The organism is Longimycelium tulufanense, assembly GCF_014645795.1.
In the GTDB taxonomy this organism is placed as follows: domain Bacteria; phylum Actinomycetota; class Actinomycetes; order Mycobacteriales; family Pseudonocardiaceae; genus Longimycelium; species Longimycelium tulufanense.
In genome coordinates this window covers 1-55,548 of sequence record NZ_BMMK01000031.1, presented here as the reverse complement: position 1 = coordinate 55,548, position 55,548 = coordinate 1, and the positions used below count along the sequence as shown (strand labels likewise).

The 55,548-nt window shown below is 68.9% G+C and carries 57 protein-coding genes, 1 tRNA gene and 5 pseudogenes (1 of these 63 only partly in view); 34 read left to right on the top strand and 29 right to left on the bottom strand.

Annotated elements, in window-relative coordinates:
• Positions 1 to 245, bottom strand: the 5' end (the start) of a protein-coding gene (locus IEY55_RS24835; protein WP_189060956.1) for a DUF3090 domain-containing protein. 328 nt of this gene lie to the left of the window's left edge; the window shows 245 of its 573 coding nt (coding positions 1-245); it begins with the start codon at positions 243 to 245; its stop codon lies beyond the left edge, outside the window.
• A gap of 161 nt (positions 246 to 406) precedes the next feature.
• Here IEY55_RS24835 and IEY55_RS24830 point away from each other — a divergent pair, with 161 nt between their 5' ends.
• The 5 genes from IEY55_RS24830 to IEY55_RS24810 all read left to right on the top strand — a co-directional run bounded on the left by IEY55_RS24830 (position 407) and on the right by IEY55_RS24810 (position 5,541).
• Positions 407 to 1,336, top strand: a complete 930-nt coding sequence (locus tag IEY55_RS24830; protein ID WP_229686730.1) for a helix-turn-helix domain-containing GNAT family N-acetyltransferase — start codon at positions 407 to 409, stop codon at positions 1,334 to 1,336.
• A gap of 219 nt (positions 1,337 to 1,555) precedes the next feature.
• On the top strand, positions 1,556 to 3,538 hold the full coding sequence (locus tag IEY55_RS24825) for a prolyl oligopeptidase family serine peptidase (RefSeq protein WP_189060955.1): 1,983 nt from the start codon (positions 1,556 to 1,558) through the stop codon (positions 3,536 to 3,538).
• Between the two features lie 162 nt (positions 3,539 to 3,700).
• Entirely contained in the window at positions 3,701 to 4,627 is a 927-nt protein-coding gene (locus tag IEY55_RS24820) for a S66 peptidase family protein (RefSeq protein WP_189060954.1), read from the top strand.
• Between the two features lie 135 nt (positions 4,628 to 4,762).
• A complete protein-coding gene (locus tag IEY55_RS24815) occupies positions 4,763 to 4,969 on the top strand; it encodes a hypothetical protein (RefSeq protein WP_189060953.1) in 207 nt (68 codons plus the stop codon).
• The gene (locus tag IEY55_RS24810; protein ID WP_189060952.1) at positions 4,966 to 5,541 is read left to right on the top strand and encodes a Uma2 family endonuclease; all 576 of its coding nucleotides are present in this window, start codon (positions 4,966 to 4,968) and stop codon (positions 5,539 to 5,541) included. The genes IEY55_RS24815 and IEY55_RS24810 overlap by 4 nt, the downstream gene beginning before the upstream one ends.
• A gap of 62 nt (positions 5,542 to 5,603) precedes the next feature.
• Here IEY55_RS24810 and IEY55_RS24805 read toward each other — a convergent pair whose 3' ends face one another.
• Genes IEY55_RS24805 through IEY55_RS24795 form a run of 3 tightly spaced genes read right to left on the bottom strand, consistent with a single transcriptional unit; the run spans position 5,604 to position 8,478 of the window.
• Positions 5,604 to 6,815, bottom strand: a complete 1,212-nt coding sequence (locus IEY55_RS24805; RefSeq protein WP_189060951.1) for an acyl-CoA dehydrogenase family protein — start codon at positions 6,813 to 6,815, stop codon at positions 5,604 to 5,606.
• Positions 6,815 to 7,837, bottom strand: a complete 1,023-nt coding sequence (locus IEY55_RS24800) for a phosphotransferase family protein (RefSeq protein ID WP_189060950.1) — start codon at positions 7,835 to 7,837, stop codon at positions 6,815 to 6,817. Before IEY55_RS24800 ends, IEY55_RS24805 begins: the two co-directional genes overlap by 1 nt.
• Positions 7,834 to 8,478: an HAD family hydrolase gene (locus IEY55_RS24795; RefSeq protein WP_189060949.1), complete on the bottom strand. Its 645-nt coding sequence runs from the start codon at positions 8,476 to 8,478 to the stop codon at positions 7,834 to 7,836. Before IEY55_RS24795 ends, IEY55_RS24800 begins: the two co-directional genes overlap by 4 nt.
• 91 nt (positions 8,479 to 8,569) lie before the next feature.
• On the opposite strand from IEY55_RS24795, the gene IEY55_RS24790 reads away from it, so the two are divergent.
• Complete coding sequence (locus IEY55_RS24790; RefSeq protein WP_189060948.1) at positions 8,570 to 9,397, top strand: M55 family metallopeptidase; 828 nt, start codon at positions 8,570 to 8,572, stop codon at positions 9,395 to 9,397.
• A gap of 408 nt (positions 9,398 to 9,805) precedes the next feature.
• On the opposite strand, the gene IEY55_RS24785 is transcribed toward IEY55_RS24790, so the two are convergent.
• Complete coding sequence (locus IEY55_RS24785; RefSeq protein ID WP_189060947.1) at positions 9,806 to 10,285, bottom strand: cupin domain-containing protein; 480 nt, start codon at positions 10,283 to 10,285, stop codon at positions 9,806 to 9,808.
• A 305-nt stretch (positions 10,286 to 10,590) separates the two neighbouring features.
• Here IEY55_RS24785 and IEY55_RS32645 point away from each other — a divergent pair, with 305 nt between their 5' ends.
• Positions 10,591 to 10,713 carry a hypothetical protein gene (locus IEY55_RS32645; protein WP_268239355.1) on the top strand — a complete coding sequence of 41 codons (123 nt, stop codon included), beginning with the start codon at positions 10,591 to 10,593 and terminating at the stop codon, positions 10,711 to 10,713.
• Positions 10,714 to 10,723: 10 nt separating this feature from the next.
• Here the strand turns inward: IEY55_RS32645 and IEY55_RS32640 are convergent, their stop codons facing one another.
• From IEY55_RS32640 to IEY55_RS32230, 4 genes and pseudogenes are all read right to left on the bottom strand, one after another.
• On the bottom strand, positions 10,724 to 11,275 hold the full coding sequence (locus IEY55_RS32640; RefSeq protein WP_268239354.1) for a Tn3 family transposase: 552 nt from the start codon (positions 11,273 to 11,275) through the stop codon (positions 10,724 to 10,726).
• Positions 11,187 to 12,071 (bottom strand): annotated as a pseudogene (locus tag IEY55_RS32635) (Tn3 family transposase). The gene IEY55_RS32640 and the pseudogene IEY55_RS32635 overlap by 89 nt, the downstream one beginning before the upstream one ends.
• A gap of 333 nt (positions 12,072 to 12,404) precedes the next feature.
• Positions 12,405 to 12,650: a hypothetical protein gene (locus IEY55_RS32235; RefSeq protein ID WP_229686729.1), complete on the bottom strand. Its 246-nt coding sequence runs from the start codon at positions 12,648 to 12,650 to the stop codon at positions 12,405 to 12,407.
• A gap of 8 nt (positions 12,651 to 12,658) precedes the next feature.
• A complete protein-coding gene (locus tag IEY55_RS32230) occupies positions 12,659 to 13,240 on the bottom strand; it encodes a DUF4158 domain-containing protein (RefSeq protein WP_229686728.1) in 582 nt (193 codons plus the stop codon).
• Positions 13,241 to 13,689: 449 nt separating this feature from the next.
• On the opposite strand from IEY55_RS32230, the gene IEY55_RS24775 reads away from it, so the two are divergent.
• From IEY55_RS24775 to IEY55_RS24765, 3 genes are all read left to right on the top strand, one after another.
• A complete protein-coding gene (locus tag IEY55_RS24775; protein ID WP_189060946.1) occupies positions 13,690 to 14,637 on the top strand; it encodes an NADP-dependent oxidoreductase in 948 nt (315 codons plus the stop codon).
• Positions 14,638 to 14,802: 165 nt separating this feature from the next.
• Positions 14,803 to 15,051, top strand: coding sequence for a hypothetical protein (locus IEY55_RS24770; RefSeq protein WP_189060945.1), 249 nt, complete (start codon positions 14,803 to 14,805; stop codon positions 15,049 to 15,051).
• A gap of 40 nt (positions 15,052 to 15,091) precedes the next feature.
• A complete protein-coding gene (locus tag IEY55_RS24765) occupies positions 15,092 to 15,937 on the top strand; it encodes an aldo/keto reductase (protein WP_189060944.1) in 846 nt (281 codons plus the stop codon).
• 218 nt (positions 15,938 to 16,155) lie between these two features.
• Here the strand turns inward: IEY55_RS24765 and IEY55_RS32225 are convergent, their stop codons facing one another.
• The gene (locus tag IEY55_RS32225) at positions 16,156 to 16,368 is read right to left on the bottom strand and encodes a hypothetical protein (RefSeq protein ID WP_229686727.1); all 213 of its coding nucleotides are present in this window, start codon (positions 16,366 to 16,368) and stop codon (positions 16,156 to 16,158) included.
• Between the two features lie 216 nt (positions 16,369 to 16,584).
• Entirely contained in the window at positions 16,585 to 16,914 is a 330-nt protein-coding gene (locus tag IEY55_RS24755; RefSeq protein WP_189060943.1) for a hypothetical protein, read from the bottom strand.
• A 717-nt stretch (positions 16,915 to 17,631) separates the two neighbouring features.
• Here IEY55_RS24755 and IEY55_RS24750 point away from each other — a divergent pair.
• Entirely contained in the window at positions 17,632 to 19,017 is a 1,386-nt protein-coding gene (locus tag IEY55_RS24750) for an MFS transporter (protein ID WP_229686726.1), read from the top strand.
• A gap of 125 nt (positions 19,018 to 19,142) precedes the next feature.
• On the opposite strand, the pseudogene IEY55_RS24745 reads toward IEY55_RS24750, so the two are convergent.
• A pseudogene (locus tag IEY55_RS24745) lies at positions 19,143 to 19,289 on the bottom strand (IS3 family transposase); the annotation flags it as partial.
• Between IEY55_RS24745 and IEY55_RS24740 the strand changes: the two are divergent.
• Positions 19,277 to 20,002 (top strand): recombinase family protein, encoded by a 726-nt coding sequence (locus IEY55_RS24740; protein WP_229686725.1) that lies wholly within the window; start codon positions 19,277 to 19,279, stop codon positions 20,000 to 20,002. The pseudogene IEY55_RS24745 and the gene IEY55_RS24740 sit on opposite strands and share 13 nt — an antisense overlap.
• Positions 20,003 to 20,371: 369 nt before the next feature.
• Here IEY55_RS24740 and IEY55_RS24735 read toward each other — a convergent pair whose 3' ends face one another.
• The gene (locus IEY55_RS24735; protein WP_189060941.1) at positions 20,372 to 20,704 is read right to left on the bottom strand and encodes a hypothetical protein; all 333 of its coding nucleotides are present in this window, start codon (positions 20,702 to 20,704) and stop codon (positions 20,372 to 20,374) included.
• Positions 20,705 to 21,183: 479 nt separating this feature from the next.
• Positions 21,184 to 22,332 carry a coiled-coil domain-containing protein gene (locus IEY55_RS24730; RefSeq protein ID WP_229686724.1) on the bottom strand — a complete coding sequence of 383 codons (1,149 nt, stop codon included), beginning with the start codon at positions 22,330 to 22,332 and terminating at the stop codon, positions 21,184 to 21,186.
• 225 nt (positions 22,333 to 22,557) lie between these two features.
• Here IEY55_RS24730 and IEY55_RS24725 point away from each other — a divergent pair, with 225 nt between their 5' ends.
• A complete protein-coding gene (locus IEY55_RS24725) occupies positions 22,558 to 23,790 on the top strand; it encodes a site-specific integrase (RefSeq protein WP_189060940.1) in 1,233 nt (410 codons plus the stop codon).
• Between the two features lie 92 nt (positions 23,791 to 23,882).
• Here IEY55_RS24725 and bla read toward each other — a convergent pair whose 3' ends face one another.
• The gene (gene bla / locus IEY55_RS24720; RefSeq protein ID WP_189060939.1) at positions 23,883 to 24,776 is read right to left on the bottom strand and encodes a class A beta-lactamase; all 894 of its coding nucleotides are present in this window, start codon (positions 24,774 to 24,776) and stop codon (positions 23,883 to 23,885) included.
• Between the two features lie 173 nt (positions 24,777 to 24,949).
• Here bla and IEY55_RS24715 point away from each other — a divergent pair, with 173 nt between their 5' ends.
• Entirely contained in the window at positions 24,950 to 25,495 is a 546-nt protein-coding gene (locus IEY55_RS24715) for a DinB family protein (RefSeq protein ID WP_229686723.1), read from the top strand.
• Positions 25,496 to 25,565: 70 nt separating this feature from the next.
• On the top strand, positions 25,566 to 26,342 hold the full coding sequence (locus IEY55_RS24710; RefSeq protein WP_189060938.1) for a TetR/AcrR family transcriptional regulator: 777 nt from the start codon (positions 25,566 to 25,568) through the stop codon (positions 26,340 to 26,342).
• Here IEY55_RS24710 and IEY55_RS24705 read toward each other — a convergent pair.
• On the bottom strand, positions 26,339 to 26,806 hold the full coding sequence (locus IEY55_RS24705; RefSeq protein ID WP_189060937.1) for an aromatic-ring hydroxylase C-terminal domain-containing protein: 468 nt from the start codon (positions 26,804 to 26,806) through the stop codon (positions 26,339 to 26,341). The genes IEY55_RS24710 and IEY55_RS24705 overlap by 4 nt on opposite strands.
• Positions 26,807 to 26,829: 23 nt before the next feature.
• Here IEY55_RS24705 and IEY55_RS32825 point away from each other — a divergent pair.
• A pseudogene (locus IEY55_RS32825) lies at positions 26,830 to 27,048 on the top strand (hypothetical protein); the annotation flags it as partial.
• Between the two features lie 391 nt (positions 27,049 to 27,439).
• Here the strand turns inward: IEY55_RS32825 and IEY55_RS24695 are convergent.
• Positions 27,440 to 28,894 (bottom strand): carotenoid oxygenase family protein, encoded by a 1,455-nt coding sequence (locus tag IEY55_RS24695; protein WP_189060936.1) that lies wholly within the window; start codon positions 28,892 to 28,894, stop codon positions 27,440 to 27,442.
• Between the two features lie 112 nt (positions 28,895 to 29,006).
• On the opposite strand from IEY55_RS24695, the gene IEY55_RS24690 reads away from it, so the two are divergent.
• Entirely contained in the window at positions 29,007 to 30,641 is a 1,635-nt protein-coding gene (locus IEY55_RS24690; RefSeq protein ID WP_189060935.1) for a WHG domain-containing protein, read from the top strand.
• Here IEY55_RS24690 and IEY55_RS24685 read toward each other — a convergent pair.
• From IEY55_RS24685 to IEY55_RS24665, 6 genes and pseudogenes are all read right to left on the bottom strand, one after another.
• Positions 30,638 to 30,832: a hypothetical protein gene (locus IEY55_RS24685; protein WP_189060934.1), complete on the bottom strand. Its 195-nt coding sequence runs from the start codon at positions 30,830 to 30,832 to the stop codon at positions 30,638 to 30,640. The two genes, IEY55_RS24690 and IEY55_RS24685, sit on opposite strands and share 4 nt — an antisense overlap.
• A 32-nt stretch (positions 30,833 to 30,864) precedes the next feature.
• Positions 30,865 to 30,969, bottom strand: a pseudogene (locus IEY55_RS32215) (MerR family DNA-binding transcriptional regulator); the annotation flags it as partial.
• 69 nt (positions 30,970 to 31,038) lie between these two features.
• Positions 31,039 to 31,395: a hypothetical protein gene (locus IEY55_RS24680; protein ID WP_189060933.1), complete on the bottom strand. Its 357-nt coding sequence runs from the start codon at positions 31,393 to 31,395 to the stop codon at positions 31,039 to 31,041.
• 142 nt (positions 31,396 to 31,537) lie between these two features.
• Positions 31,538 to 32,227, bottom strand: a complete 690-nt coding sequence (locus IEY55_RS24675; protein ID WP_189060932.1) for a histidine phosphatase family protein — start codon at positions 32,225 to 32,227, stop codon at positions 31,538 to 31,540.
• A gap of 39 nt (positions 32,228 to 32,266) precedes the next feature.
• Positions 32,267 to 33,097, bottom strand: a complete 831-nt coding sequence (locus IEY55_RS24670; protein ID WP_189060931.1) for an undecaprenyl-diphosphate phosphatase — start codon at positions 33,095 to 33,097, stop codon at positions 32,267 to 32,269.
• A 156-nt stretch (positions 33,098 to 33,253) separates the two neighbouring features.
• Positions 33,254 to 34,303 carry an LLM class F420-dependent oxidoreductase gene (locus IEY55_RS24665; RefSeq protein ID WP_189060930.1) on the bottom strand — a complete coding sequence of 350 codons (1,050 nt, stop codon included), beginning with the start codon at positions 34,301 to 34,303 and terminating at the stop codon, positions 33,254 to 33,256.
• A gap of 127 nt (positions 34,304 to 34,430) precedes the next feature.
• Here IEY55_RS24665 and IEY55_RS24660 point away from each other — a divergent pair, with 127 nt between their 5' ends.
• The 4 genes from IEY55_RS24660 to IEY55_RS24645 all read left to right on the top strand — a co-directional run bounded on the left by IEY55_RS24660 (position 34,431) and on the right by IEY55_RS24645 (position 38,009).
• Positions 34,431 to 35,402: an aldo/keto reductase gene (locus IEY55_RS24660; protein WP_189060929.1), complete on the top strand. Its 972-nt coding sequence runs from the start codon at positions 34,431 to 34,433 to the stop codon at positions 35,400 to 35,402.
• 278 nt (positions 35,403 to 35,680) lie between these two features.
• Positions 35,681 to 36,676, top strand: a complete 996-nt coding sequence (locus tag IEY55_RS24655) for a YncE family protein (protein ID WP_229686732.1) — start codon at positions 35,681 to 35,683, stop codon at positions 36,674 to 36,676.
• Positions 36,673 to 36,888, top strand: coding sequence for a DUF5703 family protein (locus IEY55_RS24650; protein WP_189060927.1), 216 nt, complete (start codon positions 36,673 to 36,675; stop codon positions 36,886 to 36,888). Before IEY55_RS24655 ends, IEY55_RS24650 begins: the two co-directional genes overlap by 4 nt.
• Positions 36,889 to 37,022: 134 nt before the next feature.
• On the top strand, positions 37,023 to 38,009 hold the full coding sequence (locus IEY55_RS24645; protein ID WP_189060926.1) for a malate dehydrogenase: 987 nt from the start codon (positions 37,023 to 37,025) through the stop codon (positions 38,007 to 38,009).
• Between the two features lie 71 nt (positions 38,010 to 38,080).
• Here IEY55_RS24645 and IEY55_RS24640 read toward each other — a convergent pair whose 3' ends face one another.
• Complete coding sequence (locus tag IEY55_RS24640; RefSeq protein WP_189060925.1) at positions 38,081 to 38,863, bottom strand: SDR family oxidoreductase; 783 nt, start codon at positions 38,861 to 38,863, stop codon at positions 38,081 to 38,083.
• Positions 38,864 to 38,885: 22 nt separating this feature from the next.
• Positions 38,886 to 40,241, bottom strand: a complete 1,356-nt coding sequence (locus IEY55_RS24635) for a M20/M25/M40 family metallo-hydrolase (RefSeq protein ID WP_373290055.1) — start codon at positions 40,239 to 40,241, stop codon at positions 38,886 to 38,888.
• 107 nt (positions 40,242 to 40,348) lie between these two features.
• On the opposite strand from IEY55_RS24635, the gene IEY55_RS24630 reads away from it, so the two are divergent.
• Positions 40,349 to 40,433, top strand: a tRNA-Leu gene (locus IEY55_RS24630).
• Positions 40,434 to 41,174: 741 nt separating this feature from the next.
• Here IEY55_RS24630 and IEY55_RS33095 read toward each other — a convergent pair.
• The 4 genes and pseudogenes from IEY55_RS33095 to IEY55_RS24610 all read right to left on the bottom strand — a co-directional run.
• Positions 41,175 to 42,047, bottom strand: a pseudogene (locus IEY55_RS33095) (recombinase family protein); the annotation flags it as partial.
• 60 nt (positions 42,048 to 42,107) lie between these two features.
• Positions 42,108 to 42,260: a hypothetical protein gene (locus IEY55_RS24620; protein ID WP_189060924.1), complete on the bottom strand. Its 153-nt coding sequence runs from the start codon at positions 42,258 to 42,260 to the stop codon at positions 42,108 to 42,110.
• Positions 42,261 to 42,798: 538 nt separating this feature from the next.
• A complete protein-coding gene (locus tag IEY55_RS24615; RefSeq protein WP_189060923.1) occupies positions 42,799 to 42,999 on the bottom strand; it encodes a DUF397 domain-containing protein in 201 nt (66 codons plus the stop codon).
• A 13-nt stretch (positions 43,000 to 43,012) separates the two neighbouring features.
• The gene (locus tag IEY55_RS24610; protein WP_189060922.1) at positions 43,013 to 43,855 is read right to left on the bottom strand and encodes a helix-turn-helix domain-containing protein; all 843 of its coding nucleotides are present in this window, start codon (positions 43,853 to 43,855) and stop codon (positions 43,013 to 43,015) included.
• A gap of 203 nt (positions 43,856 to 44,058) precedes the next feature.
• Here IEY55_RS24610 and IEY55_RS24605 point away from each other — a divergent pair, with 203 nt between their 5' ends.
• From IEY55_RS24605 to IEY55_RS24550, 12 genes are all read left to right on the top strand, one after another.
• Complete coding sequence (locus tag IEY55_RS24605) at positions 44,059 to 44,706, top strand: bifunctional DNA primase/polymerase (protein WP_189060921.1); 648 nt, start codon at positions 44,059 to 44,061, stop codon at positions 44,704 to 44,706.
• Positions 44,707 to 44,711: 5 nt separating this feature from the next.
• Positions 44,712 to 44,951, top strand: a complete 240-nt coding sequence (locus tag IEY55_RS24600; protein ID WP_189060920.1) for a hypothetical protein — start codon at positions 44,712 to 44,714, stop codon at positions 44,949 to 44,951.
• Positions 44,952 to 45,143: 192 nt separating this feature from the next.
• The gene (locus IEY55_RS24595) at positions 45,144 to 45,380 is read left to right on the top strand and encodes a hypothetical protein (protein ID WP_189060919.1); all 237 of its coding nucleotides are present in this window, start codon (positions 45,144 to 45,146) and stop codon (positions 45,378 to 45,380) included.
• Positions 45,381 to 45,961: 581 nt separating this feature from the next.
• Complete coding sequence (locus IEY55_RS24590) at positions 45,962 to 46,990, top strand: DUF4192 domain-containing protein (protein WP_189060918.1); 1,029 nt, start codon at positions 45,962 to 45,964, stop codon at positions 46,988 to 46,990.
• 193 nt (positions 46,991 to 47,183) lie between these two features.
• Entirely contained in the window at positions 47,184 to 48,194 is a 1,011-nt protein-coding gene (locus IEY55_RS24585) for a DUF932 domain-containing protein (protein WP_189060972.1), read from the top strand.
• 224 nt (positions 48,195 to 48,418) lie between these two features.
• Positions 48,419 to 50,380 (top strand): hypothetical protein, encoded by a 1,962-nt coding sequence (locus tag IEY55_RS24580; RefSeq protein WP_189060917.1) that lies wholly within the window; start codon positions 48,419 to 48,421, stop codon positions 50,378 to 50,380.
• 113 nt (positions 50,381 to 50,493) lie between these two features.
• Complete coding sequence (locus IEY55_RS24575; RefSeq protein ID WP_189060916.1) at positions 50,494 to 51,006, top strand: hypothetical protein; 513 nt, start codon at positions 50,494 to 50,496, stop codon at positions 51,004 to 51,006.
• A 706-nt stretch (positions 51,007 to 51,712) separates the two neighbouring features.
• Positions 51,713 to 52,348 carry a hypothetical protein gene (locus IEY55_RS24570; RefSeq protein ID WP_189060915.1) on the top strand — a complete coding sequence of 212 codons (636 nt, stop codon included), beginning with the start codon at positions 51,713 to 51,715 and terminating at the stop codon, positions 52,346 to 52,348.
• A 203-nt stretch (positions 52,349 to 52,551) separates the two neighbouring features.
• On the top strand, positions 52,552 to 52,899 hold the full coding sequence (locus IEY55_RS24565; protein WP_189060914.1) for a hypothetical protein: 348 nt from the start codon (positions 52,552 to 52,554) through the stop codon (positions 52,897 to 52,899).
• Positions 52,900 to 53,216: 317 nt separating this feature from the next.
• Positions 53,217 to 54,140 (top strand): bifunctional DNA primase/polymerase, encoded by a 924-nt coding sequence (locus IEY55_RS24560; protein WP_229686722.1) that lies wholly within the window; start codon positions 53,217 to 53,219, stop codon positions 54,138 to 54,140.
• A 268-nt stretch (positions 54,141 to 54,408) separates the two neighbouring features.
• Positions 54,409 to 54,726 carry a DUF6355 family natural product biosynthesis protein gene (locus IEY55_RS24555; protein WP_189060913.1) on the top strand — a complete coding sequence of 106 codons (318 nt, stop codon included), beginning with the start codon at positions 54,409 to 54,411 and terminating at the stop codon, positions 54,724 to 54,726.
• Positions 54,727 to 55,074: 348 nt separating this feature from the next.
• Positions 55,075 to 55,434: a hypothetical protein gene (locus IEY55_RS24550; RefSeq protein WP_189060912.1), complete on the top strand. Its 360-nt coding sequence runs from the start codon at positions 55,075 to 55,077 to the stop codon at positions 55,432 to 55,434.
• Positions 55,435 to 55,548: the final 114 nt, after the last annotated feature.

Genomic DNA, 55,548 nt, shown 5'->3' with positions numbered 1-55,548 from the left:
GGGCCGGTGTCGACCTCCTCCTCGGGCGCGGTGGAGGGCACCTCGGCGCCGAACCGCTGCCGCACCTCGTCCAGCAACGCACCCAGCCGCTCGGCCAGCACGGCCACCTGCTGTTTCTCCAACAGCACACTGACCGTGCGGGCGGCCTCGGTGGCCTGGAGGTAGAAGACGCGGTCGCCGGGTTGCCCGACGGTCCCGGCGACGAACCGGTCGGGGCGGCGGAAGACATGGATAACGCGAGCCATGGCAGTTCGACCCTAGGCCACCGGGGTGCGCAAGGCACGCCTGGGCGGGGCGTGGCCACGCCGGAACGTGTACGCCCTGAGCGGACACCACCGTTGCCGCCGTCACACCCCGCGCACTACGTTGCCCGCGTCAATCGTTCCGGTAAGCAGGAGACGATCAGGTGGCAGTTCCGGACGTCCGCGTCGCCATGGTCCGCGCGTTCAACCGCTTCTACACCAACGTCATCGGCGTGCTGCGCAACGGGATGCTCGGCACCGCCTACTCCCTCACCGAGGCACGTGTGCTCTACGAGCTGGCCCAACGCGAGCACACCGAGGTCGCCGAACTGCGCCGCACGCTCGACATCGACGCCGGCTACCTCAGCCGCCTGCTCGCCCGCTTCGAAAGCGCCGGGCTGGTAGCGCGCGAACGCTCCCGCCTCGACGGGCGCCGCCAGGTCATCCGGCTCACCGACCGCGGCACCGCCACCTACGCCGAGCTCGACACCCGCTCCGCGCGGCAGGTGCGGGGCCTGCTGGAACCCCTGGACGAGCCCCAACAGCGCCAGGTCATCGCCGCAATGACCACGATCCAGACCCTGCTGGGTGACCCCGAGGGCCGCGCCGCGCCCACGCCGGTGACGCTGCGTCCACCCCGCAGCGGCGACTACGGCTGGGTCGTGCACCGGCACGCCGCCCTGTATGCCCGCGACCACGGCTGGGACGAGACCTTCGAGGTGGCCGTGGCCCGCCTCGTGGCCGACTTCCTGCAGCGCCGCGACCTCCGGCGGGAGGCGGCCTGGATCGCCGAGCTGGATGGCCAGCCGGTGGGCAGTGTGTTCTGCACCGCCGTGGACGCCACCACCGCCACGCTCGCCCTGCTACTCGTCGAGCCCACCGCACGGGGCCACGGCATCGGTACCGCGCTGGTGGAGGAATGCGTGCGCTTCGCCCGCCACGCCGGCTACCAGCGCATGACGATGTGCACCGCCGACATCCTCGAGGCCGGCGCCCGCCTGGCCCGGCGCGCCGGCTTCCAGCCGACCCAGGCCGAGCCCCGAGAACGGTTCGGCCAGCGATTCCTGCGCCAGGAATGGTCCCGCCCGCTGTAGCACGGCCGGCACGTCCGCCAGACCGGCACCCGTCGGCTCACCTCGGCCTTCGTGCACCAAGGTTCACGGTCGTCGTCGCGGGCGCTGAGCCTCACCCCGCAGAGGGTGCAGCCGACCGGATCACACCGTCACGGGTGCCGAAGGTGGCCTCGCGGCACACCGGGCGTTCTTCGCCGCACACCACCGCACCGACCGGGCCGGCGCACTAGGCTGCGGCCCGTGGCCATGATCACCCCGCACGGAGCCTGGACCTCTCCGATCAGCGCTACCGACGTCGCCTCGGCCGCCTGCCAGCCGCAGTGGGTCGAACTGCACGACGGCGTCGTCTGGTGGGCCGAAACCCGACCGGAGCAACAGGGCCGGGTCACCCTGCTGCGCGCCGCCCCGGGCGAACCCGCCCGGGAGGTGTTGCCCGCGCCGTGGAACGCCCGCAACCGGGTCCACGAGTACGGCGGCCGCCCCTGGACCCTCGTGCCCACCCCCACCGGCCCACACATCGCCTTCACCCACTGGGACGACCAGCGCCTGTACCTGCTCGACCCGGCCGATCCGACCGCGGCGCCCACCCCGCTCAGCCCGGACCCGACCACCACCGGGCCACACCGCCACCACGGCCACCGCTACGCCGAACCGACCCCCTCCCCGGACGGCTCGGAGCTGTGGTGCATCCGGGAGACGACCACCGGGCCACACCGCACCGACATCCTCCGCGCCCTGGTCGCGCTGCCGCTGTCCGGCCTCGCCGCCACCGACCCCACCGCGGTCCGGGTGCTGTCCACCAGCCACCACTTCCTGGCCGGCCCCAGGCCCAGCCCGGACGGGCGCCACCTGGCCTGGCTGGGCTGGAACCACCCGCAGATGCCCTGGGACGGCACCGAGCTGTGCGTCGCCGAGATCACCGACGACGGGCTCGGCCACCACCGGGTGCTCGTCGGCGGCCCCACCGAGGCGGTCTGCCAGGCCGAGTGGGACGGCCCGGACACCCTCGTCGCCCTCACCGACCCCGGCGGCTGGTGGAACCTCCACCGCATCAGCCTGGACGGCACCGTCACCAACCTCCACGCGTGCGCCGAGGAATGGGGCGGTCCCATGTGGCGGCTGGGCAACCGCTGGTTCACCCGGATCGACGCCGGCCGGTACGCGGTGCTGCGCCGCAACAGACTGGCCGTGTTCGACGAGGCGGCCGGCACCGTCACCGCTCTCGACCTCCGCCTCCCGGTGTGGGGGTCCACGCTGGCCAGCGACGGCGCGGCGCTGGCCAGCACCGCGTTCGGGCCACGCCACCACGCCACGGTCGCCCACCTGGACCTGGCCACCGGCACGCTCACCGAGCTGCTCACGCAACCACCCGGCCTGCCCGATCCGCGTTACGTCCCCGAACCGCAGCACCGGGTGTTCCACGGCCCCGACGGGGAGTCGATCCCCGCCTACGTCTATCCACCCACCAACCCCGACCATGAGGCCCCCGACGGGGAGCTACCGCCCTACCTGGTCCACGTCCACGGCGGCCCGACCGGGCACGTGCTCGGGATCCTCGACCTGGAGACCGCCTACTTCACCAGCCGTGGCATCGGCGTGGTGGCGGTCAACTACGGCGGCTCCACCGGCTACGGCCGCGCCTTCCGGGAGCGGTTGCGCGGGCAGTGGGGCGTGGTCGACGTCGCCGACTGCGCCGCGGTCGCCGAACAACTGGCCGCCGAAGGCAGCGCCGACCCGCAGCGGCTGGTCGTTCGCGGGGGTAGCGCCGGCGGCTGGACCACGGCCGCCTCGCTGACCTCGGTGCACACCTACCGGTGCGGCACCGCGATGTTCCCCATCCTCGACCTGTCGGGGTGGGCCGAGGGCGGCGAAACCCACGACTTCGAATCCCGATACCTGGACGGCCTGGTGGGGCCGTTGCCCGAGACACGCGACCGCTACCTCCAGCGGTCCCCGGTCAACCGCGTCGATCAGCTGACCGGGCCGATCCTGTTGCTGCAAGGCTTGGAGGACGAGATCTGTCCGCCGGAGCAGTGCGAACGGTTCGTGGCCGCACTCGCCGGGCGCGACATCCCGCACGCCTACCTCACCTTCGCCGGCGAACAGCACGGGTGGCGCCGCGCTGAGACCATCGTGGCGGCGCTGGAAGCCGAACTGTCCTTCTACGGGCAGATCCTCGGCTTCCAGCCACCCGGGATCTCTCCCATCAAGCTGCAGTCCTAAGCCCAGGAGCAGTTCCGTTGATGTGGCGGTGATCGCCGCTCCGCCGACGAGGAGGATCTCGCGCCCGTGTCCGATCGGCTCCCCGTCACCGCGCTCATCTTCGGTGCGCGCGCCAGGCCAGTGGCAGCGCGTACCGAGGCAACGACGCGGGAACGGTGAGACGTGACCCGGCCGCGCCGACCGGATCGGCTCCGACCCGGCGACCGGGTCGCGGTCGTCGCGCCGGCCGGACCGGTGCAGCCCGACCTGCTCGAGGCAGGCGTGGGCATCCTGCGGGACTGGGGCCTGCACGTCGAGGTCGGCCGACACGTGCTCGACCGCCATCCCAACCTGGGCTATCTGGCCGGTACCGACCAGGGCCGGGCCGCGGATCTGCAACGCGCCTGGTGCGATCCCACCATCGCCGCGGTGTTCTGCGCCCGCGGCGGCTACGGCAGCCAACGCCTGCTGGCGCGTCTCGACTGGGCGGCGATGGCCCGAGCCCGGCCGAAGATCCTGGCGGGCTCCAGCGATCTCACCGCACTGCATGTCGCCTTCGACCACCGTCTGCAAATCGTCACGTTGTTCGCTCCGATGATCGCCACCCGCGGCTTCGTCGACGATCCCCGTGCCGCCGACCACCTCCGTCGCACGCTGTTCCACCCGGAACAGACGCTGGTGTTGCGGCAACCCCACACCACAGCACTGGTCCCGGGTCGGGCCGAGGGACTGCTGTACGGCGGCACGCTCTCCTTGTTGGCCGCCAGTATCGGTAACCCTGGCCTCGCGCCCCCTCCAACCGGTGCGCTGCTGATGCTGGAGGAGGTCGGCGAGGAGACCTACCGGCTCGACCGCATGCTCACCCAGCTGCTGGCCGCCGGATGGTGCGAGCAGGTGGCCGGCATCGCCCTCGGGTCGTGGACCGACTGCGGCCCGCCGGAGGCAGTGCGCGCCACGCTCGTCGAACGCCTGGCGAGCGTGGGCGTGCCCGTGGTGTGGGAGCTGGGTTTCGGACACTGCGCGGCAGCACTCACCATCCCTTTGGGCGTGCGCGCACGGATGGACGCCGACGTCGGAACCCTCACGCTCACCGAACCCGCCCTGCGTTGACGCCGAGGACCCGCGCGCTCCGGCGCGTTCGTGGCCAGTAGCAGACCGGTCGGCTCGCTCCCCCTTCGCCCCCCTTTATGCACATGCAGATACGTGTTATGCTGCGTATGCAGTAACACAGGAGAGGATCCAGCCATGCCGAGGCCAGCCACCGGCAAGACGCCGACTGTCACCATGCGTGTCGACCGAGATCTCTGGGTCGAATTCGAACGCGCCACCGGCAAGGGACGCCGTAACGAAGTCCTCGTCGAGTTCGTCCGCTGGTACTGCCGTAAGCCGGGCGCGACCCGGCCGCGCCGACCCGACACCACCAACCGTGACGACACGGAGCGCGCCGCGTGAGCATCCCCGCCACCATCGACCACCTCCTCACGGTCGAGGACTACCTCGCACTCGGAGTCCCACCGTCCGGATACACCGAACTGCAAGTTGGCCGCCTGCTGATGTCGCCGTCGCCCGTCCCCGACCACCAACACGCCGGCCGCATGTTGGCCAACCAACTCGACGGCCAGGTACCCGAACAGTTCGAGGTGATCACCGATGTGGATGTCGATCTCGAACTCGCCCCACCCGACGAACCAGGCACCGTCCGCCGACCTGACCTGATCATCGTCAACCGCACGGCACGGCAACGTATCCGCGGCCACGGCGGCATTACCCGCGCGGCCGAAGTCGCCGTTATCGTCGAGATCCTGCCCCCAGGATCCGAACGCACCGTTCGCAAAACCAAACACAGCGAGTACGCCAACGCTGGCGTCCCCCACTACTGGATCATCAGCCTTGACGAGCCCGTTTCGGTCGCCGCCTACCACCTCACCGATGAGCTGGGCTACATCGACGGGAACGACGTCACCGGCGTGTTCGATACCGCCGAGCCGTTTCCGCTCCGCGTCGACCTCGAACGGCTGATCTAGGACATGCGGGCATCGCTTCGATGCGATCAACACCCGCCCGCAATGCCACCGACCGGCAGCCACTACCCCTGATAGCGCTTGAGTTCCTTGCGCGCCAACGACATCCGGTGGACCTCGTCCGGCCCGTCCGCCAGCCGGAGGGTGCGGGCCTGCGTCCACAGCATCGCCAGCGGGAAGTCCTGGCTGACCCCGGCACCACCGTGCGCCTGGATCGCCTTGTCGATGACCCACTCCGCCATCGCCGGCGTGCCGATCTTGATGGCCTGGATCTCGGTGTGCGCTCCCCTGTTGCCCACTGTGTCCATCAGCCACGCGGTCTTGAGCACCAGCAACCGCGCCTGCTCGATCCGCACCCGCGCCTCGGCGATCCACTCCCCGATCACACCCTGGGCGGCCAGCGACTTGCCGAAGGCCACCCGGGCGCTGACCCGCCGGCACATCAGCTCCAACGCGCGCTCGGCCATCCCGATCAGGCGCATGCAGTGGTGGATGCGACCCGGGCCGAGCCGGGCCTGAGCGATGGCAAAGCCCTCCCCCTCACCGCCGAGCACATTGACCACCGGCACCCGCACGTCCCGGAACACGATCTCGGCGTGCCCCCCGTGCGCGCGGTCGGTGAAACCGAACACGGTCACCGCGCGCCTGACGTGCACGCCCGGGGTGTCCCGCGGCACCAGGACCATGCTCTGCTGGCGGTAGCGGTCCGCATCCGGATCTGTCTTACCCATCACAATGAACACCGCGCACCGTGGGCTCATCGCACCCGAGGAGAACCACTTGCGGCCGTTGATGACGTAGTGCTCGCCGTCCCGCTCAATCCGGGTAGCGATGTTGGTGGCATCGGAAGAGGCAACCTCGGGTTCGGTCATACAGAAGGCCGAGCGGATGTCCCCCGCCAGCAACGGATGCAGCCACTGTTGTTGCTGCTCGGGCGTTCCGAACCCGGCCAGCAGCTCCATGTTCCCGGTGTCGGGGGCCGAACAGTTCAGCGCCTCCGGGGCCAGTGCGGGACTGCGGCCGGTGAGCTCGGCCAACGGCGCGTACTGCAGGTTGGTCAGACCCGCCCCGAACCGCCGGTCGGGCAGGAACAGGTTCCACAGCCCGCGGCGGCGCGCCTCGGACTTCAACTGGGCCAACACCGGCGGGCTGTCCCAGCCCCCGCCCTCGGCCACGTGCGCGGCATAGGCGGGTTCGGCGGGCAGCACGTGCCGGGTGAGGAAGTCGGTGAGCTCGGCGCGCAGCTGCTCGGTGCGCTCGTCGAAGGCGAAGTCCATCAACGCTCTCCGTTCAGGGTTGCCAAACCGCTGGCCACCAGGGTGGGGACGTACTCGCCGAGCTGGTCGAAACCCGCCCCCACCGTTTTGCCCTGCCGGTACCGGAAGTGGATGCCCTCCAGCACCACGGCGAGCTTGAACTCGGCGAAGGCGACGTACCAGTCCAGGCGGGACAGGTCGGTGCCGGTGCGCTCGGCGTAGCGAGCCAGCAGATCCGCACTCGACGGGAACCCCGGCGCACTGGTCGCCGCACCGGTGACCAGATCGAGGGCGGCGTCACGGCCACCCCAATAGACGACGAAAAGCCCGAGGTCGGCCAACGGGTCACCCAGCGTGGCCATCTCCCAGTCCAGCACTGCGGTGATCGCGGCGGTCCCGGTGTCGACCAGGACGTTGTCCAGCCGGTAGTCACCATGCACGATCGCGGGCCGAGGCGAGGGCGGGATGGAACCGGCCAGCCGGCTGTGCAGTTCGTCGACGCCGGGCAACTCGCGGCTGCGCGAGGCGTCGAGCTGCTTGCGCCAGCGGGCGACCTGGCGAACCAGATATCCCTCGGGACGACCGAAATCGGCCAACCCAACCGTCTGCGGGTCCACCGCGTGGAGATCGGCGAGCACGTCGATCAGCGCATGCGACAGCGCGCGGGCACGCCCGGCTCCCAACTGCTCGGTCTCCGACCGGTCGCGCAGAACGGCACCGGGCACCTCATCCATGACATAGAAGGGGGCACCGAGGACGTCGGCATCGGTGCACAACGCGACGGTGCCCGGGACCGGCACGGGCGATCCGGACAGGGCGGAGAGGACGCGGTGCTCGCGCCCCATGTCGTGGGCGGTGGCCAGCACGTGGCCCAGGGGTGGTCGGCGCAGGACCCAGCGGTGGGTGCCGTCGGTGAGCCGGTAGGTCAGGTTCGACCGGCCACCGGGGATCAGCTCAGCGTGCAGCGGGCCGTAAACCAGCCCGGGTAGCGTCCGCTCCAGATAGGAGCGCAGGGCGTCGAGGTCGACTCCGGGTGGTCTCATCGCGAAACCTCCCGCGGGATCGGGAGTAGGCGGGCGAGCTCGGTTCGGGTACGCGCGGTGGTCTCGTGCAGCACACCGGCCATTCCCAGCGCGGTCGCCGCGGTGACGTTGGGAGGGAGGTCGTCGACGAACACGCACCGCGCGGCACGTACCCCCAGCTGGTCCAGGACGTACTGGTAGCTCTGCGGGTCGGGTTTGCGCAGGCCGATCTCGCTGCTGATCGCCACCAGGTCGAACAGCTCGGCCAGCAGCTGCGTGGGGTAGGAGTTGCCCCAGCTGTTGGACAGCAGGGCGGTGCGGACACCGGCGGACTGGACCTGGCGGAGCAGCTGCACCATGTCCTCGTCGGTACGCAGGGCGGCGAACATGCGCGACAGCAGGCCCGCGGCCGGCACCGGGGTTCCGTCGACGTGGCGCAGCCGGGCGGCGAGCTGGCGTTCGAAATCCGGCGGGGCCAATTCACCTGTTTCGAGGCGGTGTGCCGGAGAGTCGCCCGTTGGATCGTCGAGCAGCCACTCCCGCATCACCTCCCGGTAGATGTTGGGGTCGATGTTGTCGCTGGTGAGCCAGTCGGCGACCGCGGGCGGTACCGGCGTGGTGAGAACACCGCCGAAGTCGACGACGAGCACGTCCGCTGCCATAGGGGCACCGTACCGACCAGTTGGTATGCGAGCAATGGTTCGCCCGGCTCAGGTGCTTCCACCGGGACGGGGTGTTCCGTAGCGTGGCCGGGTGCGCATCATGATCTCGGCGGACATGGAGGGCGCCACCGGCGTGACCTGGACGGCCGATGTCCAACCCGGCACCGAGCCGTGGCAGCGGTTCCGCCGGCTGTTCACCGGCGACGTCAACGCCTGCGTCCGGGGGCTGATGGCCGGCGGCGCCACCGAGGTGATCGTCAACGAGGCCCACTCCACCCAACGCAACCTGCTGCTGGAGGACCTCGATCCGGACGCGCGGATGCTCACCGGCCGGCACAAACCGCTGTCGATGATGGAAGGCATCGATGCCGGCCTCGACGGTGTCGTGTTCCTCGGCTACCACACCGGTGCCGGTGACGAGGGCGTGCTCGCCCACACCTACCTGGAGAACGCCATCACCGGGGTGTGGCTGGACGGGGTCCCGGCCAGCGAGGGCCGGCTCAACGCCGCCCTGGCTGCCGAGCACGGGGTCCCCGTCCTGCTGGTCACCGGCGATGACCGCACCTGCCAGGAATCGGCCGACTACGCACCCCGGGCGCGACGGATCCCGGTCAAGACGGCGGTCAGCCGGTATGCCGCCCTGTGCTCCCCACCCCGCCGTACCGCGGCCGAGATCGAGGAGGCGGCCCGCCTCGCCATGGGCACGGCCGGAGCCACCACACCCGACCGGCGCCCACATCGCATCGAGGTCGAGTTCGACGCCACCCACCTGGCCGCCGCCACCGCCCTGATCCCCACCGTCGAGCAGGTCGGTCCCCGCAGAGTCTATTTCGATGCGGACACGATGACCGAGGCCATGTGCTGCTTCAAGGTCCTAACTCAGGTTGCTGACAAGGCCATCGAGCCGCTCTACGGATAGCCGCCCCATGGGTGCGACGGAGACCGAGCCGTTCCAGCACACCGCGCAGCGTCCGCATCGGATGGTTCTCACCATCACGGGCGCGCCAGGCGACGAAACCGTCCGGGCACAGCAGCACCGCCCCACTGCTCGTCTCTGCGCTGCCGGACCAGCCACTCCACTTCCCGGCAACCTCGCCCGTCGGATCGCTTGGGGCCTCACCACGCACGCCAACCTTCCACCGCACGGGACGCCACAGTGGCTGACGCCCGGACCGCGACCACGTCCACAACAGCTTCGGGGCCGACGCGCGCCCACAGGTCCGTGCGGTTTGGTCGCCAACGAGCAGCGACAACATCAGGATCCCCGTCGAGTTCTCGACCAGCCCGCACACTACGTCCGTGCGAGGTCAGGCAATCGCGAGAACGATCAGCCCCCGCCCTGTGATGAGCACTTGGTCAGGTCGGTTTCAGCCAGGGGCTTGCCCTCAGGGGTCACGTAGGTGACCCACAGGACGACGGCTTGCTTCCCCTCGTTGCGTCCCTCGTGGACGTAGCCGCTGCCTTCAACGACGGAATCACCCGCGACGTAGCGGTGAACACCGCCCGGATAGATCGGTGCGTAGTGGGTGAACGTGCCCTGCTTCACCACGGCGATGAGCTGCCCGTAGTGGCAGTGCTTCCCCGTCCCACTACCCGGCGGCAACACGATCTCACGGAAGTTGACCTGCACCGGGCCCGCCACATCCACCGAGACGGGCGCGTCCTGGCGGCCCTGCGCCACCTCTCTGACCGCAGGCGCAGGTCTGTCGTTGCTCGGCCCGGCATAGGCCTGGGTACTTGCCGCCCCCGCGGTCAGCGCCGCTACCGAGGCGAGCGTGACAACCAAGGTCGAATGGCGCGTGCGCATAGCATCTCCTCGGCTCATCCCAGGGGAACCCCATCGAGGGTAGAAAGGGATACCCGGCTCACGGCCATCGAGAAAGATTGACTATAAATATCCTCTTTGGCCAGAGCGTGCTCTTAATGGCCGGTCCTGGACGGACACCGCAGAAGATCGCACTCGCCCGGGGTGGGAGTTGATCTTCTGCATGAGGCCCATGGAGCACTGTTGCCCGGTCTACCTGATCACCCAGAAAGGCGCCTGTCGGACGCACGTTGCACTCACGAGTCTGTTCGTGAACGCGAAACACCCCCTCCGGCCTGCCGTCCCAGGTGTGGCCCTACATCGACGAGGTCGGCTCCACCCGCAGCCGCACCACCCTGCGTCGCGCCCTCGATGCTGCCCGCCACAGCACCGACCCCGGCGCGCGCCGGCTGGCCGCCGCCGTGGCGTGAACGCCCCTCCCTACGTCGGTCCTGGCCCGGTTATGCCCAGGTCGAGGCGGCGGTCCATATCGAGGCGGAAACGCCCGTAGGGGTTGACATGCGACCAGACCAGCGGGTTGAGGGCACGCCGGTCGGCGTCGGTGAGCGTGTCCGCCCACGCCGGGTCGTCCAGGACCCGTTGCAGCAGCAGGGTGTTGATGTAGACCAGGCAGGACTGCAACAGGTGCAACGCGAGCATGGAGACCTCGAGGTGTTCGCGGTCCTCGCCGGTGAGCTTGCTGTCCTTGCCGTAAAAGATGACCTCGTTGGCGGAATTCCAGTTCTCCACCACCTGCAACCCGGTGTGGATCTGTCGGCGCAGCTCCTCGGAGGCGACGAAGTCGCAAGCGAAGATCGTGCGCACCACCCGGCCGAGTTCTTCCAACGCCAGGTAGGTGGGGTTCTTCGGGCCGTTACCGCGGGTGAAGCGGCGCAGCACCTGCTCAGCCTCGGCGGTACCCAGCCGCAACGCGGTGGCGTACTTGACCATCTGGTCGTACTGCTGGGCAATCAGGTCCCAGTTGATGGGCAATCAGGTCCCAGTTGATGGGCCGGTTGACGATCACCCGCTCCAGATGCGGCCAGGTGTTGGGGGCTTGACCGGGGCTGTAGAGCTTGATCGCGCCGATGTTCTTCAACCGCGGCAGCAACCGGAAGCCGAGCAGCTCGGTGAAGGCAAAGCCGACCAGCGACGAACCGTGGGTGTCGGTGTAGTTGGCCTCGATCTCGGCGTCGGTGCAGTGCCGCAGCAAACCCTCGATCATCGCCGCGACCTCCGACGACGAGCAGGACTTCAGCTGGGAGTAGATGCACACCCGGCCGCGCTTGACATGCCAGTAGATCATCACGCCCTAGTCGCCGTAGCGGGCGTGAAACTGGGTCATCAGGTTGGACTCGCACGCCCCGAACCGCTTGGAATCCGAGGCGGTGGCGGTGGCGGTGGCCTGCCCCCACCACCGCGCATCCCGCGCCGCCAAGGTCTCGTTGACCACCCGCACGATCGCCCGCCGCAGGTTCTCCCGGGTGATGTGGGAGGCGCGGACCCGCCGCAGCGCGGCCTCGTCCTGGCCGTGCTCACCGGTGGCCACGATCGCCCGGATGCCCATGTTCGTGCCCAGCGCGAACAGGCACAACAGCAGCCGGCGGCGCAGCACGTCACGGGGCAGTTTCTCCCGGGTGGCCACCGACACGAACTCACCTGTGAACTCGGTGAGGAAGTCGGCGTCCTTGAGGATGTCCAGCAAGTCGATCGTGCCCCAGCGGCGAGCCACCTCGGCCTTGATCGCCCCCAGGTTGCGCGGCTCGGGAAGCTTCTCCAGCTTGGGCACGCTGATCCACGGCTGCCCGCGGCGGGTCACGATCCGCACCCCACCCGTGGTGCCCTGATCCAGGGCGGTGTTGCACCGATCCAGCGCGTCGGTGAGGCGGCGCCGCAGGCCGGCGACGAACGCCTTGGCCTGCAGCGGCTTGCCCAGCGCGGCGTAGTGCACGTCCCGGTTGTCGTCGAAGTCGCCGGGCACGTCCTCCTCGGGGTTGCGCCACCGGCCCGCGCCGTCCACGCAGATCTCCCGCCGCCGCAGCGCGTCCCGCAACGCAATCAGCACGCACAGCTCATACGGAATGCGTTCGATCCGGCCCCGGGCGTCGGTGACCGCCTCTTGCTACGCCTTCGGGACCACCCCGTCGATCGGCACCTTCTCGCCCTGGTCGTACACGGTGACCTTGCTGGGTCGATCGGCGTAGGCGCCCAGCAGCTCGACGGCGTCCATCACCGGCCGGTAGGAGGTGTTGTTGCACCGAAACGTCAACGCTCCCAACAGTGGGCCGAGCATCCGCCGGTAGTAGTGCGAGTAGGAGCCCCGAAGCTGGTAGCGGATGCGCTCGGCCACGACCCGGTCGTTGGCCATCAGCTCCTTCACCAGCGCCCGCAGAGTGCGCTCCCCGCCAGGAACCACCGGATACACCGCCTCGCGCACCGTGTCGCCGGCCGGTCCAGCACCGCGGTGAGCATCTTCACGTAGATGGTCTTCTTGCCCGGCACCGAGGACAGCGACCCGATCAGCTCCTTTTCCACCCGCCGCTCCGCGCGCGCGTTGATCCGCCACACCAGGTCGATCAACAACCCCACCAGCGCGTCGATGATCTCGGCCTGCCGCACCCAGCACAGCGTCGCCAGCAGGGTGTAGCGCACCGGCTCCGGGCAGTCGGCGAAGTCCGACGGGTACATCCGCACCGCCGACGCGACCGCCCGCTCCACCTGGCCGAACGCCGGGGGCTCGACCTTCTCGCTGCGGCAGCGGCGCCGCACCGCAGCCGCCAGCCGGCCGCGGTCGGACTCCACCGGGCACACCTCGGTGGCCAGCCAGCCCGCCCACCGCGCCTCGTCGGCCTCCGTGGCTGGCCGGAACCCCAATGCCCGCCGGATCTGGGTGCGGTGATATTTCGCGATCCGGCTGGTGAACGAGTACTTCGCGAACAACGCCGCATCGACCTTCACCAGCTCGGCTACGAACTCGACCGCCTGGCCCGGGACCCTCCTCCGGGTAGCCCGGAAACCGTCCCTCGATCTCGAAGAACTTCAACAGCAGCGCGAACCCCTACCGGGTCGCCCTGGTCTTGTTGCCCACTAGCCGCCAGTCCTCATCCACCAGCGTCCAACGGCTGATCAGCTCCTCCGGCTCCCAATCCCGCTTCACCGGCCGGACGCTAGCCAGACCCCACCATCACCAGGTTCAGCGACCACGCCGCCTACTTTGCACCTGGCCGGAGCTGTAGGAGTCCCGGGCCGAGTACGGGAAACCGCAGGTCCGGCAATGTCTGGCCTCCTTCCCACCCCTTCGTGTGAGGTGTAACTCATGTAGTATCACTTTGCGCGTTTATATGTCACTCTTAGAGTGTCATATTTGTGGTGGCTCGTCGCGGGTCACGGTGGGCGCGGGAGAAACCATGCGAGCGGTCGGTTTCACGGAGTTCGGCGGGCCCGAAGTGATGCGGGTCCTGGAGTTGCCGCAGCCGCAGCCGGGTCCGGGTCAGGTGCGGATCAAGGTCGCTGCCGCCGCTGTCAACCCGGGGGATTTGAAGATTCGCTCCGGCGCCGCCCACCAGCGCTTTCCGGATGCGTTGCCGCTTTCCGATGTCTATGTGGTGGGACTGGACGCGGTTGGTGTGGTGGATGCGGTGGGTGAGGGTGTGCGGCCGAACCTGGCCGTGGGCACGGAGGTGATCGCGCTCCTGCCCCCACGCAAGACTGAAGGGGCGCAGGCCGAGTACGTCGTGGCGCCGGCGGAATCGGTGGTGCGCGCCCCCGCGGGCGCGGACTTGATCGCAGCGTCCACCCTGCTGATGAACGCGTTGACCGCCTGGATGGCCCTGGACACGCTGCACCTCGCGCCCGGCACGACGGTCGCGATCACCGGCGCGGCCGGTGCCGTCGGCGGCTATGCCGTCCAACTGGCCCGGGCCGACGGATTGTCGGTGATCGCCGACGCCGCCGACCGCGACCGCGACCTCGTGGCCGGCCTCGGCGCCGACCACATCGTGGCCCGCGGCACCGGGTTCGCCGACCACGTGCGCCAGCTCCGGCCGCACGGGGCCGACGGCGTGATCGACGCGGCTGGGCTCGACGATGCGGTCGCACCGGCTGTGCGGGACGGCGCAACCATCGTCTCCCTCGACGCACACAGCGGCACCACCGAACGGGGCGTGCGCTGGTCCTCCGTCATGGTCATGGATCGGTTCACCGACACCGCGACTCTCACCCGGCTACGCGACCAAGCCGAGTCCGGCGTGCTCAGCCTGCGGGTCGCCACAATGTTTCCTGCCGAACACGCCGCTGCGGCACACCGCTACCTCGCCGCCGGCGGCGTCCGTGGACGCCCCGTACTCACCTTCTAATGCCCGGGATATCACTTCGCTATCCGGATAGTCGGGCCGGGCACGCACGGCGCGGTCCGATCGTCGGTTGCTGATCCGGTTCGTCAGCCGGATACGAATATGTGGAGAACAGATATGCAGTCGTCAGCTGTACTTATTCGACCTCTCGCTCCCAGCGAAGCACTCATGGGTAGGACCGGTGCCTACGTCGGTTACTCCACCCGCGTCCGGGGGCGTCTGGATCTCACCGCCGTATCGGAGGCGTTCGGGGCCCTGCGACGGTCCTACCCGGTGCTGGCCAGCAGAATCACACACGACGCGACGGGGCAAGCCGTCATCGAAGAGGCCGAAAACCTCCTGCCCGTCGCCAGCCGGCACGACATGAGCCCGCAGGAGCAGGGAAGCGACGACCCGCTGTCCACTGTCTTGCGATGATCCTACTACGTGCTTTCGACATGATCGGAAGGTTTGTCCTATGACAAAATTCACTTACGACCTCGGCGGGGATTTGACCGTCAATCGCCTTGGGTTCGGCACCGTGCGCCTAACCGGCCCGGGATTTTGGGGGGACCCGCCGGACCGCACCGAAGCCATCCGCATCCTGCGTCGCGCCGTCGAGCTCGGCGTGGATCTCGTGGACACCTCGGACGCGTACGGACCGTACGTCGTCGAGGACCTCATCCGGGAGGCGCTGCATCCCTACGACCACGTGACGATCGCCACCAAGGGTGGCCTCGTGCGTCCCGGTCCGAACGAGTCGACACCGGTGGGCCGTCCCGAGTACCTCCGCCAGTGCGTTGCGATGAGCTTGCGCCGGCTCGGCCTCGAGCGCATCGACCTCTACCAACTCCACCGGATAGACCCGCAGGTTCCGCTGGAAGACCAGGTCGGTGTGCTGAAAGAGATGCGGGATGAAGGCAAGATCCGCCACATCGGGCTTTCCGAGGTGAGCGTCTCCGAGATCGAGCAGGCACGGAAGATCACCCCGATCGTGTCGGTGCAGAATCTCTACAACTTGACCAACCGGCAGCACGAGGAGGTTCTCGACCATTGCCAGCGGGAGGGCATCGGCTTCATCCCGTGGTTCCCGCTCGCCGTGGGCGACCTGGCCAAGCCGGGTGGGGCCGGTCCCCTTGACAAGATCGCAAAGGAGACCGGAGCGACGCCCTCCCAGCTCGCCCTGGCGTGGCTGTTGCGGCGCTCGCCGGTCATGCTGCCGATCCCGGGCACCACCTCGATGGCGCACCTCGAGGAAAACTGCCGCGCCACGGATGTCACCCTGACGGAGGACCAGTTCGCCGCGATCGCCTCCGCGATCTAGCTGTAGTAGCCCGCAGGTTGTTGACGCGGGTGATAGGTGGTTGGCTGCCCCCTTGTCGCTCAGCCCAGCTTGTCGGCGGGGTCGGGGCAATGCGCGGGCATCGGCGCGTGCTTGACGCCGTTGGCCTACGCCGGCCGCCGCCAAATTGATCTTGGATGACGGCCTTGCACTCCTGAGCGCGCTCAGGAGTGCAAGGCCCCGGGCCGCGTAACACCAGGTCATCCGTCGCGCATTCGACGACACACCGGGCCGACACGCCAGCACTTTGCACCCTGCCGGAGCCATAGGAGTACCGGGCCGATCCGCGCCGCGTAGTACCCGTAGCGTCGCCGCAACAACCCCGCCCGCCTGACCAGCCGGGCCAGCTCCGCGAAATCACCGCCGTGCCCGGCCCGGAGAGAACCCGCCGGGGAGACCCCGGTCGTCCCCATGATGATCACCACTCTCGGGAGGACTCTAAGGACCGTGCACGTCCGCAAACCGTCACGTCACCGTGGTACCCGGGCCAAGCCGCCGCTATCCGCCGCCGTGAACCTGACAGCGATACACGAGACAACATCAACCGCCCACACCAGGGAGCACGCAGCGTGCTCACCCTACGACCTTGTGTAGCCGCAAGGCGGCTGAGTCACCACGGGGAGAGCTGATCAGGTGCTGGCTGTGGCGAGTCGCTGCTTCCTGGTAGGCCATTTCTCGGCGATCTGCTGCTGGGCGACCGCCAGGTCCTCGAAGGCGCCACCGCTGTCACCCTGCTGCGCCAGGACCTCCGCGACACCGGCCAGCGCACCGGCCGCCCGCCCGGCAGCCTGGACCAGGACGACGGCGACGTTGCCCGGCAACTGCACGGACTCCCGGGTCTGGGGCCCGGCCTCCCGAGCTTGCCGCCAAGCGGCGTCGAGCTGGTCGAGAGCCTGAACGAGCTCCGTCCACACCACCAACTGGCCGGTGGTCTTCTCCCGCGTGTACTTGGACGCCATGGTGACGCTCCTGCCCCGGGGCCGGCCCAAACCGGCATCCGTGGTCCGCCGAGGACGACGTCGACACCGACGCCGACGTGCGAAACACCCTCGATAGCCCCAGCCTACGCGCCGGCCGGCGTTCGGGTGCTCAGCCCGCCCGCTGTCCCGAACGCCTACGCCGAACCTCACGGTCGAGGGACGCCTACCGGGGGACCAACAGAACCAGAACCGCCCACCGTCCCAGAGCAGTGAGCCCGCACCTCCAGCAGGTGGTCCCAGCACTCGTCCGTACAGCCCGACGCCCTGCTCCGCGGGCCACTGCCCCAGTCTCCGGGACCATCGTGGCCGGCCCGGAAACCCGTTCGCCTCAGTGGCGGGCGGACGATTATGATGGCCGGGTTCTTTCCCTGCCCTCTGTGGGCGTGTCCTTCGAGGTGATGACCTATATCCCAGGCCGAGTAGCCGTTCTTCCGGGGCTCTCTGCCCGCGGACCCCAGCCTGCGTTGACAGGCGGTTGGTGCTGTCCGCTGTGAAGACGGTGTTTTCGATGGCCTGGGCTCCGTGACATTCTCCTGTACGCAGTAGGCGTACACGGGTCTTGGCCTGCCCGTTTCCCTGCTGTTCAGAACAGGAACCCCCCTCTCCGTGTCTCGTGACCCCCGTAACGCCCCGCCCCGCTCGGGTGGTATCTCCACCGGACCGCTTTCGCGCCCTGGCAGCCGGATCATGCTGGCCGTGGTGCTGCTTGGCGAACTGATGGCCGTGTTGGACGCATCGGTGGTCGACACCGCCCTGCCCTCCATCCAGGCGAACACCGGTGCTCCAGCCGCCGGTCTGCAGTGGATCCAGGCCGCTTACGGGCTCGCGCTCGCTCTAGGGCTGATCACCGGCGGCCGCCTCGGTGACCGCTACGGCCGCAAACGGATCTTCCTGCTGGGCGCCGGCGTCTTCACCGCCGCCTCACTGCTGTGCAGCCTTGCCACCGGCCCCACCGCGCTGATCGCCGCCCGCGCGGCGCAAGGCGCCGGGGCAGCGGTAATGGTCCCGCAGATCCTGGCCACCGTGCATGTCACCTTCACCGGCAGCGCCCGCGCCAAGGCGTTCGGCCTGTACGGGGCCGTCATGTCGGTCGGTAGCGTCGCCGGGCCCGTCCTGGGCGGCGTCCTCACCCAGGCCGACCTGTTCGGCCTCGGCTGGCGTTCCATCTTCCTGATCAATGTCCCCCTCGGCATCGCCGCGGTCCTGCTCGGCCACAGGTATCTGACCGAGTCCCGTAACAGGCAAGCCCTGCGCCTCGACCCACTGGGCATGGTCCTCTCCGCGCTCGGGCTGCTGCTGATCGCCTACCCCCTCAGCGCGGGTGGCGCCCATCACTGGCCGTGGTGGACGTTCACGGCCATGGCCGCAGGTCTGGCCGTGCTGGTGGGCCTGGTCTTCCAGCAGCGGAGCAAGACCCGCAAGGACGGCTCCCCGCTGGTAGTGCTCTCCCTGTTCTCCGGGCGGCCCTTCTCCGGAGGGCTGACCGCCCAGCTTGTCCTCGGTCTGCTGTCCGGCCTGTTCTTCCTGTGCTGGACACTCTTCATGCAGCAGGGCCTGGGCCTGAGCCCGTCGCGGGCGGCGATCGGCTTCCTCCTCTTCACACTCGCCGAGATCGGCGGGGCCTGGCTGGCCATGTCGGCCGTCGCCCGGCACCAACGCCGCGCACCTCAGGCCGGCGCGCTGCTCGCTGTCTTGGCTCTGGCCGTGTTCCACCTGCTGGCCACCACATACGGCACCAACCTGTCGATGACAGCCATGGCCCTGCCGGCCCTGGCGCTGGGCCTTGGACTGGGCATGATCGGCGCTCCGCTCACCGACCTCACCCTGGGCCGCGTCGGTGACGCGCACGCCGGATCGGCCTCCGGACTGTTCAACACCGCCACCCACCTCGGCATCAGCCTGGGTGTCGTGCTCACTGGTGTGGTCTTCTTCTCCCACGACCCTGCCGCGACCGCCCGCGGCACCGACGTGGTCAACGCCTTCACTGCAACGCTTCCGTATGTGATCGGCGGCCTGCTGGCCATGTGGGCCCTGATGTTCTTCCTGCCCCGCCCGGCCATCCCACGCACCCATCGGTCCTGAACGCCCGGTTCGGGATGGGGACAAGGTGTGTCCCCATCCCGAGCTCTCACCAATGACCTGAACCGCTCCGGGTTCGGTGGAGGCTGTGGTCTGCCCTGGGTTTCGCGGAGTCGCGTTTCTGGATCTCATACCACGACGGTTGTGTTCTCGAACTCTATCGGGGTCAGCATGCCGAGGCTGCTGTGGCGGCGTTGCCGGTTGTGGAAGATCTCCAGGTACTCGAAGATCGCGTTGGCCAGCTCGATCCGGGTGCGCCAGCGTGCGCGACGAACTCACGGTGGCCGTTCCGGCCGAACGGGGGCCGGGCAAGAAGTGGACGCAGGAACCGGAGGTCGCCGCAGCAGCACCGGAGACGACCGGGGCGCCGATCCGGATCGGCTACGCCCGCTGCTCGACGGCCACCCAGGAGTTGCAGAGCCAGCTCGACGCGCTGGCGGCGGCGAAGTGCACGCGGGTGTTCTCCGAGAAGATCAGCACCCGCATCAAGATCCGCCCCGAGCTGGAGAAAGCGCTCACCCTCGCTCACGAGATCAAGACCGCCGCACCGGACCAGCCGGTCATCCTCACCGTGCATGAGATGAAACGCCTCGCCCGCAACGCCGCCGAGCTGATGACCCTCTCCGCGCAACTGCAAGGCGGCGGGGTGCAGCTGGAACTGCTCACCGGGCCACTGACCGGGACCTACGACCCGCACGGCATGGGCTCCATGCTCTTCGCCGTGCTCGCCGTTGCCGCCCAGCTCGACCGCGACTACATCCGCGACAAGACCCTCGAAGGCCAGCAAGCTGCCGCCGCCCGCGGCAACCACGGCGGCCGGCCCAAGGTGCTCGACGAGGACGACGTGCTCTTCGCCTGCGCACTGCGCGACAAGGGCACCCCGATGCCCGACATCGTCAAGAAGCTGACCATCAAGACCGGCAAGAACGCCGGCCAGCACCCCTCAGTCGCCTCGCTCTACCGTGCTCTCGCCGACAACGACGCCTGACCAGGCGCTGCCCGACCACTTGGCAGGTTTCTCCCGTATCCCGGCGGTCCCCCACCTGGAACCGCAACCGCGCCGCGGTCGGCTCCTGGCTGGCCTGGTGCACCCACAAACAACACTGGGCCGCGCCCGCCCTGCCAGGTTCGGCGGAGCGGCAGCGCGAGAACCACGACGACACCAAAGCCGTCTCCCGCTCCCGCATCGACCGGCTCTACCGACGCCGCGACGTGCCACTACGGGAGAAAACCTTGTGGCGGATGCTCTACGAATCCGCCAGCCGCGCCAGCGCCGTGCTCGCCCTGAACATCGAGGACCTGGACCTGCCCAACAAACAAGCCAAGATCACCGCCAAAGGCAGGGACGTCATGTGGATCACCCCGGGGCACCGACACCGCCCACCTGCTGCTGCGGCTCATCGCCGGCCGCGAACGCGGCCCCCTGTTCCTCTCCGAACCCCGACCCGGCCCCCACCGCCGCGCCACCACGGACCCGCGCGACATCTGCCCGGAAACCCAGCGTGTCCGCCTCGGATACGACCGCGCCCGCATCCTGCTCGCCCACTACGGCAACGGACTGCGGCTGTACCAGCTCCGCTATTCCTCGGCCACCCACCTCGGCGAGGCCAACGTCATCATGGCCAAGACCGGACACAAGAGCCTGCGCTCGGTGCAGCGCTACGTCAAACCCGGCCTCGCCGCCGTCCACCAAGCCACCGAGACCCTGTCCAGCCCCGCCGCCGGGGATAGACGCGGTATCGCCGCTGGTCAGCCATATCCGCCCAAAATTTCCCGGGTACTACGGCAACCCCTGCTGCTCAGACCGCACCCGAGCACCCGCCCAACCCCGCTCATCGGCCGTCGGCGCGAACGCCTCCGTAAACTCCCGCGCCGAGGTCACCCGCTTGAACCGCGGATACGCGGTCCGATCGATCGACGCCACCACACGTCCCAGAACCGATCAACACAGACCCGCGCACCCGAGCCACCCAACCCCCACACCACCACCCCAGCGGCCCCCGGACCTCAACACAAACCAGCCCCACCACCTGCGAAAACACCCGCCCACGGCAGGTTCGAGCCGTATCCCGATCGGCTCCCTCGTATGTCGTCAACTGTCGTTTTCCGTGGGGGAGCTTCGGGGGCTTCCGACCGATCCGGCCGGAAGCCCCCGAAGTGCTGTGCCCCTCAGTTGAGTGACGGCGGCTGTGTGGTGGGCGGTGGGGGCTGTTGGCTCCGCAGTCGTTCCAGCTCGGCGAGTAGACGGTCGAGTTCCTGCTCCGCCCGCTCGGCCCGGGCCAGGGTCTGGGCGCGGGCCTCATCCAGGGCGGCGATGCGTTCGGCTGCGGTCTGCCGTGCCTCTGCGACCGCGGCGGCGGCCGCGTCCCGTTGCGCGGTGATCTCGCGGCGGGCCTCGGCCAGCTCGGTGCTGGTCGTGCGGCGCAGGTCGGACAGCTCCTGGCGGGCTTGCCCCAACTCTGCGCGGGCGCGGTCGAGTTCGGTACGGGCGTCGTTTGCGGTGTGCTCGGCCTGCCGCGCCGTCATCTCCGCACGCTCGGCACGGCGGATCGCCTCGTCCCGCTCCACCTGGGCCGCGCTGACCTCCTTGGCCGCGGTACGCCGGGCCTGCTCGACTTGGGTGACCGCGTCGTCCTGGGCGCGCTGCACCTGCGTCGCGGCTTCACGCCGGGCGGCCTGCACGGCGACTTCTGCCTCGTTGCGGGCGGTGGCGGCCTCGTCCTGGGCCTGGCGCACGGCGCGCTCCGCCGCGGCGACGGCGGCATCGCGCGCCTCGAATGCCATGACGGCGTCTCGCTCGGCGGCCTCCGCCGCCGAGGCTGCGTCGGCCGCGGCTTCCTCGGCACCTCGGCGGGCGGTCTCGGCATCGCGGCGCTTGTGCTCGGCGGCCACCGCCTGGGCCTCGGCATCGGCGATCCGGCGGGCGGCCTCGGCCTGGACCGCCTGCACCTGGGTCTCCGCCGCGCTGGGATCGGCCAGGGTCGACAGTTCCCCCACGGCCGCGTTCAGGGTCTGCTCCAGTTGTCCGGCCAGCACACGGAACTGGTCGAGAAGCTCGTCGGCCCGGACCCGGGCCGCAGTGACCGGACCCTCCATTTTCGTCACCGTGACAGAACTTGACGAAGTCTCGGTATCACCCTGTTGGCGCTTCTGACGTTCCCGCCAGGCCCGCCACCGGGTGTGTTCCGGCAGGTCGCAGTACTCCGGTGGCCGCCCGGGCCGGGTCGTCCGCATCACGGGGCGGGTACAGCCGGGGAAGTTGCAGGTTGCCGTCCGGCCGCCGGCAGCGGCCTCCTCCGTGATCTCCTCGCTCGACATGGGCCAAAATCGTAGCGGTTGTTACGTCGCAAATGACGTAACAACCCAACCTAATCCCCGCTTCGTGTCGCTGTGATCACCCGGCGTGATATGCCTGTCTGGGCTCCGATAAGTGAACCTTATCGGAGCCCAGACGGTAGGGTTCCGTGTGCGACGGTCGCTTTATATTCGTTTAGTTACGTCAATACCAACGAAACTAAATGGTGACGAAAGTGAGGGAAAGGCATGGACGGTGTCGGAGGCACGACTCAAGCTCGTGCGCGCGAGCTGCCGGAACCGGTACGGGCAGAGCTGGACCGCCGCTCCGGCAGCGTGCTGATCGACACCGAACACCTCGCCGCCGTGCGGCGTCGCTTCGACGACGAGCAGGCCACCGCGCTGGGCCGCTACCTCCAGGCGTCCCAGTCCCCCAATACCCTGCGTGCCTATCGCGCGGACTGGATCGCCTGGTCCGCCTGGTGCACGGCCGAAGGCCGCCAGGCGCTCCCCGCCGACCCTCTCGATGTCGCGGTGTACCTGGCCGCGGCGGCCGAACAACGCCGGCAGACCCGGGATGGTGTGCGATGGGCGTACAGTCCGGCGACCCTGGAACGCAAGGCCGCCGCCATCGCCGCCGTCCACGCCGCACACGGGCTCCCCTCCCCCACCCGCACCGACGTGGTCCGGCTGACCCTGCGTGGCATCCGGCGAACCCGCAGGGCACGACCCCAGCGCAAGCGACCCGTGCTGCTGCACACGCTGGAAGCGCTGCTGGCCGAACGCCCCGCAGCGGGCTGGCCCGGTGAACCGGCCCGCCGCCGCGACGCGCTCCTGCTGCTCATGGGCTTCGCCGGGGCACTTCGCCGCGGTGAGCTGGCGGCGCTGACCCTCGATGATGTCGAGGTCCAGGTCGATCCCGGCACGGCGGAGCCGGTGCTGTTGGTGGATCTGGCCATCACCAAGACCGACCCCAGTGGCGTGCGGCAGCAGCGTGTGGTGTTGCCGCGTGGTGCCCGCCCGCGCACCTGTGCGGTCTGTGCGTTCGCCTCCTGGACCGAGCTGCTCGAGCTGCACGCCACCCACGGGGCCGGTCAACTCCGTACGCAGCTGGCCGGCGGTTCCCGCAAAGAGCAGGATGTCCACCGCTGCCACGACTTCACCGGCACCTGGCTCGCCGATGGTCAGGGGCGCGCCCTGTTCCCCGCCATCAGCCGCCACGGTGGGATCGGCACCATCGCCATGTCCGACCGAGCTGTGGCCAAGCTCGTCAAGCGCTACGCACAGCGGGCAGGCCTGGACCCGGACCTGTTCGGCGGGCACTCCCTGCGCGCGGGGTTCGCCACGCAGGCCGCGCTCGGCGGCGCCAGCGACCGGGAGATCATGCGGCAGGGACGGTGGAGCAACCCCCGCACGGTGCACCGCTACATCCGCATCGCCAACCCGCTCGACGACAACGCGGTCACCAAGCTCGGTCTCTAGGCGTGCTCAGCCGGGCATGCGTCCGGGTGCGACTCTCCCGCCGGCACACCACGGGAGAGTCGCACCCGGAGTCAGATTCGTGGCGGTATTCGTCAGACGAGAGCTGCTGCCAACAGTGCGGCAGTCTTGGCAATCAGCGGTTCGTCCTTCGGGGCGTCGGCCTTGCCTTTGGTGGTCAGGACGGCCAACACGACCGGGGTACCCTCCGGAGTCCAGGCGATGCCCACATCGTTGGCGGTGCCGTAGTCACCGGAACCGGTCTTGTCCCCCAGCTTCCAGTCCTCGGGAAGTCCTGCGCGGAAACGCGCCCCGCTGGTCGTATTGGCGAGTAGCCACGCGGTCAGCTGCGTCCGGTCCCGCGGCGTGAGCGCATCTCCGATGGCGAGCTGGGCGTAGGTCTGCCCGATCGCGTGGGGACTGGTGGTGTCGGTGACACGCCACGGTTCGGCGGTGTTCAGCTCGGGCTCCCACCGGTCCAGCCGGGTCGTACGGTCCCCGATCGAACGGCAGAAACGGGTGACCGCCTTGGGGCCGCCCAGCTCACGGAGCATGAGGTTCGCCGCGGTGTTGTCGCTGTAGGCGATGGCGGCGGCGCACAGCTCCCCGACGGTCATGCCGTTGGCGAGATGCTCGGGCCTGCCGGTGATCGGGGCGTAGCCGGAATCCTTCACATCCTTGTCGGCGTAGTGGATGCGTTTGGCGAGAAACTCGCCATCCCGGTGGTCACGCAGGATGGCCGCCGCGGCCACCGTCTTGAACACCGAGCACATCGGAAAGCGCTCGTGCGCGCGGTACTGCACGCACCTGCCCGTGGCGATGTTCCGCGCGAACACACCGAGTCGAGCCGAATGCTCCTGCTCGAGGTCGCGCAGTGCCCGGGAGACCTGGCCTTTACCAGGCGACGCCACCGCGATCGGCGCAGCAATCGACGCCGTCGTGGCCAGTGCCGTCCCCGCACCGAGAACCAGCATCGCCCGGCGGCTCATACGCGTTCCCCAGGTCCCCACGAAGAGCTCCTCCTGCTCGTGACCAGCATTTTAACGACAAGACGTCCCAACACCCCCACTGGTTCGCAGTGTCAGGAATAATTTTTGTGTGTTGCTGGTGCGGGAAAGCCGGATCTGCGCTGCATCGTGGGTGGAACTTGGGGGATGGAAACGTGACGAAGGACAAGATCGATTTGGCGGCGTTACCGGCTGCCGCCAGGCAGGTCGTCGAGGCGGCAACCGCTGGGGAGCAACCGACCCTGGAGGCGTTCCTCGACTTCTACCGTGACGCGGTCAAACGCAAGGCCGTCGGTCTCTCCGAAGCGGATGTCTGTCGCCGGCTGGTGCCGTCGATGACGACGCTGGCCGGGCTCGTCAAGCATCTGCGCTGGGTGGAGGTGAACTGGTTCCAGCGGGTCTTGGCCCAGATCCCCGACGACCAGCTCGGCCCGCTCCCCTTCCGGGAGGACGACCCGGACGCCACCATGCGCCTCGAGCCGGGCGAGACGCTGTCGGCATTGCTCGACGAGTACGACCGGCAGTGCGCGATATCGCGGTCGATCACCGCCGAACACGATCCGGACACGATCGTGCCCCACCCCGAGTTGGGTGAGGTGTCACTGCGCTGGATCTATGTCCACATGATCGAGGAGACCGCGCGACACGCCGGGCACGCGGACATTCTCCGGGAGCAGATCGACGGCGCGGTCGGTGTGTAGGACGTGCACGGCATGACACCCTCGCTCCTAGCCGTACTGAATACGGTACGCCTGCTACCGTGTCGGGCCGATGGCCATGCATCACAGCGGGAGCGGAGACCCGGCACGCAGTCTGGCCCTGTTGTGGCGGACGAGTGAGCGCCCGGGCCGCAAGGGCAAGGCCGACCTGACCGTGGACCGCATTGTCCGGGCCGCGATGGAGGTCGCCGACACCGACGGGGTGGCAGCGCTGTCCATGCGCCGGGTCGCCGAGCGGCTCGGAGTCGGCACGATGTCGCTGTACACCTATGTCCCCGGCAAGGCCGAGCTGATTGATGTCATGCTTGACGCCGCCTACGGCGAGCTGCCCCTGTCCGGAGAGCTCGCGGGTGGGTGGCGAGAGCGGTTGGAGTTCATTGCCCGCCAGAACTGGGCGCTCTACCACCGGCACCCGTGGATGCTGCAGGTCGGGCGAACTCGTCCCCCGTTGGGGCCGAACGGGATGGCCAAGTACGACTACGAGCTGCGGGCCGTAGCGGGCATCGGCCTGACCGACTTGGAGATGGACTCCGTCATCACCCTGGTCGTGCACTACGTGGAGGCCGCGGCCCGCGGCTCCGTCGAGGCGGCGCAGGCCGAACAGCACACCGGGATGACCGACGAACAGTGGTGGCAGGCACAAGCGCCCCTGCTGGAGAAGCTCGTGGACTTCGGTCGGTATCCGGTGGCCAGCCGGGTGGGCACCGCTGTCGGAGTCACGTTCAACAGTCCCTACGCACCCGAACACAACTTCGAGTTCGGGCTGCAGCGCGTGCTCGACGGGATCGCATCGTTTCTCCAGACACGCGCTGAAAAGCCCGCCGACTAACGCCGCGCGGCAGTCGGCTCGGGGATGCCGAACCAGCGCTGGACGGCTGCCCGGAGCGCCTCCAACTCCGCGGAACTCGGCTGTGGCGAGGCCGAGGCCCAGGCCACGCAGCTGTCCGGTCGCAGTAGGACTGCGGTGAACGGCGGCGCCGGGTCCTGGCCATGTGCAGTGATGGTGTCGAACTGGCTGTCCCCCTGCGGGAGTGCTTCGGCGACCGCGGCGTCCGGGGTGAGATCCAGGAGTAGGGGCCGTGCGGTGCGGGTCGGCCCTGGACTCCCGAAGCTGCGGCCAGGGGTCAGGTAGGTCCGTTGTAGCTGCTCAGCGATGGTGAGTTCTGGTAGTTGGGATGTTCGCTGTGTGGTTCTCGTTGCCGCTCGGTCGGGGTACGCGGCGGTGCTGTCGATGTGTCTGTTGTGGACGGTGTGTGCATGGTTGTGGTGGTCGTGGGTCGCGGGTGGCGTCACGGTAGGGGGTTGGTCACTCGTTCGTGCCGTTGGTGTGGGGGCTACCGTCCGCGGCCGTGAGGCAGGTGTGGGGACCGGACGAGCTGATCGAGTCGTGGACGCTGGTGGGGGCGGACTGGCGGTTGATTGGCAACAAGGCGGGTGCGACCCGGTTGGGGTTCGCGGTGTTGCTGAAGTTCTACGAGATCGAGGCCCGGTTCCCGGCGTACCCGGAGGAGGTGCCGGGCGCGGCGGTGGACTACCTGGCCGGCTTGGTGAAGGTCGAGCCGGAGGCGTTCGCGAAGTACTCGTGGACGGACCGGGCAGATCAAACGCCACCGCGCCCAGATCCGGGAGGCGTTCGGTACTCGCCCGCCGACCGAGGACGACGAGCAACGCTGGGCGGTGCTCAAAGGATCCCGCGCGGTGGCCACCCGCTACGACAAACGCGACTACGTCTACCTGGGCACCATCGATGCGGCCGCGGTTGCGATCTGGCTACGCGACCTGATCCATCCACCATGATCTACCGGACACGGCCTAGTCCGAGCGGATAGTCATGGTGGCACGTGAGATCACGAGGCGGCACGCGCACTGCTTCGGCGCCTGTGGGATCTGTCAGACCAGCGGTTGTGGCGCGCGGGTCTGCCATGCTTATCCGGCATTGGGGATCCAGTTGCCGTGAAATCCGTTCGGGACCCTGGTGGGCAGGTGCACGGCGGCAACGGTTTCGAGGTTGGCCGCGTCGAGGATCATCAAGTCGCTGCGAGATTCGGCCTTGTCGTAGACGAATCCCATGAGGACGCCGTCGTCCTCGGCGGCGTCGAGGGCGTTGGGCTCGAAGACGAACTCGCCGGCCTCCTTGCCCCGCCCGAAATCCCGTCTGGTGGTTTTGTGGCCCCGCAGGTCGTGTTTGAGCAGGGCGGAGCCCGGCTCGCCTTCGATGCCGAGTTCGGGCGTGTAGCCGTAGCGATGCCGACGGCCGACGAGGCGCTCGTCGACCTGGGGGAACTCCTGTGGCCGGTCGTCGAGCCGTTCTTCGCGCACCTTTCCGGCGTTGAGGTCCACGGTCCAGCGGTCCAGGGTGGGCGCTGCGTCGCCGGGCCCGCGCAGGTCGGTGTCGAAAGTGCTGGCGTGGCGCACGATGTCGAGCACGATGCTCTGGCCGTCGTCGTAGGCGTTCATGGGGTGGAACACGTAGCAGGGTTCGACCTCGAACCAACGCACGTCAGCGTTGCCGCCTTCGCGCGGCATGACCCCGATCCGTGCGGGGTAGCGCGGGTTCCACCGGTAGGGGAGGCCGGCGTTGGCGGTGAGGCTGCCTATGGCCATCGCGGCGATCGGGTCGGGTATCCGGACCTTGCCGATGATCGCCGAGAGCACCAGTTGCGCTGGGGCGCGCAGCAGCGGTGGCACGACGGCCTGGACGGCCTGGCGGGTGTCGAAGGTGACGGGCAGGTCGTAGAACACGACGTGATTCTCGGTCAGCGAGAAGTTGTGCATCATGGGCGAGCCGGTGACCTTGATGTCGACGGTGCGCCTGCACCGGCCGTCGACGCCGATGACCGAGTACCGCACGGTGTTGCCGCGGCCGAAGAAGTAGGAGACGGCATGCAGCTCGCCGGTATCGGGGTCACGCTGGGGGTGCGCGGTGTAGCCGCCGGGCAGGGTGCCGTCGAAGTCGCAGGGGCCGACGGTGTCCAGCGTGTCGGTCAGCTCGTAGCTGGCCGCTCCGCCCTCGACCAGGGCCAGGGTGCGGCCTGCGTGCCCGACGATGTTGGTGTTGGCTCCCACCACCTCAAACCCCGCCCGGTGTGGCCGACCGTTGCGTCGAGGCTCCCCCAGCGCTGCCAGTGCGTTCGGTGAGCGCACCCACCGGTTGCGGTACCACTCCGCGCGGCCCTCGCGCAGCCGGACGCCGTGCACCATCCCGTCGCCCATGAACCAGTTGTAGGTGGCCGGGTCCACCTCGCCGATCGGGTTGGGGCCGTTGCGCAGGTAGCGCCCGTCCAGGTGGTCCGGGATCGAGCCGGTGACCGCCAGCTCGGTGACGGTCCGTTCCTCCGCAACGGGGGCGAAATTGTCTTCCAGGTAGATGTTGCTGCTCATGACCAGGCTCCGTCCTTGCCGACCTTGCTCCTATAACACTGTTATAGAAAACGGTAACACTGTTATGAGAGGCGGGCAAGTGGCGAGCACCACAGCAGAGAACGATGAAGGCATGCGGGGCAGGCTCGTCGAAGCCGCAGTACGGCTGCTCGCCGAACAGGGCCCGGCAGCGGTGCAGGCCCGCAGGCTTGCCCAGCAGGTCGGCGCGTCAACGATGGCGGTCTACCACTACTTCGGCGGCATGCCCCAGTTGCTCGGGGCAGTGATCGAGGAAGGGTTCCGCCGACTCGATACCCGTCTCACCGCGGTGCCGGTCACCGACGACCCGGTCACCAACCTCGGCCGGTTGGCGTTGGCCTACCGCGCCGCAGCCCGAAAAAACCCGCACCTCTACGACCTGATGTTCGGTCTCTCCTCACCGGGAGGACACCGGCCGGAGGATGCCCCCTCCGCCACCAGCGAGCAGAGCGTGTCCCAGCGCGCCTACGGACATCTCGTGGACGCCTCCGAGCGCGCCATCCGCGCAGGCCGGATTCGAAACCAGGATCCCGCGCATGTCGCCGCGCAGCTCTGGAGCACGCTGCACGGCTACGTCACCCTCGAACTGGCCGGGCACCCGCGTAGCCGTCCTCGACGACACCGGCCGGGAGGCCGACGCCTACACCGTCGCCGCGCAATGACCGAGGCGCCCGGCTCGCGGTCCGGCACCGCGCGGCACCTGCGCCCGGTACCCGACGAGGCCGCCACGTCCACGCCGGGCGGGGTGGCCATGGCGGAGGCGCTGGCCTCGTTCCTGTCCCACCTGGCCAGCCGCCGAGGCCGCTCGGGCCGGATCACCTCGCCGGAGACGCTGCGCTCCTACACCTCCGCGCTGCCCAAGGCCTTCGCCGGGATCGACCACCTCGCCGCCCTGGACGGCGGCGGCCGCGACCGGCTGCACGCCAACATCCACACCGCCTGGGGCAGCGCGCAGCCCTCGACGTTCAACGCCAAGCGCGCCGCCGTGGCCTCGGCCCTGGCCTACTTCGCCGCCCAGGACTGGATCACCGATGCCGCCGCGGTGCTGGCCGGGCTGGACCGCCAGCCACAACCCAAACCCACCGACGAGAAGGTCCGGACCCGCGAGGCGATCGACCGGCTCATCGCCGACAAGCGCCATCCCCTGGAGGACCGGACGCTGTGGGCGATGCTGTATGCCACCGCCGCCCGCGCCGAGGAGGTCCTGCGGCTCAACATCGAGAACCTGGACCGGGCCAACCGGCGGGCACACACGATCCGCAAGGGCGGCAAGCAAGACCAACTCCTCTACGACGGGCGCACCGCGCGGATGCTCGGCCAGCTCCTCGGACGCCGCCGCACCGGCCCGATCTTCCTGTCCACCCGCACCGCCCCGGACGGCACCGCGCGCACCGGCACCTTCGACCCAGCCAGCAGGCGGCTGCGGATGACCTACCGCACCGCCGAACGCCACATCGGCACCGCCACCGGCGGCTGGGACCTGCACGACCTCCGCCACTCCCGCCTCACCCACGCAGGCGAGGACGGCGCCACCGAGGCCGACCTCATGAACCTGTCCGGACATGAGGACCGCCGTACCCTCCAGCGCTACCTCAACCCCAGCAAAGAAGGCACCCACCAACGCCTCGACGACATCGACAACCGCCGCCATACCTGGACACCCGGTGCGGACGAACTCACCGACCGCCTCGCCCGCGCCAGCAGCCAAACCACCAGGTCAGCGCACTAGCAGGTAGCTACCTGACCCCTGGCCGTAGCTTCGGGAGTCCAGGGCCGGGTCAGCTCGGCCAGCCGAACCGTTCCGGTCGGAGTCTGCAGCACCATGTCCGGCGCATACCGGCCCACCCACGGATGCGCCTCCTGACCGCCCAGCTCGTAGCGGATGTCGGCGCCCGCGACGAGGTCGGCGAGGCGCCCCACAGTGCGGGGATCACGCAGCAGCTCAGCGAACAGCTCGCGCGTCCGCTCGGGCTGAGCAGCCCGATCTCGTCGTCGTGGTGCATCGTGCGTACCGTGATGCCGGCGAAGCCAGCCACCTGGCCGACCGTGTAGCCCATGCCCGTCTCCCTCCCCCGCTCACGCGTTCCCGCACATGGTGCGGTGGGGAGAAGCGCTCCGGGGTCGCTTCACCACTCCGAAGCGGGTCGAAGGGTGTCCGGACCCGGGTTGTCGAGCACCACGGTGGTGCCGTACTCGGGGTTGTTCGGGTCGGTGATGCAGACACGGATGCGGGTCGCGCTGGCCTCGACGAGCTGGCAGTCGTACCAGCACCGGTCGTTCGGGTCCCGGTACTGCCAGGTCCCGGTCAGCGCGACGAGTCCACGCCGCTGCACGACGGCCGTGGCGGCCTCACGGGTGTCGGTGCCGCCCAGGGCGTAGCCGAAGACGGTCAGGGGCTGCCATCGGTGCCCGCCAGCCGGACGGACGTAACCGAGCAAGGCTCCGTCCTCCTGGCGGCGGACCTCCACTGGTGCGGTGTTCATGGTCGCCACTGTGCTGCCTCACGTCGGGTGAGGGTCAACCGAATAAGCAGGTGGACCGCACGTCAAAGAGTTCGGTCTCCTGCCGAGCGATCGGTCACTCGGAGCCTGCCACCTCGCTGACCGGTGGGAGTGCGAGCAGGGCTCAGCTGGTGCCGGTGGACCCACCCACGACGGCGTCGGAGGAGGATGCGCCTTCGGCTGGTTTGGCCACCAAACCCGTGAGGTCGCCGGTGTCGTTGATCCGCAGCACGAAGGGCCGGGTGTCGGTGTAGCGGATGACGCTGACCGAGCAGGGGTCGACGACGATGCGTTGGAAGGCGTCGAGGTGGACGCCGAGTGCGTCGGCGAGGACGGACTTGATCACGTCGCCGTGGCTGCAGGCCATCCACAGGGCCTCGGCCCCGTGCTGCTCGGTGATGCGTGCGTCGTGGTCGCGGATCGCGGCGACCGCCCGGGCCTGCATCTGGGCCAGTCCTTCCCCGCCGGGGAACACCGCGGCCGCGGGGTGCAGCTGCACCACCTTCCACAGTGGTTCCCCGAGCAGCTCGCACAGCTCCCGCCCGGTCCACTGCCCGTAGTCGACCTCGGCCAGCCCGGGCTCGACCACCGGCTCCAGGCTGTGCGCGGCCGCCAGCGGCGCCACCGTCTGGTGGCAGCGTTCCAGCGGGGAGCACACCACCTCGGCCAGCGGGACGGCGGCGAGCCGGGTGGCCAGGGCGGTGGCTTGCCGCTCCCCGGTCTCGTCGAGCCCCACCCCGGGCGAGCGGCCGGCGAGCACCCCCGAACCGTTGGCGGTGGACCTGGCGTGCCGGAGCAGGATGACGGTGGCCACATCCGGAGCCTAACCGCCCGGGGGTGGGCGACACCGGTCTCAGGTGGCGGTGAGCACGCCCGCCGACAACAGGCCCATCACGCCGAAGCCGATCAGCAGCCGGTACCAGACGAAGATGTAGACGCTGTGCTTGGCGACCCAGTTGAGCAGCCAGGCGATCGTGGCGTAGCCGATGGCGAAGGCGATGACGGTGGCCACGACCATCTGCGCCACGCTGGGCTGGGGACCGGTGCCGCGGTCGAAGACGTCGGGGACGCTGAAGATCCCGGAGGCGAACACCGCGGGGATGGCCAGCAGGAACGAGTAGCGGGCTGCGGTGTAGCGGTCCAGGCCGATGGCCAGGCCGGCGGTGATGGTGCCGCCGGAGCGGGATACCCCGGGGATGAGGGCCATGGCCTGGGCGAAGCCCATCACCACGCCGTCACGCAGGGTCATGTGCTCCACGGTGCGACGCTGCGGGCCGAACCGCTCGGCCGCGGCCAGGAAGAGCGCGAAGACCACGAGCATGGTGGCGACCAGCCACAGGTTGCGGGCCGAGCTGCGGATCTCGTCCTTGAACAGCAGGCCGAGGATGCCGATGGGCAGCGTGCCGATCACCACGTACCAGGCGAGCCGGTAGTCCAGGGTCTGCCGGGTGGGTGGGTCGACCAAGCCGCGGAACCAGGTGGTGAGCAGCCGCCCGATGTCCTTGGCGAAGTAGATGAGCACGGCCAGCTCGGTGCCGAGCTGGGTCACGGCGGTGAAGGAGGCGCCGGCGTCGGAGTCGAAGAACAGCTGGGAGACGATGCGCAGGTGGCCGGAGGAGGAGATGGGGAGGAACTCGGTCAGTCCCTGGACGATTCCCAGGACGATGGCCTGCAACCAGGACACGCGCCAACTCCTTCAGGAGGTTCAGCGGTGGGTGGGAGCGGCCCCCCGCCGTCGCGGACGGCCGCCCGAATCCTGCAGGACCGCGTCCTACCGGCCGCCACCGACCCCCCATCCGGGTGGCGCACGTCAACCGTGAGGCTACCCTGCGTGGTCTGCCTACTCGGCCAGCCCGGCGAGCTCGTAGGCCTCCACCGCGGTCCGGAGCGCGACCGTGCCCTGCTCGACGTCCTGCAGCATGGGCGAGAGGGTGAGGGTGGTCACGCCGGCATCGGCGAAGGCGCGCATCCGCTCGGCGATGCGTTCCTTGGGCCCGAGCAGCGAGGTGGCGTCGAGGAACTCCAGCGGGACCGCGGCGGCCGCGCCGAGGTAGTCCTTGGCCAGGAATTTGTCCTGGATTTCCTGGGCCTGCTCGCCGTAGCCCATGCGGGTGGCCAGGGCGTTGTAAAAGTTCTTCTGTCGGCTGCCCATGCCGCCGATGTAGAGCGCGGCGTAGGCGCGCACGGTGTCGGCGCAGGTTTTCCAGTCGTCGCCGACGACGATCGGCACCGTGGGCACGATGTCGAAGCCCTCCAGGTCCTTGCCAACCTTGGCGCGGCCGGCGCGGAGTGCCTGCCGGGTGTCCCCGGCGTGGTCGGGCGAGAAGAACAACACCAGTGCACCGTCGGCGATCTCGCCGGTCTGCTCCAGATTCTTCGGACCGATCGCGGCGATGTAGATCGGGATGTGCTCACGCACCGGGTGCACGGTGAGCTTGATGGGCTTGCCGGGTCCGTCCGGCAGCGGCAGCGTCCAGTGGGTGCCCTGGTGAGTCAGGCGTTCCCGCGACAGCGCCTTGCGGATGATCTCGACGTACTCGCGCGTGCGGGCGAGCGGCTTGTCGAAGCGGACGCCGTACCAGCCCTCCGAGACCTGGGGGCCGGAGACGCCCAGCCCGAGGCGGAACCGCCCGCCGGAGAGGGTGTCGAGGGTGGCCGCGGTCATCGCGGTCATGGCGGGGGTGCGGGCCGGGATCTGGAAGATCGCCGAGCCCACGTCGATCCGCTCGGTGTGCGCGGCGATCCAGGACAGGATGGTCGCCGCGTCCGAGCCGTAGGCCTCGGCCACCCACACCACGGCGTAGCCGAGGCGGTCGGCCTCCTTGGCCAGCTCGAGGTTGTCGGCGTCGTTACCGGCGCCCCAGTAGCTCAGGTTCAGCCCAAGTCGCACACGCCGAACCTTACCCGCCGGTAACATCTGACGGGCGGGCAGAGTCAGCTGGGTCACACTGTCGGGGTCGCGTGTCACCCGGCCAGGAAGGCCCCGGCGGGGGCGTGCCCTTCTAGGCTCGCCGACCGTGGAACAGCGACAGCTCGGCCGCAGCGGCCTCCGGGTCTCCCGGATGGCGCTGGGCACCATGACCTGGGGTCGCGACACCGAGTCCGAGGAGGCGGCGAGCCAGCTCGTCGCGTTCGTCGACGCCGGCGGCACCCTGGTCGACACCGCCGACGTCTACTGCGATGGAGAGAGCGAACGCATCCTCGGCGGCCTGCTCGACGACGTCGTCCCCCGCGAAGACGTCGTGGTGGCCACCAAGGGGGTGGCCCGCCGCCACGACGGTCCCTTCGGCGGCGGCGCCTCCCGGGGTGCCCTGCTCGCCGCGCTGGAGGGGTCCCTGCGCCGGCTGCGGCTGGACCACGTCGACCTGTGGCAGCTGCACGCCTGGGACCCCGCTGTCCCCCTGGAGGAGACCCTCACCGCCGTCGACCACGCCATCGCCACCGGCAAGGTCCGCTACGTCGGGGTCTCCAACTACTCCGGCTGGCAGCTGGCCACCGCCGCCACGCTGCGCCGGGACGGCCCCGCCCAGCTGGTCTGCACCCAGGTCGAGTACTCCCTGCTGGAACGCGGTATCGAACGCGAGGTGGTGCCGGCCGCCGCCCATCACGGCATCGGCCTGCTGCCCTGGGCGCCGTTGGGCCGGGGCGTGCTCACCGGCAAGTACCGCAGCGGCACGCCCGCCGACTCGCGCGGCGCCTCCCCCCATTTCGCGCCCTACGTCGAGCACCACCGCACGGAGCGAGCCGCCCGCATCGTGCAGGCCGTGGTCACCGCCGCCGACGGTCTGGGAACCTCGCCGCTGGCGGTCGCCCTGGCCTGGGTCCGCGACCGCCCCGGCGTGATCGCCCCCGTCGTTGGTGCCCGGGACACCGGACAGCTGACCGGGTCGCTGGCCGCTGAGGACCTCACCCTCCCGCCGGAGATCCGCTCCGCCCTCGACGACGTCAGCTCGGTGGAGTTCGGCTATCCGGAGCGTCCCCTGCGTTAGCCGAAACACCGCGCCCGCGGCCGGACCTGATCTCCGACGGCATCGACCTTACCGACAGAAGAGGTGGCTGTAGCACGGTTTTCCGCGTGTGTCCGCGCGCCGCGCCGACCCGGCCGAGATGAAACGGCGGGACCGCCCGGTCGGACGGCGCTGCTGCGCCACCCGGGTCCCCATGCGTGACCTCGTTGGTTCGGTCAGGGATGCTGGTAGGAACGTCCACCGCCGGGCGGGGGTCCCGGCGGGCCATCGTCGTCACGGGAGGTCACGTTTTGCGTCGGGTGCTCGCGGTCCTGGTCACCGGGGCCGCCGTGCTGAGCGGGTGCACGTCCGGATCCGGCCAGGCCGGTGACTCCCTCCAGGTCGCCGAGAGCCTGGTGGCCGCCACGCCCGCCGCTCCCCCCGCGAACGCCACCCCGGCCGGCACGGTCACGCCGCTCGCGCGCAAGGCCACCGCCATGGTCCTCGACCCCGAAACCCGGACCCTGGCCGTCGCCGTGACCCAGCCCGACGAGCTCCTGCTGTTCAACGAAGAGGACCTCGCCGCCGCACCCCGACCGGTTCCGCTTCCCGGAACGGTCGAGCAGCTCAGCCTCGCCGCCCCCGGCGGTCCCCTGCTTGCCCCGGTGCCCTCGGCCGACCAGCTGGTGCGGATCGCCCTGCCCGACGCCGCGGTGGAGACCGTGCGCGTGCCCGGCCGGCCGGTCGGCGCCGTGGCCGTCGGCGACCGCACCGTCGTGGCCACCCCCGGCGACCAGACCATCACAGTCCTGCGCGGCAGCCGCGAGGACCGGCGTATCGGCCGGTTCGAGGGCGCTGCCGTGCTCTTCCCGCTGGGGGCCCGCACCGCCGTGCTCGACCGCCTGCACACCTCGGTCACCCCGGTCGACCTGGACACCGGAGAGCCCGGCGCCGGGCTGCGCGCCGGGGACGGCGCCAGCAACGCCGTCGTCGACCGCTTCGGCCGCGCCTTCGTGGTCGACACCCGCGGCGGCGAGCTGCTGGCCTTCTCCGGCGATCCACTGCTGATGCGGTTGCGGTACCCCCTGCCCGGTGCCCCCTGGGGCATCGCCTACGACGGCACGCGCGACCTACTGTGGGTCACGCTGACCGAACGCAATGAACTGGTCGGGTACGACGTCTCCGGCGCAGAACCCGTCGAGCGGCATCGCTTCCCCACCGTCCACCAGCCCAACTCCGTCGCGGTGGACCCGGGAAGCGGCCGCGTGATGGTCGCGTCGGCAGACGGCGGAGGGGTTCAGGTGGTGCAACCGTGAACGACGGGTTGGTGGTCGACGGGGATTGGGAGTACCAGCCGCTGCGGCTGCCGCCGGGGGTATCGCGCCTGACGGCGGCGACGCAGCTGGCGGTACACGCGGAGTTCGCCGGCTGGGAGCTCTCCCGGGTGCTGCTCTACTCCGACGGCACCCGCAAAGTGTGGCTGCGCCGGCGGCGCACCGCGACCTGTGTCCCCGGTCTGATCACCTGAGGCATCCCCGTCGAGCACGGCGGAGCCGGTGCGCGGCCCCGCCGTTCGCGGTGTGCCCAGAGCCACCACGGCGCCGGTACCACCGGCGGATAGCATCCGGCTGACAAGGTCGTCTCGAGATCAGGTAAGAGGTTATGACCACAACTCCCGTCACCGTCACGGTCACCGGTGCCGCCGGCCAGATCGGCTACGCGTTGTTGTTCCGCATCGCCTCCGGCCAGCTGCTCGGCCCGGACACCCCGGTCAGGCTCCGCCTGCTGGAGATCCCCCAGGCGGTGAAGGCGGCCGAGGGCACCGCCATGGAGCTGGCGGACTGCGCGTTCCCGCTGCTTGCGGGTATCGACATCACCGACGATCTCAAGACGGCGTTCGACGGCACCAACGTCGCCCTGCTGGTGGGCGCCAGGCCCCGCACCAAGGGCATGGAGCGCGGCGACCTGCTGGAGGCCAACGGCGGCATCTTCAAGCCGCAGGGCCGGGCCATCAACGACCACGCCGCCGACGACGTCCGCGTCCTGGTCGTGGGCAATCCCGCTAACACCAACGCGCTCATCGCCCAGCGCAACGCCCCCGACGTGCCGGCCGAGCGGTTCACCGCGATGACCCGCCTGGACCACAACCGCGCCCTGTCGCAGCTGGCCGAGAAGCTCGACGTCCCGGTCACCGCGATCAAGAAGATGACGATCTGGGGCAACCACTCCGCCACCCAGTACCCCGACCTGTACCACACCGAGGTCAACGGCAAGATCGCCGCCGAGCAGGTCGAGGAGTCCTGGCTGAGGGAGACCTTCATCCCGACCGTGGCCAAGCGCGGCGCCGCCATCATCGAGGCCCGCGGTGCCTCCTCGGCCGCCTCCGCCGCCAACGCGGCCATCGACCACGTCCGCACCTGGGTGGACGGGACCCCCGAGGGCGACTGGACCTCGGCGGCGGTGGTCTCCGACGGCTCCTACGGCGTGCCCGAGGGCCTGATCTCGTCCTTCCCGGTGGTCGCCCGTGGCGGCGGCTTCGAGATCGTGCAGGGCCTGCAGATCGACGCCTTCTCCCGCGAGCGCATCGACACCTCGGTCAACGAGCTGGTCGAGGAGCGCGACGCCATCCAGAAGCTCGGCCTGGTCTGAAGCCACCGGTCCGAGCCACGGACGCGCGCGGCCCGGCCCCTGTTCGGGGCCGGGCCGCTGCCGTGTTCGCCTTACCGGGCGCCGAGCCGCACGTCCGGTGGGCGCTGCCCGCTCGCCGGGCCGGGCAGGCCCCGAAACTTGTAGGGGCCAGGCTCGCGGCCGTCCTGGAGTACCCAGGCCGACCCCGGCTCGGCGTGTTCCAGCACCGCCTCGAAGGCATCGGCGACCTGCTCGGGGCTCAGCAGCGGGTAGCCGGCGTCGGTGAGCTGCTCGCGGGCCCCTCCCAGTAGGGCGGTATCGGAGTAACCGGGGCACAGGGCCACCACGCGGATGCCCTCCTCGGCCAGCGCCTCCCCCGCCGCCCGCACGTAGCCGATGGCCGCGTGCTTGGAGGCGGTGTAGAGCGCGTCAGCAGGCATCGGGCCCAGCCCGGCCAGCGAGGCCGTGACAACGATGGTGCCGCCGCCCGCACGTCGCAGTGCGGGCACCGCCGCACACACGCCGAACACCACGTGGTCGACGTTGACGCCCATCAGCCGCCGGTAGGAGGCCACGTCGAGGCTGTCGTCCAGCCCCTGCTGGGCGCCGCCGAGCCCGGCGTTGAGGTGCACCACGTCCAGCCGTCCCAGCTCCTGCTCCACCCGCGCTACCGCGGCCGGCAGGGTGGCCGGGTCGGTGACGTCGCCGGCCAGTGGCAGGCCGTCGATCTCCGCGGCGAGGCGGTGTGCGCCCGCCTCGTCCAGATCCAGCACCGCCACCCTGGCGCCGGCGCGGGCCAGACGACGCACGCACGCCGCGCCGATTCCGCCCGCACCGCCGGTGACCAGCGCTGCCTTTCCCGCCAACCCCACCATCGCGCCGGCTCCTTCCGTTGCCTCAGCAGTCTTGTAGGAAGCGGTCCAGCACCCGGGTGCCGAAGCGCAACGCATCCACCGGCACTCGCTCGTCCACGCCATGGAACAGGGCCGTGAAGTCCAGGTCGGCCGGGAGGCGCAGCGGCGCGAAGCCGAAGCAGCGCATCCCCAACCGGGCGAACGCCTTGGCGTCGGTGCCGCCGGAAAGCATGTAGGGCACGACGGTGCCTTCCGGGTCCTCGGCCAGGATCGAGGTGCGCATGGCCTCCACCAGGTCACCGTCGAACGTGGTCTGTACCGGCGGCAGGTTGGCGATCCACTCGCGTTCCACGTCCGGGCCCAGGATCTCGTCCAGCTCCCGCTCGAACGCCTCCTGCCGGCCAGGCAATACCCGGCAGTCGACCACGGCCTCGGCCACCGACGGGATGACGTTGGACTTGTAGCCGGCCGAGAGCATCGTCGGGTTGGCGGTGTCGCGCAGGGTCGCCCCGATCACCCGTGCCAGGCCGCCGAGCTTGGCCACGGCCCCGTCCAGGTCCTCCTCGCCGAACTCCACCCCGGTCAGCTCGGTGACCGCGGCCAGGAACTCCCGGACCGAGTCGGTGAGCACCAGCGGGAAGCGGTGCCGGCCCAGCCGGGCCACCGCCTCGGCGAGCCGGGTGACGGCGTTGTCCTCGTGCAGCATCGAGCCGTGGCCGGCGCGGCCCCGCACCCGCACCCGCAGCCAGGCGATGCCCTTCTCCGCCGTCTCGACCACGTAGGCGCGCACGTCGTCGCGCAACGTGACGGAGAAGCCGCCGACCTCGCCGACGGCTTCGGTGCAGCCCTCGAAGAGCTCAGGACGGTGGTCGACCAGCCAGTGCGAGCCCTGCAGGCCGCCCGCCTCCTCGTCGGCGAGGAAGGCGAACACGATGTCGCGGGGCGGGGTGATGCCGTCGCGCCGGAAACGGCGGGCCACGGCCAGGGTCATGGCGACCATGTCCTTCATGTCCACCGCTCCCCGGCCCCACACGTAGCCGTCCTGCACCGCGCCGGAGAAGGGATGCACCGACCATTCGGCCGCATCAGCGGGCACCACGTCGAGATGGCCGTGCATGAGCAGCGCACCCCGGGCGGGGTCGGCCCCAGGCAGGCGGGCGACGACGTTACCCCGGCCCGGGGTGTCCCCGGACTCGACGTAGGTGGTCTCGAAGCCCACCTCGGCCAGCTTCCCGGCGACGAACTCGGCTGCGGCCCGCTCCCCCGCGCCGGTCGCGGGGTCTCCGGTGTTGGTGGTGTCGATCCGGATCAGCTCGCTGGTCAGCGCGACGGCCTCGTCCTCGGCCTGGGCCAGGCCGGACGGTGCCGGCACCTGTGGGGGCTCGGTGTGCTCGCTCACCCGGTCTTCCTACCACCGCCGCCCAGCCCCGGGGACCCCGTTTGGGGGGTGTGCCGGCGATCAGCTATCCTTTCCGCGCACACGGCGCGGTGCCGCCGTGTGGTCGAGTCCGAGTGGCGGAATGGCAGACGCGCTAGCTTGAGGTGCTAGTCCCCGATCAAGGGGGTGGGGGTTCAAGTCCCCCCTCGGACACATCAGAAACCCCACGGGGTTGACCTCGGCCGAGACCAGGTGACGTTCTGGCTGGTAGACGAGCCGCAGACCGAGCTGGCGGTAGAGTTCGTTTTTGTCCTCGGGTTTGGCCCGGCGGAGTGCCCGCCGGGCCTTTGTGCTGTTGTGGACGAGGTGCCGGATGTCGTCTGCGGTCAGCTGCCGTGTCCGCTGTTTGTGCGCTTTGAGTTCGGCGGTGGCGGCGGTGCGTTCGGCTTCGACCTCGGCGATCCATTCCGCGACCAGCACGGGGTCGGCTCCGGCGTCCAACGCGGCCCGGTACTGGGCCAGGCGCGCCTCACAGCGCTGGATGCGGGCCTGCGCCGCGGCGACCGGTGCCGCGGTCGTGGTGGTGTCGCCGGCTGCTGCGGCGAGTCGGCGCACGGTGTCTTCCAGATAGTCGGGGTCGAACACGCGGCCCAGCCAGTGTTCCAAGGGGTCGACCAACTCCCGTTCGCGCAGGTAGACGTTGCGCGGATGCTCAAGCCCCTGGGCGAGGGCGTACTGCTGGGGGAAGCGGCAGCGGTAGTAGGACTCGTCGTGGTTGCGTTGACCCTGCATCCGGCGGCCGCACCCGTCGATGCCACACAGCAGGAGCCCTTTGAACTGGTAGCCGTGGCGGGAGCGGTGGGGTTTGCGCTGATGGGGACGTTTCCCTTGTGCCCGCATCAGTTCTTGTGTCAGTTCGAAGGTTTCCCTGCTGATCAACGGTTCGTGGGCGGGGCGTTCGGACCAGATCCAGTCCTCGGTTGTGTTCCACCGCAGTTTGGTCTCGTGGCCGAGGGCGACGTCGGTGACGTCGATGAGCACCTCGTCCTTGCGTTGCCGGTTCCACACCTGGTAGCCGGTGTAGCGGGGGTTGAGCAGGATCGCGCGGACCGCGCTCTTGGCCCACCCCGTCCCGCAGCGGTGCGGGTTCCGGCGAGGGTCGTAGGCCGAGGGCGAGGGGATCCCGTCCCGGGCCAGTCCTTCGGCGATGGCGTAGATCCCCAGCCCGCTGACGTACTCGGCGAAGATCCGCTCCACCACCGGGGCCGTGATGGGGTCGGGTGCCAGGCGCTGGAGCCGGCGACCTTCGGCGGCCTTGGCCGGGTTGGGGTGCGGCCCCGCGTCCACCAGCCGGTAGCCGTACGGCGGCCGCCCGCCCAGGAATCGGCCCTCCAACTCGGCCTGGGCCGCCATGGCGGTGCGCACGCGAAGCTTGATGCGGTTGCGCTCGCCCTTGCTCATCCCAGCGAAGACCGACATCACCAGGTCATGGGCCTCGCTGGTCGGGTCGATGGGACCGCCGACTTCGGGCACCCACAACTGCACCCCATAGTGCACGAACAGCGGGAACGTGTTCCCAAACTGGTTGCCATAGAACGCGCGCTGCGGCTCCCCAATCACCACGGCGTCGAAACCGCGGTTCGGGTCGGCCAGTGCGTCCAACAGGGCCTTCGATCCCGGACGACGCTGCCACGGCACCGAACGGGAATGCCCCACATCGGAGTACTCAGCGACAATGCTGCCGCCATGCGGCTCGATCAGCGATCGCGCCCGCGTGTACTGCCAGTTCCGTGACGCCGTCGGGTCCTGGTTGTCCTCCGTGGACACCCGCCAAAAAAATGCGAAATACACTCACCGGCTCCCGTCATTCAACAACATCGATGAGATTCACTCCTGCTGACCGCTGGCCTCCGACAGGATCTTCAACAGAAGCTTGGCCGCGGCAGGAGTCAAGGCTGGCGGCTCATCAGGAACGAGCACCACCAGTTCCTCGGGATCGCGGCCCGGCGCGTTGGTCCGCCGGCCCTCGCCGGTGCTCATGAGGGTGCCCGGTCGATCCCGCAGGCGCGGTGGCCAGCGGCCCCGCGCGGGTATCCACGCTGCCACCGGTGGTGCTCGGAGAGCAAGCCACGATCGAGCGAGATGTCGTGCACGAGGCGGTCGCGCCACGGCCATGGGACACACCGACGTCGCGCCACAACGTGGTGTTCGGTCCCGCGGGGAAACGTCGCGTCGCCCACTTCACCCTCCCCGATGAAGTGCCTTGGCCGACGCCGACAGTTCTTCCCCATGTTCCTGCCGGTGAACAAGGAACGACAGCGGCGGCCAACGACGGCGGGCCACAGGAGAGTTCCGCGTCAGCGGTGGGGAGGTACACGCTCCTGCGCTGCCCATGTCGGTTCATTGGTTGCTCCAGCGTGCACGCCGCATAAGCAGAGCGGAAGGGAACACCGTTGCCACTGCTGACAACGGTCACGAAGGCAACGACTCATGCGCAAACCATGTCGGACCTGAACATGATCGGGTCGCCCTGATGAACGGTAGTGGCGATCCGATCGGGAATGGATGAAAGGTGAGATCAACGAGAGAAGCGATTCCTGACCGCAGTGAGGAATTGTGCCCACTGGGTCTTGGTCACGATCAGTGCGGGACCCGTCGGGTGCTTGCTGTCCCGGATCGCGGTCCAGCCAGATCCCTGGGTCATCTCCACGCAAGCGCCGGTGCCGTTGCTGTAGCTGGACTTGCGCCACCGGCGACGGGAGAGGTCTGGGGCGAGCATCGCGCACCCCCAACTAGTCGAGTTCCTTGATCACCCGGTCGAGCATTGTGACGGTCTCGTGTTCACCGAGCGCAGCCACACGCAGCCGGTCAAACACCAGCCTATAGGCTCGGATGTGTTGCGGTCGATCGAGGTAGTCACTGCTTGTGATGTCCTCCAGATAGACCGTGGTCTTCCCCGTCTCGGCAAGCCGGAGCAGAGTGAACGAGGTCCCCATGGCAGCGTGGGCTCCGGCGCTGAAGGGCAGCACCTGGATCGTGACATGGGGCAGCTTCCGCAGATCCTGGAGCAGCCGGAGCTGATCACGCATCACGACGGCACCCCCGACGTGGCGACGGAGCACGGCTTCGCTGAGCACTACGGACACGGCCGGAGCATCAGAGCTGGTAAGCCGGTCACGACGATGGACCCGACTCTCGACGAGTTGGTCGATGTCGGCCGGATTGGCGAGCACCGACGCCTCCGCCACCGCGTGCGCATACTCCCGGGTCTGGAGCAGACCGGGCATCAACTCCTCGGAGAAGATCAGGATCTCGGCCGCGCTGGCCTCCATACCGACGTACTGGCGGGCCCAGTCCGAGACCTTGCCGTAGCGGCCTCGCTTACGCGCCTCCTTGCCCAGCGTGCGCAGTCGGTCCGCCGCCTTACCCGTAACCTCGAACAGTGCCGCGAACACCTCGATCTCTGTTGCGGAGACCGTGGCCGAGCCCTGCTCAACACGCGAAAGCTTCGTGGGGTGCCAGCCCAAGCGCTCGGTGATCTCCTCACGGGAGACACCGGTCTCCTCACGCAGGCGCTTGAGCTCCAAGCCCAGCTGGAGGCGCTGCATCGTCGGGTTCGACTTCGGCGTGGGCAAAGGACCTCCCTGGAGTGATCAGCGCCGCCAGTGTGCCGGGTCGCGGACGGAGACCAGCCACGATCCCCCTTTCGATGCATCGATATGTTGCAGTGCAGCTTGTATGTTGGCTATCGCAACGTGAGATATATGCAGTGAATCACAGTCCGAGCCCCACCCTTCCTGTCGGGTGGGCTCGCCGCGTACGAGATCCGGGAGGTGCCATGCCGCAACGCATCAGCGTCCGCCTCACACCCCCTCAACCCGCCAGGGTCTCCAGGCAAACCCTGCACCTGGCCGCGCTCCGGGACGCCGCGCTCTCCTTCACCCACCACGGATGGGCTGTCCTTCCGGGTTCCCCGTGGTGGCAGGGGCGCTATCGCAACCCAGCGACCAGCCTTGTCACGGCGGGGTTGAGCCCGATATGGCCCCGTGAGCAGGCCAGCACCGAGCCCCGGCAAGTCCGGGCGTGGTGGGACACCCAGCCCTACTCGCTGCTGCTGGTCACCGGCGAGGCGTTCGACGTGATCTCCGTTCCCGTGGGCTGGGGCCTGGCGGCCTCCCAACGCCCCGCACTACGTCGCCATCCAGCGCCGGTGATCCTGACCCCGGCCGGACGTGCCCTGTTCCTCGTGACCCCCACGGCACGGCTCTACCCACAGCTTTGTGCCTGCCCAAGCGCGAACTGGAGCGAGACCACCACGGTGGTACCCGCCCCACCGACCCGGATGTGCGGCGGACCCGTCACCTGGTGGGTCACCCCGGAACGCTGTGACTGGCAGCCGGGCGACACCCGCCTGGTCCAGCACGCCCTCATCGACACCACCCACGCGGGTGCCGCAGACCACCGCACCGTCATTCGGCTGCGGTGAGCCCGATGGACACCGCAATGTCGCTGTCCGGTTGGGAACTGCTCGCCGTCTTCCTCGCCTGGCTGACCATCACCCTCGTCTACGGCGAAATCGAACGCCGTCGCGCCCTGCAGCCTCGTAGGCGGCAACCCCGCCACGCCCGGCACACCCTCCCGAGCCGAGCCCAACCGACCGTCGCCAAGCTCCGCCAGCAACACCACGCCGACCGCATTCCCTATTACCCGCAGGTTCGGCGAAGCGCCTGACCTTCTCCGCCCATTCGCCGGTAGGAATGGGCGCGCCACCGCCCCGACCGGGCCCCGTTCCTGCCGTGCCCGCCCGCGCCACCGATCAGCGCGGGCACGCCGCAGCGCCCCGACTTTCTTCCCCACGCTCCCCCGAGTCGGGGCGCTGCGGCCCCCACACAGACAACGCCACAAACGCCACAGGAGCTCGCCATGTTCCCTCAACGGGAAACCGTGTTCCACATCAGCGACCAGGCATCAACCGCCATCCGATGCCGCGAGAACGGCATGGTCGAACTGGTCATCACGTCCTCGAACCACACATTGGTCATCGCCTTCGCCAACCCCACCGACCTCGTGGCGGTGATGCTCTCCCTCCGGTTGCTGGACCGCGGCTTGCGAGACCTGCGTGACGCGGTATTCCGCCCCGTCCGTCAGCACGGACTGTAGCCGGTGCTGAAACAGAACCCCGCCCTGTAGGGGCCGTGAATCCAATTCAGGCAAGGCTCTGGGCCGCGGTCTGCGGCGATAACATTCCGCCAATGCCGCGTTGATCGCCGGTCGAGTGGTACTGCTCAACCACGAGGGCCACCGCGCAAGGCACGCACGGACAACAACTACACGATCAAGACCGTGGGGTGCCCTCTGCTACTTCCTCGGACCGGGATCGTCTTCTGCCGCGCCCTCGCGATCGCTGATCCCCAACTCCCTACGGCCGTTCGACGAGATCGTGAACCAGCTCGGCTACCGGCCAGCAGGACGACTACAGCCTGGGGCAACACGACGCGCTGGTGTGGGTCGCCGGGTTTGATGATCTTAGCGAGAAAACGACCGATTCGCTGAACCGGCAGAAAACCCTCCTGCATTAATTCGAAGAATGACCTGAGGTGGTTACCCGACTGTGATCGGGTGACCACCTCACTCTTTCTTGGTTACGGGTATGCCACCAGCTATCTCGACGCACGCTTCACGCCGATGTGGCGAACCTCCGTGCTGGTCCGAAACTATTCTGAAAGGAGATTTTGTTGAGCATGTCACGTCTGAATCTGAGTGGACCTGGTGATCTGATCGCCGCGGTGCCCTTCCTGTTGGGTTTCTATCCATCGGACTCGCTTGTCCTGGTCACCCAGGATGCTGATTCCGCACGGCTGGGGCTGGTGGTGCGGGCCGACCTTGTCCCACCCGGCGCGGTGCCGGAGCTTGCGGCAACGCTCTGTTGCCCACTGGTGTCCCAGAAGGTGATCGCGACCTTCCTGATCATTGTCGGTGGGATGGACCACTCGTCGGCGTCGCCGCCTCACCGCGAGCTGGTTGAAGGCATGAGTAGGGCGCTGCGTCAGGATGGGATCGACGTCGTCCACGCGCTGTGGACCCCGTCCGCGACCGCTGGAGCACAGTGGCGGTGTTACGACGATCCCGACTGCAGCGGGGTCGTGGCCGACCAGTCCAGTTCACCCGTGGCTGCGGCCGCGGCGGCAGCCGGGGCGGTCACGTTCGCCAGCCGCGAGGAGATGGCCGCCCTGCTCACGCCCGCGGTCGACGAGACCGTGTTGGCACGGCGGGCGGACCGCCTACGCGCAGAGGCTGTGGCCTCGCTGTGCTCTGCGCACAGGCTGGTCGCACACCGAGCCCAGCGAGGCTTCGCCGACCTGCAGCGGGCGCTGCGAGCTGCACACGAGGGCCACCTGCCGGTCTCCGACGACGAGGTCGTTGCGCTGGCCCTGGCGTTGTCCGATCACCACGTGCGGGATGCCTGCTTGTCGTTCTGCATGGGCGAGGACGCCCCGGCCGCTGACCGCCTCTGGCTCGCCCTCACACGAGGCACCCCGCCCCCGTTCAGGGCAGAGCCCGCCGTCTTGCTGGCATTCGCTGCTGTCATTCGGGGCGACGGTGCCATGGCGGACATCGCGCTCTGTTGTGCCGATGCCGCCGAGCCCGGGCATCGGGTCGCCCGCTTGCTGTCCTGGGCCATTCAGCTCGGCCTGCCGCCGAAGCGGATGAGGAACTTGGCCGTTGACGCCGCGGACGATGCTCGCCAGTGTCTGCTTTTTGACGAGTAGATCAGGTTGCGGCAACGCCAGCCGAAAACATTCATGAAGCGAAAGTTACTTCGGATTCCATTGGCGGTATCGCGTGCCGAAGATTCGGCCATGATCGGGACACGTCGCCGGACACCGCTGCCGTTGACTGCGATGCGAGTTGCCGTGCCCCATCTCTCCTGTTCTTAACCACACAAATGATAGGGGTGACGCCATGGCTCATGAAATTGAGGTACTGAGCAACGGTCGCGCCGCGTTTTTCTCGGCTCGTCAGCCGGCCTGGCACCAGTTGGGCACGGTGACTCCGTACGGGTTGAGCGCGCGTGAGGTGATGGAGGTGGCCCATCTGGGCGGGTGGAATGTGCGCAAGATTCGGCTTATGGGTTACGAGCAGGCTGGCAGCGGCATACAGACCGTGCCGGTGCGCGGCCAGTTCGCTGTGGTCCGTGACCACCCGATCACCGGTGAGATGGAGTCGCTGGGTGACGCGGTGGTCGGGGCGGGCTATCGGCACATTCAGAATGAGGAGCACGCGGAGTTTCTGGACGTGCTGGTGCGTGAAGCGGGCGCGGAGTTCGAGACCGCGGGCTCGCTGCGGCGTGGCCGCCAGGTGTTCGTGACCATGAAACTGCCCGAGGGGCTGCGTGTGGCCGGTGTCGATGACTTCGATCTTTACGTGGCCGCGTTGAATTCGCACGATGGGACGTCCGCGTTCCGGGTGCTGATTACCCCGGTACGAGTCGTGTGCGCGAACACGTGGCGGCTGGGGCTGGCCGAGGCGGTATCGTCGGTGTCGATCCGGCACTCCGGCGACTTGAAGGGCAAAGTCGAGGAGGCACGGCAAACGCTGGGCCTGATGTGGGCCTATGCCGAGGAGTTCGAGCATGCTGTCGAGAAGCTCTGTGAACAGGAGCTGACCGACGCTGCGTTTCGCGAGATCATCCGCCAGGTCTGGCCTCTCGAGCCCGACCCCTCGACACGGGCCCGTGCCAACGCCACACGGCGTGAGGACACGCTGATGTCGTTGTTCCGGGAGGCGCCCACCAACGCCGCTATCCGCGGGAGCGCCGCTGCCGGATTGCAGGCGGTGGGCGAGTATCTGGACCACTTCGCTCCCGCCAAGAACACCACGGCGCGGGCTACGCGCACGCTGATCAGCGCCGACGTGGCACAGCGCAAGCAGCACGCCTACGAGCTGCTCTCAGCCGTCTCACCGGGTGCGTGACCGACCACCGTCGCCCGCCATACCGGTATCCCGGGGCCTGCTTCACCGCCTCATCCGTCGTGTTGCCCGAGATCGTCCGGGCACGGATTCCCGGCGCGAGTCGGCAGGACTCACTGCGACGCCAGCTGGCCACCCCATTCGAGCACCACCACGGCAGGGGCACGTCCCAGCAGGGATGTGCCCCTGCCCGAGCACGCCACCAGAGCACAGAAAGGACAATCGCTATGGTTCGCCGCACCACCCCACGTCACCGCGAGGATGCCCGCCGCCGGGACGCCGACCTGATTCGCCGCACCAGGATCGTGCTGGGTGATCGCGAGGCCACCGCGGGCCGGCTGGCCGTGCTGGAGGGGGCCGCCGACAGTGTCCGCCGGCTGTCCACGGCCGCCAAGGTCATGCTCGCGCTTCAAGCCGAGGAACGTCGTGTCGCCGTGCGGGACGTCGCCACGTTCGACGAGTGGAAGGTGCGTGGCCGTCGCGTCCGCAGCGGGGAGTGCGGGCTGCGAGCGTTGCCGGCCCACGTAGGCGAGCAGATCCCGGCCAACCTCCGGCTGGAGGCGGTGTTCGACATCGGTCAGACCGAGCCTCGGGACCAGTCCGCTGCGGCGTCCACGGAACTGGCTCCGGCGGAGGTTCTCGCGTCTACCCAGGCTGCGGGAGTCGACTCCGTCGGCAGGCCGGAGCCCACCCCGTCGCCGCTGGAGCATCTGTGTGCCCAGGTCGAGGCCGCCGGATATCGGATCGAGCAGACCGCCACCTGTAACAGGGTCGACACCGCCGCCGGTGTGGTGTACCTGCGTCGAGACGACGAAGCCACAGCCGCTGCGGCGCTGGCCCTAATGCTGGCCGACGTGCTGGCTCATCCCCGCACCAGCGCGGTGACGGGGCCCAACACCGCTCACACCGCAGCCCCAGGACACGAGCACCCCGAGGCCGCGCCAGCCACCCCGGCACCTGTGGACCCGAGCCTACGGCCAACGCCCACCACGACGGAGCAGGAGGACTGCCGAACCCCGGAGATCGTCCGTCTCAACCTCGGTCGCTACGGCACGGCCACCGCGGCCGTCACCACGAACTGGACCACCGGGCGGACCCGGTACGTCGTCCGCGCCGACCGCATCGCAGGTGCTGTCACCGTATCTCCGGAACGGCACCCCTATCCCGACGACGACACCGTGGTTCCCCAGGACATCGACGTGGACTGGGGCGACACCCTCGAGGACACGGACCGCCGCGTCACCGGCTATGACCCCCATCCCTCACCGCTCACGGCGAACGGGATCACCCTCATCGGGGGCACCCGCGGCATCCGACCGCAGACGATCCTCGACGGTGAACGGCTGGGCCTGTCCGTACGCCGCGCCACGGGGCACCTCACCTCGAGCACGGTGCCGACCCGCACCGAAGACCGCGTGACCGCGCTGACCCAGGGGGTGTTGCAGCACTGGCTGTCCCACCCGGACTTGGAAGCCGTCCGATTGGCAACGGCCCGCTACTACGCACCCGCGCGGGCAGCGAAGGCTCAGAGCGACGCCGACCGGCTTCAGGAACAGATCGACACGCTCGTGGCCGAGCGGGACCAACACCTTGCCCGGGCCGCAGCGTTCCACCGGTTGGTCACCGAAAGCGACAGCGATCACCGCGGACCGGAACCGGCGCCACCCAGCCCGGCCCCGGTCGAGGAGGTGCCAGTCTCCGGCTCGGGCGACGTGCCCGTCGCGGCTCCACCAGACAATGTCCAGGCGGAAAGGACCGAGGCGAACCCCGTCGAGGATGAGTTGGGAAGTGACCCCGACGCCGCCGACCCAAAAGACGACACCTGGCAACAGTTCATCGCCGCCATGGCAGATACGGACACCGCCCACGGTGCGTCCCCAGACCACCCCGTTCTCACCGCACCCCCCGAAACCCCGCTCTCAATAGAGCACCGCGGTGTTGTCAACCCTCCCGGAGTAGCTGAGGGAATACCAGCCTCACCCCCAGACGACAGCCCGAGCGTGACAACCGCACAGCTGGACGCCGCCGCCAAGGTCCTCACACGGCTCGTCGTGCCGTCACCGGACCGGGACTGGGACACCCAGCTCGATGACCACGAGCGCAAAGCCTGCCGCCAGTGGGCCCGCGATGTCTTTACCGCAGCAGGTTTTCACATCACTCCACCCCCGCTCAGCCCGACCGCTCCCTGACCACACTGGCCCTCGCGTCTCTGAGCGACCTCTGGGGACACATCGCGGATCGAGCCGAGCGAATCGAGGTTTCAGGTACCTGCTTGCAAACGTGAGAGAAATGGAGTCACGCATTGCGGCTCAATGAGTCCCGCCGCCACACCATCAAAATCAGCGAGCACCGCGCTCTCCGCGTGTTCGCCGACGGCTACCTCGTCGGTCAGTACCAGGACGTTGCCCGCAGCGGTGGAGGAACCCTGTACTTGCCCACCGTCATCACCCCGACCGGGCAGCCCTTCTCCCTCCACCAGTGCACCACGTGGTTCGTGGCCTTGAACGAGATCCTCGCCGCCGCCAGCGAGTACGACTACAGGCCGCACCCCATCACCATCGTCCGCCGCCATGGCGTCGTTGGCCACCGCCACACCTACCTGTGTCCCACCTGTGTGGACGGTGGCAGGACTGGACAGCCCTTCTACCCCAACGAACAGGAGGCCACAGCAAGCGCCCGAAGGGATCACTACACCGTCACCGGTCACCCTGCTGTGCTGCACGACAAACCGGCTGCCCTTCCCCTCCCACAGCCACCGACCAACAGTACCGAGGCTCAGCGGCATATGCCGAACAGCGGCCTGCTCGCCGACTGACTTCCCCTGATGAACCGGGTGGGACGCCAAACCCACCGGATCCAGGAACACCCGAGAGGAACATCCAATGTGGAACCTACTCAGTGACGCCGTGGCTGTCGTCGCAATGTTCACACTGGGATGGATCGTCATCGACATCCCCGATCTCGTGAAGGCCCTCGTCGACCGCCTCACGAACAAGAATCTGAAGGACTGACCGTCCTGATTCACAGCAACACACCTGAACCGCAGCGAAACCCGATCCGGATCACCGTTCTTGTCGGCGGAACAGACCCAGGTGTGCCCGGCGGAAAACGACTCCCGCCGGGCACACCCGATGTGCCGGCGATCGAGCAGCGTGGTTTCCCGACGCCGCTACCCACGAAGGGCTCGCCAAACTTCTCACCAGCACACGCGGCCCACCCCAGGAACGGCGGAGAGGAACACCCGACGCCTTGTCAGCGGGCCACAACTCCAGGATAGCCGCCCTGGACCGCTCTCAGGGTTACCGGGACTGCTCTCTCCGGTGAGCAGACTCGCACGCGCACAAACGACACGACAGTGCAGAGGCCGCTGACCCCCCCACGAGCGGGTTACCGATCTCGACCCCCAGCCACAGCGGAAGGAGGAGCCGCCGCAACCGCCAACGCGCATCCGCACTTACGCGACCGACGGGCGGGACGCCAAACCTGCCCCGACCAGGATCACGACAGAGAGGAACACCATCATGGCCAACAGCGGCCTACACGACCTGATGGAACGAATCGACGACGTTACCACCGAGGAGAGCACCGAGTCCGGCCCGGACGCGGCGACGTGGACGCCCAACCCTGACGAGGATCCCGACGAGAGCGACAACCCGGACACGATGCTCGCGATCTCGCTGGGCATGGACCACGTCGAGGTGATCGAGATCGACCGGCACAACCCGGGGCCGGACGTCGACCGCCTCGTCGGTGACCCTCTTCGTGAGAGGATGCACCACCTGCGGGGCGTGGACTTCTGGGTCGGCGAGAACAGCCTGACCACCAGCACGCTCAACGTCTGCGCGAGCTTGTTCATGGAACAGCTCCTGCGTGATGTCGCCTCCGGTGACTATGCGGCCAGCGATCGCGAGCGAGCCCACGTACGCGGGCTGCTGAAGTGTCCCGAGGGGCCACCCGTGATCTCTGGGCCGTGCGTGGTGACGGGGGTCGACGAGTCCGGCAGCGGGCTTGGTCCCTTCGACGAGAGCTTCCGTTACTGGTTCGGCAACTTCCTCGCCAAGGCCGGCCAGCTCCAGGAACAGCGCATCCTGGCGCTGCTGACCGAGTTGGGCATCCCACCGGAGCAGATCGGCCAGATCGCCATCATCGAGCTGTGACGGCGGTGTCCTTGCCGGGACCGCATCCCGGCCAGGACTACCCGTCCGAGTCCACCTCGAGCAGTGACACGTCTGCGTGACCCGGCCAGGAACCGACTCGAAAAATCTCCTGACTGTCCCAATAGGACATCGACTGAAATATGTGAACTCACTCAAGAGAGCACACGTCACACTGCCTCAGAAAAACATGGGAGAAGACGACCATGCATGTACACATCTATCACAACACCAACAGGAAGGCGATGATCGACGGCTACCAACACGACCATGATGTGGTCCTCGTCGCCCACTACGACGATTGCACCGCACCCGATCACATCGCCGCCTGCAACAAGGCATTCGCGCTCTACAACGCCGACCACAACCCCGACGTCACGGAGCCGGATCCCCACGTGACGCAGTACCGCGAGCGCGGCAACCGGTCATTGTCGGTTGGCGACGTCGTCGCCTGCGACGACCACTTCTTTGCATGTCAGAACTCGGGCTGGTCGGCCATCGCAGAACCGACCGTCGCCTGGCTGAGCATGCCCGGAACCACCCCACTCGACTGAGTAGGAGAGTGTCGTGCGGTCGGGGATGCCCTACCCCGGCCGCACGCCCCGGCACCCAAGCTGTCACTGCACGAGAACTCCCACCACGCAGAAGCCCACATCCGATCCCGTTGGTCAGGCTGCGACCACCATTCAGCTGTTGCCGCATTGCCAGATTTGGCACCGCCTCAACCCTTTCTGCTTGCCGCATCCTCAGCCACGGTGGTGTCAGTGGTGCCCAGCGCGCACCCCACCCCATCCGGTGCTCCTGTGCGCCGCGATCGCAAGCCCGTGCCCGCCTATGCCGGGACACGCCGCACCCCAAGGAGTTCAGAACCATGTCACCGCCGCATGTCCCACCCCGCCAGCTAATGCGTGCGGCACTGGCGGCCGCCGAGCGAGGCTGGCCCGTCTTCCCCCTCGTCCCCGGTGGAAAACGGCCCTTCTGGCACAGCGCAGAGAACTGCCGAGGACTCGGGGTGTGCCAGGACGGGCACGTCGGATGGGAGGCATGCGCCACCACCGACCCCACCGTGATCCGCAAGATTTGGGCCCAGCCGTTCAACATCGGGATCCCGACCGGACCCGCCGGCTTGCTCGTGATCGACCTCGACATCGCCCACGGCCACCGGCCCCCGCCCGAGTGGGCCGGTGCCCGCGGGGGCCGTGACGTCCTGGTGAAGTTGGCGGCCCGGGCCGGACAGCCAGTGCCGACCGACACGTTCACCGTCCGGACCACTGGCGGCCTGCACCTGTACTTCGAGGCCCCCGCCACGGTGGAACTGCGCAACACGGTGGGCACCCTGGGCTGGCGGATCGACACCCGCGGCATCGGTGGCTATGTCGTCGCCGCCGGCTCAGTGCGACCCGAAGGCCGCTACCGCGTCGTCCACGACGCTCCCGTGCGGCCGCTGCCGGACTGGCTGACCCTCGCCCTGACCCCACCGCCTCCACCCGAACGGGACACGGCCCGCGCCGCGGCGACCCACCATCCGGCCTACCTCCGTGCCGCCCTCGACGGCGAAGCCGAGAAGGTGGCCACCGCACGAGAGGGCAAGCGTCGAATCACGGTGCTCCGCGCCGCAGTGGCACTGGCCACCTTCCCGGAGCTCGACGACCACACCATCACCGAGGCGCTCACCCAGGCCGCTGAGGAGTGCCGGCGCCGCACCCAAGAACCCCTGGGCAAACGCGAGGTCGAGCGAGCCATCCGGGACGGCATCGCCTACGGCCGCCGCCGACCGCGCTCACGACGGCCCTGATGCCACGGAGAGCCGAGGAAAAAGCGTCACATGATCGCGGATTCGCCGCCACCACACCCGGTTTTCCTCACCGCGCATCGCCGAGGCGTTGCCATGTTTCTGCGGTTTGGCAACGCAACGGCATTGCCACGGCATCTGTTGATCATTCACAGTGGAGAAGGCAAGACAACCGTCCGCTCTCGGAACACCAAGGTCAGCTGCTTCAGGCAGAAATAGCAAAGAAGGCGGTTGATGTTCCGTGCCCGAAACCCAGTCAGGAGTGCATATGATGAAGCGTTTTGTCGTGGGATGCGCCGCGATCGCTGCGGCCTTGGGTGCAGTGTTCACGCCGACCGCGGCGGCGACGCCTCCCGACCTTTACGCGAGGTGCGGTTTCTACAAGTCCACCGCACCCGCACAATACGGATCGTATTACATCCACTGCGGCGATTCGTGGATCTGGGTGAAAATCCAGTACAAGGGGAAGCCCGCCCAGGAGTCGTGCTTCCGACCGCACGAGCAGCGGAGGCTCGGCGACCCCGACGCCGTCGAGCGGGCCTGGTACACGCGGGTCGCTCAGACCGACGGAAAGAAATGCCTGGGTTGATCTGACCCACGACACCGGACGCGGGGGGGACGCGCAATTTGCGCGTCCAGCCCGCGTCGTACTGTGCCTGGCTGGTTGATTCCCCTTTGGGGCAAGTACCTCTCGCGCCAACCTGAGTACGGGAGGTCGAATCGAAGCCATCTGGGTAACGAGTGTGAGAGCCACCTGCGACCACGGAAGCCGGGCAAGCAAACCGGCGCTGATCTGTACCTCCCCTCCTCCAGGCTTGCGCTGGCGTGGCGCCTGAACGCGATGCCCGCAGTGGCCCCGTTCTCCTTGCCCAACCCCCTCCGGCCGGACGGCCCCCACCTCCGCCACATCCAGCCCAACAGATAAGGAACGATCTTCATGTCCAGCTCTCTGCCGGCATGGCTACGCACCACCCAGCCCGGACGGTTCGCCCCCCACGGCCCGGCCACTGTCACTGTGGTCACCGCCGCACGGGACGTCGACGTTCCCACCCCCTGGAGCCTTACCGGTGACACCGTACGGGGGCACCGGGTCATCCTGCGATCCGACCAGCCCGGCCGTCCCACCGTGCTCGCCGTGTTCGAACGCCCCATCGGACAGCCAGTCTGGAGCCAGGTCATCCCGGAACTCACCGCCGACACGGTGGAGACATGGCCCGCTCGACGCCAGCCCCACGCCCAGATCCTTGACCACCAGTTTTGTACCTGGTTGACCAAGCAGGTCAAGGTCCAGGGCTAACCGACTCCCGACCCCGGCCGGGCACTCCACAACTCCATCTCAGGAGATCGAGGGTGTGTCAAGTTAACGGTGGATCGCGTTGATGTGGTTACTTCCTTGCTGCGGACAGTCGTC

Coding starts and splice junctions, on each gene's coding strand:
- IEY55_RS24815 (WP_189060953.1), top strand. CDS start 4,763: ATGCCGAGGCCAGCCACCGGCAAGACGCCGACTGTCACCATGCGTGTC.
- IEY55_RS24805 (WP_189060951.1), bottom strand. CDS start 6,815: ATGGACTTCGCCTTCGACGAGCGCACCGAGCAGCTGCGCGCCGAGCTC.
- IEY55_RS24800 (WP_189060950.1), bottom strand. CDS start 7,837: ATGAGACCACCCGGAGTCGACCTCGACGCCCTGCGCTCCTATCTGGAG.
- IEY55_RS24795 (WP_189060949.1), bottom strand. CDS start 8,478: ATGGCAGCGGACGTGCTCGTCGTCGACTTCGGCGGTGTTCTCACCACG.
- IEY55_RS24785 (WP_189060947.1), bottom strand. CDS start 10,285: ATGCGCACGCGCCATTCGACCTTGGTTGTCACGCTCGCCTCGGTAGCG.
- IEY55_RS32235 (WP_229686729.1), bottom strand. CDS start 12,650: ATGGCCAACGACCGGGTCGTGGCCGAGCGCATCCGCTACCAGCTTCGG.
- IEY55_RS24775 (WP_189060946.1), top strand. CDS start 13,690: ATGCGAGCGGTCGGTTTCACGGAGTTCGGCGGGCCCGAAGTGATGCGG.
- IEY55_RS24770 (WP_189060945.1), top strand. CDS start 14,803: ATGGGTAGGACCGGTGCCTACGTCGGTTACTCCACCCGCGTCCGGGGG.
- IEY55_RS24765 (WP_189060944.1), top strand. CDS start 15,092: ATGACAAAATTCACTTACGACCTCGGCGGGGATTTGACCGTCAATCGC.
- IEY55_RS32225 (WP_229686727.1), bottom strand. CDS start 16,368: ATGGGGACGACCGGGGTCTCCCCGGCGGGTTCTCTCCGGGCCGGGCAC.
- IEY55_RS24755 (WP_189060943.1), bottom strand. CDS start 16,914: ATGGCGTCCAAGTACACGCGGGAGAAGACCACCGGCCAGTTGGTGGTG.
- IEY55_RS24730 (WP_229686724.1), bottom strand. CDS start 22,332: ATGTCGAGCGAGGAGATCACGGAGGAGGCCGCTGCCGGCGGCCGGACG.
- IEY55_RS24725 (WP_189060940.1), top strand. CDS start 22,558: ATGGACGGTGTCGGAGGCACGACTCAAGCTCGTGCGCGCGAGCTGCCG.
- bla (WP_189060939.1), bottom strand. CDS start 24,776: ATGAGCCGCCGGGCGATGCTGGTTCTCGGTGCGGGGACGGCACTGGCC.
- IEY55_RS24710 (WP_189060938.1), top strand. CDS start 25,566: ATGGCCATGCATCACAGCGGGAGCGGAGACCCGGCACGCAGTCTGGCC.
- IEY55_RS24695 (WP_189060936.1), bottom strand. CDS start 28,894: ATGAGCAGCAACATCTACCTGGAAGACAATTTCGCCCCCGTTGCGGAG.
- IEY55_RS24690 (WP_189060935.1), top strand. CDS start 29,007: ATGCGGGGCAGGCTCGTCGAAGCCGCAGTACGGCTGCTCGCCGAACAG.
- IEY55_RS24680 (WP_189060933.1), bottom strand. CDS start 31,395: ATGAACACCGCACCAGTGGAGGTCCGCCGCCAGGAGGACGGAGCCTTG.
- IEY55_RS24645 (WP_189060926.1), top strand. CDS start 37,023: ATGACCACAACTCCCGTCACCGTCACGGTCACCGGTGCCGCCGGCCAG.
- IEY55_RS24640 (WP_189060925.1), bottom strand. CDS start 38,863: ATGGTGGGGTTGGCGGGAAAGGCAGCGCTGGTCACCGGCGGTGCGGGC.
- IEY55_RS24620 (WP_189060924.1), bottom strand. CDS start 42,260: ATGAGCACCGGCGAGGGCCGGCGGACCAACGCGCCGGGCCGCGATCCC.
- IEY55_RS24615 (WP_189060923.1), bottom strand. CDS start 42,999: ATGCTCGCCCCAGACCTCTCCCGTCGCCGGTGGCGCAAGTCCAGCTAC.
- IEY55_RS24605 (WP_189060921.1), top strand. CDS start 44,059: ATGCCGCAACGCATCAGCGTCCGCCTCACACCCCCTCAACCCGCCAGG.
- IEY55_RS24600 (WP_189060920.1), top strand. CDS start 44,712: ATGGACACCGCAATGTCGCTGTCCGGTTGGGAACTGCTCGCCGTCTTC.
- IEY55_RS24595 (WP_189060919.1), top strand. CDS start 45,144: ATGTTCCCTCAACGGGAAACCGTGTTCCACATCAGCGACCAGGCATCA.
- IEY55_RS24590 (WP_189060918.1), top strand. CDS start 45,962: ATGTCACGTCTGAATCTGAGTGGACCTGGTGATCTGATCGCCGCGGTG.
- IEY55_RS24585 (WP_189060972.1), top strand. CDS start 47,184: ATGGCTCATGAAATTGAGGTACTGAGCAACGGTCGCGCCGCGTTTTTC.
- IEY55_RS24580 (WP_189060917.1), top strand. CDS start 48,419: ATGGTTCGCCGCACCACCCCACGTCACCGCGAGGATGCCCGCCGCCGG.
- IEY55_RS24570 (WP_189060915.1), top strand. CDS start 51,713: ATGGCCAACAGCGGCCTACACGACCTGATGGAACGAATCGACGACGTT.
- IEY55_RS24565 (WP_189060914.1), top strand. CDS start 52,552: ATGCATGTACACATCTATCACAACACCAACAGGAAGGCGATGATCGAC.
- IEY55_RS24560 (WP_229686722.1), top strand. CDS start 53,217: ATGTCACCGCCGCATGTCCCACCCCGCCAGCTAATGCGTGCGGCACTG.
- IEY55_RS24555 (WP_189060913.1), top strand. CDS start 54,409: ATGAAGCGTTTTGTCGTGGGATGCGCCGCGATCGCTGCGGCCTTGGGT.
- IEY55_RS24550 (WP_189060912.1), top strand. CDS start 55,075: ATGTCCAGCTCTCTGCCGGCATGGCTACGCACCACCCAGCCCGGACGG.